The following is a 57,671-nucleotide window of genomic DNA, read 5'->3' as shown; positions in this document are numbered from 1 at the left end:
TGCTTCCACCACTTCTCGTCGCGGCTGGACCAGCCGGGGTGGGAGGGGAGCACCCGGGAGTACACCTCGGCGAGCTGTTTCCAGAGCTCGGAGGGGATCCCGGAGCGAAGGGTGCCCGGGCCCTGGGGCACACGCAGGGAGAGTTCGCGGCGATCGGCCCGCATGGTGACGTTGTGCGAGGCCAGGCCGTAGCCGAAGCGCTGGTAGATGCGGCCCTCGGAGGCCCAGAGCACGGCGATGGCCTCGGGTGCGGCGTGCAGCTGCTCGATGATCATGCGGCGCAGCAGGCCCTTGCGGGTGTGGACGGGGGAGACCACGACGCCGGTGACGTGCGCGGCCGGGATCACCGCGCCCGGCACGGCGAGGTCGCGCGTGAAGGTGCCGACGACCCCGACGATCCGCCCGTCCTGCTCGACGACGTGGTTGCGGCCAGGCTCGCTGGTCAGGCGGTAGGTGCTTTCGGGATCGGGCTCGGTGGTCAGGCCGAACGCCTCGCGGCGCACGTGCGCGATGGGGGCGAGGTCGCTCTCCGTTGCCGTGCGTAGCACATAGTCGCTCATCCAGTTGTGTCTACCTCGTGACCTGCGCTGAGCGCGACCGATTTGCGCGCTCGTTACTCTCGAAACCGTATGGGGGCGGCAACACAATGCTGGGGGGAGCGAAACGATGACGCAGGGTGCGCTGCTGGACCTGGTCTGCGGTCCGGCGAGCCCTTTGCCGGAGACGTTCCAGCGTTACCGTCTGGTGGCCCACCTGGGCTCGGGCGGGCAGGCGGACGTCTACCGCGCCGTGCGGGTGTGCGGCGGGGTGACCTCGGCGCCGATGACGGTGAAGGTGTTCCGCGTCGACCCGCAGCGCCCGATCGCCGACGAGCTGCGCTCCTGGGACAAGGGTGACGCGGCGCTCATGGACCTCAACAACCGCGGTGTCGGGGGCATCTGCCGGCGCGCCGACGGCTTCTACGGCCCGCCGCCGCACCGCCCTGGCGAGCGCCCGGCGCCGGGCGACGCCGTGCCCTACCAGGTGTACGACTATCTGCACGGCGTCAACCTGCGCGAATACGTGGTCCAGGGCTCCGCCGCCCGGCCCGGCGCCCGGCGGCTCAACGCCGTCTCGGCGCTGAAGACCCTCGCCGTCGTGCTGTCCAACCTGCACGACCCGCGGGAGAGCGGGGCGACGCCGGTGCTGCACATGGACGTCAAGCCGTCGAATGTGATGGTGCTGGCCACCGGCGAGGTGCGGCTGATCGACTTCACCGGCGCGCGGTACTACCGCGAGGAGGAGATCACCCAGATCGCGTACACGCCGGAGTCGGGCGGTCCCGAGGCGTTCGGCGGGGTCAAGTACGTCGGGCCGGCGTACGACGTGCACGGCTTCGGCGCGGTGGCGTACTTCATGGTCACGGGCGCCTACCCGCGCGTCGACGGCCGCAGCGACCTGGCCGGCGCGCCGGACGCGTCGCCGCCGCCGTGGAGCGTGCTGCGCCGCCACCCGCTGCTGGAGCGCATCCCCGCGCTGCGCGATCACCTCCACGCGCCGCTGGCCGACCGGCCGGGCGATCGCCCGCAGACCCGCGAGCTGCAGTCCTGGCTCGCCGGCCTGGCCGAGCTGGTCCGCCGGGCCGGCCTGCCCGACGTCGGCTGTGACTGGCACGAGAGCGACGACACCGGCCGGGCCGTCGGGCGGGCGCGCCCGTCGATCAGCGGCACCGAGACCGATGCGTACCAGCGCATCGAGCGCCTGGAGCGGGAGCTGGTCGCGCTGCGCACCGGCGCCGCACCGCCGACCGCGTTCAACTCGGCGGCCGACCCGCGCAACGGGTTCAACTCCGCCACCGCGTTCCATCAGCCGGTGCCGCCGGTTCCCGCGCCGCCTGTCTCCGGGCCGCCGGTCTCCGGCGCCCCGGTGTCCTCCGGCGGCGTGGCGGTCAACGCCGAGGGCGTGCCGCAGATGCGCGGCCGGGCCAAGGTCATCCCGCGGCCCGCCCCGGACCCGACCGGCATGATGCCGGTCGAGCCGGAGGAGGACTACCGGCCGCGATACACCCCGCCCCGCGGCGAGCGTGCGCGGCAGCTCAAGCTCGGGTGGGAGTACACCGGCACCGGCGCGGTCATCGCCTTCATCTGCTGGGGGCTGTGGGCGCTGGACAGTGAGGGCAGCCTGACCGGTCCGTTCATCGCCTTCCTGGTCGTGCTCGCGGTCGCCATCGGCGTGTTCTCGCTCTCGCGCCTGCTCGGGCGGCTCATCCTCGAGCAGCGCTTCGGCCGCCTGCGCCGCACCGCCAAGGGGGCGCACGCGATCACAGGCCTGTTCCTGGCCGCGGCCGGGATCGCGTATCTGCGCGAGGTCGGCTGGTTCATGCGGTTCTTCCACTGGGTGAAGGACCTCTTCTGGTGAGATGGTGGCGCCGGCGGGCGCGCGCCGGAGAGCTGCGGGGTCCGCTGGAGGGGCTGGTGAACTTCCGCGACCTCGGCGGCCTGCCTGCCGACGGCGGCACCGTGCGCCCCGGCGTGCTCTTCCGCAGCGACTCCCTCGCCTACGCCACCCCCGCCGACGCCGACCGCCTCGTCCGGGACCTCGGCGTGTCGACCGTGATCGACCTGCGCGGCGAGTACGAGGTGGAGCAGCTCGGCCGCGGCCCGCTCGCCACCGCGCGGGTTGACTACGTCTCCGCCCCGATCGCGGACGTGAGCGGCGCCGAGGACCTCGTCGGCCACTATGTGGCGATGCTCACCGAGAAGGGGCCCGTGCTCGCCGGCACCGTCCGGCACCTGTCCTGCGCCGGCACCCTCCCGGCCGTCTTCCACTGCGAGGCGGGCTGCGACCGCACCGGGGTCCTCGCCGCGGTCGTGCTGGGGCTGCTCGGCGTGCCGGAGGAGGCGATCGCGGCGGACTACGCGGCGACGGCGGCGGCGATGCCGACGATCCACGAGCGGGTCGCCGTGGTGGTGGACCGGCTGGGGCTGCCGCCGCGCCCGGCGCTGGAGCCGGTGTGGCAGCCGGAGGCCGAGATGATGACCCGGATGCTGGACCTCGTGCGCGAGCGGTGGGGGGACATGGGGGGGTGGGCGCTGTCGTACGGCCTCACGCCCGGCGAGCTCTTCGCCCTGCGCACCAACCTGGTCGTCGCGGTCTAGTCCGTTTTGTAACTTCACGCACCACGCGCGACCTGGGCGCCGCGGCGAGAACGACAAGGGAAATTTCGGGCAGGGCGGGGCAGGGCAGGGCAGGGTCGGCGGAGGTGCCAAGGATGATGGGGAAGGATCGGACAGATCCCGGCACCGGGTGGCGGGACCTGTCCGGAAGGTGCTGAGGGGTTGATTGACGGGCCGGCGAGCTACACCGGGACCGCGTGGGGCACGCTGGCGGTGCGGATCGGGCGGGCGTTGAGCAGGGCCGTGTACTCGCGCTGGGCCGCGTCCAGCATCGCCCTCCACGCGTCGTCGCCGACCGGCAGGCGCACCGGGCGGTCCTCGGCGGCGATCAGCCGCATCACCTCGGCCGCGAAGGTGGACGGGGAGCCGGCTACCGGCAGGGACTTCAGGGCGCGTACGCCCGTGCGGACCGGGTCGGTCACGCCGGCGTAGGCGGGAACGTGCTGCGGGGACTCCGTCAGGGAGGCGCCGAACTCGGTCGCGAACATGCCCGGCTCGACCGCCGTTACGTGCACGCCGCTGCCGGCCAGTTCCAGGGCGAGCGTGTCGACCATGCCCTCCAACGCGTACTTGCCCGCGGCGTACGCGCCCATGCCCGGCATCGCCACCCGGCCGGCCAGGGACGAGACCATCACGATGTCGCCGAAGCCCTGGGCGCGCATGAGCGGCAGCACCATCCGTGTCAGCCGCCACGGGGCGATGAGGTTCACGGCGAGCTGCGCCTCCAGTTCGGCGTCGCTGACCTCCTCGACGGCGCCGAAGTGCCCGACGCCCGCGTTGTTCACCAGCACGTCCACGCCGCCGTAGCGGGCCAGCGCGGCGTGTACGGCGTTGTGGCAGTCGTCGGGGTCGCGTACGTCGAGCATGCAGGTGGCCAGCGTGCGGGGGTAGCGCTCCCGGAGGTCCTCCAGCGTCTCCGGGCGCCGGGCCGTGGCCAGCACCTGCTGCCCGGACGCGGCGACCGCCTCGGCGAGTGCGCGTCCGAGACCGGTGGAGCAACCAGTGATCAACCAGCGACGAGTCATGTTCGGCATAGTGACTCTCAGTATCAGCCGGCCAACAGTCTGAGAAACGTGAATGACAATCATTCAGTACGGATTTTCGTCGTTCGTGTCGGCGGACGGGCGGCCGTACAGTTGGCTCGTGCGCTCGCTGGCGGAGCTGATCTCCGAGGACCGGTCCGCCTGGGCCGAGATCGAGGCCGCGGCGACCGGCTCGCCGTATGCGGTCGAGCTGCTGCCGACCGACCCCGACCGGGCTGCGGAGTGCCTGCAGCGGCTGCAGGTCACGACCACGTCGTGGCTGGGCGCGCTGGTCTACGGCTCCGGCGGCATGATCGTCGACGGCGGCTGGCTGCGCGTCTTCGCCGCCGGCCACCCGCGCCGCCGCTTGCCCGACATCCACGAGGTCAACGCGGCGTTCGAGCCGGCCGGGCTGGTCGTCGCCGAGGACGTCATGGGCGGCGAGTTCGTGTGGCGGCAGGGTGAGTCGCAGGGCAAGCCCACGATCCACTACTTCGCTCCGGACACCCTGCGCTGGGAGGACCTCACCCTCGGCTACACCGACTGGCTTTACGCGATGCTCGGCGGCGCGATCGACCGGTTCTACACGAGCTGGCGCTGGCCTGGCTGGCGCGACGAGGTCGCCGCGTGCCCGCTCGACGCCGGCCTCAGCGTCATGCCGCCGCTGTTCACGAAGGAGGGCCGCGACATCTCGACCGCGGACCGCCGCCCGATCTCGATGCGACAACTCGTCGGCGTCAAGCACGACATGGCCGACCAACTGGGCGCATGAGGCTCGCGCGCAACGACACCGGGCCGAGCACGGGCGCCGGGGCGCCGCCGGTCGTCCTGCTGCACGGCGGCGGGAGCGGGCGCGGGACCTGGGACGCGTTCGCCCGGGCGCTGCCGGGCCGGCGGGTGATCGCGCCGGACCTGCGCGGGCACGGGGAAAGCCCGCGCTGTGCGCAGTACACCTTGATGGACCATGCCGACGACGTCGCCGAGCTGCTCGACGAGCTCGCCCTCGACGCGCCCGTGCTCGTCGGCCACAGCCTGGGCGGCTTCGCGGCGTCGCTGGTCGCGCAGCGTCACCCCGGCCGGGTGGCGCGGCTCGTGCTGGAGGACCCGCCCGCGCCGCCGCGCTCCGGCCCCGCCGCCGGCGGCTTCTCGCGCGCCCGGCTGGCCCTGTCCGGCCTGACGGGCGGGCTGTCCCGGCGCCGCTTCGACCGCGACGCGCTGATGTCGGCGATCCACCAGCTCCGCGAGCCGAATCCGGCCTGGTGGGCCGGGCTGGGGACGATCAAAGCCCGCACATTGGTACTGTCGGGAGGCCCCAAAAGCCACATTCCGCCCGCGAGGCTGGAGGCGGTCGCCGCGGCGATCCCGGACGCGCGCCTGGTCACGATCCCGGCCGGGCACCGCATCCACAGCACCGCGCTGCCGGAGTTCACCGAGGCGGTCCTGAAGTTTCTCGGCTGAGGCTGTCCGGCTCGCGGCGCCGGCTCCGACGTCCCCGGTGAAGGCAACCCCGAACCGAAGGAGCCGACCGTGAAGTACATGATCCTCAGCTACGCCTCGCAGCGCGACTACGACGCGATGGCCGGCAAGCCCGGCCAGACGCCGTGGAAGCCGGAGGACTTCGCGCGGATGCACGAGTTCATGACGGCGTTCAACCAGGAGCTGGAGGCCTCCGGGGAGCTGGTCGAGACCCGCGGGCTGGACGCCCCCGTGCACACCCGGCGCGTCGGTGGCGGCCCCGGCGTGGTCACCGACGGCCCGTACGCGGAGACGCAGGAGGTGCTCGCCGGCTACTGGATCGTCGAGTGCGACAGCTTCGACCGTGCCACCCAGATCGCCGCGCGGCTCGGCGAGTGCCCGGCCCCGGCGGAGGCCGCCGCGGCCGCGTACGCCGACGTGCGGCCCATCGTCGAGTCCTCCGGCGAGCTGGGCTTCTGAGCATGGCGGCGCTCGAGGACCACGCCTGGTCCGGGTCGGCCGGCTTCGCGGCGGCCGACCCGGACCAGGCGCTGCGGATACTGGCACCGCAGGTCCTCGGCGCGGTCGTGCGCCGCTACGGCCACTTCGACGTCGCCGAGGACGCGGTGCAGGAGGCGCTGCTCGCCGCGGCCCGCCAGTGGCCCGGCGACCCGCCGCAGGACCCGCGCGCGTGGCTCATCGCGGTCGCGTCCCGCCGGCTCACCGACCTGCTGCGCGCCGACCAGGCCCGCCGGCGCCGGGAGGAGACGGTGTTCCGGCTGGCTCATGTGGTGCAGCCGGAAGTCCCCGGCACCGACGACTCGCTGGTGCTGCTGTTCATGTGCTGCCACCCGGCCCTGAAGCCGGACGCGCAGCTGGCGCTCACGCTGCGGGCCGTGGGCGGCCTCACCACGGCGGAGGTGGCGCGGGCGTTCCTCGTGCCCGAGGACACCATGGCTCGCCGGATCGGCCGCGCCAAGCAGCGCGTCAAGGCCAGCGGCCTGCCGTTCGCCCTGCCTCCGGCCGAAGAGCGCCAAAACCGCCTGGATGTCGTACTGCATGTGCTGTACCTCATCTTCAACGAGGGCTACACCGCCACGCGCGGCGACTCCCTCCAGCGCCCGGACCTGGCCGCCGAGGCCATCCGCCTGGCCCGCCTGGTCCGCCGCCTGCTGCCGGACGACCTGGAGGCGGCCGGCCTGCTCGCCCTGATGCTGCTGAGCGACGCCCGCCGCGAGGCCCGCACCGCCGCGGACGGCTCCCTGGTGCCGATGGCCGAGCAGGACCGCACCCGGTGGAACGCCGCCCAGATCGCCGAGGGCATCGAGCTCATCACGAGGACCCTTCCGCGCGGCGTCCCCGGCCCCTACCAGCTGCAGGCGGCGATCGCCGCGCTGCACGACGAGGCCCCGGCCGCGGAGGCGACCGACTGGCCGCAGATCATGGCCCTGTACGAGCTGCTCATGCGCCGCGCCCCGGGCCCGATGGTCGCCCTGAACCACGCGGTCGCCGTGACCATGGCCCGCGGTCCCGCCGAGGGCCTGCCCCTGCTCGACGGGCTGACCGCGCTGGCGAACGACCACCGGCTGCACGCTGTGCGGGCGCATCTGCTGGAGATGGCCGGCGACCCGCAGGGGGCCCGCGCGGCGTACCTGACCGCGGCGTCCCTGGCCGGCACGCTGCCCCAGCGGCGCTACCTCAACGCCCGAGCCGCGAAAATTCCCAGGTCAAATCCTTGATCCCCAGTTCATTAGAACGCATGTTCGAGTAAGCTCGGCGGACATGAAGATCGAGACCTGCACCGCCACGAAGATCACGACCACCGCCACGGGCGACGTCGAAGTCCGCTGCGCGAAGCCCGCCGGCCATGAAAATTCGCACGAGGCGCGAATCGGCATCTTCCCCATCAGGTGGCGTTAGCCGTAATCTGTGCGCGGCCCGCAGCCAACCGTTTGAAAGGTTCGCTGCGCCGTGCTCCCCAAGTACACGGAAATCATGGCCATCCTGCAGGACCGCATCGACCGCAAGGTCTACCAGGTCGGTGCCCTGCTCCCGAGTGAGGCCGAGTTCACCGCGGAATTCGGCACGTCCCGAGCCACGGTCGTGCGCGCACTGCGCACACTCGGCCGCCAGGGCTGGCTCCGCGGCGTGCAGGGCAAGGGCCGGCTCGTCCTGGGCCGCCCGGTCATGAATCTGCTCGGCCTGCCGTGCCGAGTCCAGTACCTCCTGCAGGCCGACCGCCACGCGATGCGCCTGAGCATCCGCCGCATCGCCGCCACACCCCGCATCGCCGCCGCGCTCACGATCTCGCCGGGCGTTCCGGTGACGGCCGCGCGCTACCTGCTGACCCTGCCGAACGCGACGCCGTTCGGCCTGACCACGGCCTTCACCCCCATCCAACTCCCCGCCGTCCCGCCGGGCGTGGGGCTGCTGAACCGCCTGGAGGAACACACGGGCCGCAGCGCGTTCCGCGTCACGGAGCGCCTGGGCGCACGCCTGGCCACAGACACCGAGACGAAAGCCCTGCAGCTGTCACATCCCCGCAGCGTGGCGGTGTCCCTGCTGACGGTCCTGGACACCCTGGAGACCCCGTACTTCGTGGTGGACGCCGTCCTGTCCAGAGAGGCCAGACCCGTGGTCGAGGTTTACGAAATCTGACCCGCCCCCGGGTTATTCGAACGGCTCACGTGTAACGGCTCACGTGTATCGGAACGAAAAGGCCTGACACGTCCCGGCCGAGATGCTGACCCCATTCCGGGAATGCCATCGCCAAGATGCAGGAATGATCGCCCGCCGCTGGTTCGCCGCCCTCATCGCCGTCGCCGCGCTCGCCGCGTGCGACCCCGACACCCCGGCGAAACCGAACAACCTCGCCGGCATCCCCGCGTCGGCGAGCCCCAGCCCCTCGCCCTCTCCGTCGCCGTCCCCTTCGCCTTCGCTTTCCCTTTCTCCGGAGGCGCCGCCCGCGACGGCGACCATGCCGACGGTGCCCGCCCCGGCCACGACGAAAGCGCCCGCCCCGGCCAAGACGACGACGAAACCCCCGGCCCCGAAGACGACGCCCCCGGCGGCCGGCCCGGTCGGAAACGTTCACCCCGGCGCCTTCTGCTCCCCGGAGGGCGCGATCGGCTACACCTCGAAGGGCACCCGAATGCGGTGCACCTTGAAATCGGGCGAAAAGCAGCCCCGCTGGCGCGCCGCCTGAGCCCGCGGGCGCATTCCGAAATGCGCGACTTGCCTAACTGGTTCGCAGCGTCACGGTGAAGGAGCGCGGGTCGACGTCGAGAAAGAGCCCGATGGCGTCCCGCGCGGTCGCCTCGGCGTCATCGAGATGACGCGCCTGAGTGTGGACACCCTTGAGCTCGGGCACGCTGATCGCCCACCAGGCCCCGGAGCGCCGGCAAACAGCGGTGTAGTCGTTCATGGCTGAGCGACCCCTTGCGGGACCAGTTCGCCGCGCTGTGTCGTCCGAGGTGAAGCCTGGCACCTACCAGACGACCGCGCACCTGACCGGCGGCAAGGTGATCGATTGCTATTGGGAGCGCAGCAAGAATGGCAACATCGTCGACAACAACTTCGTGACCGGCTCGGTCCGGGTGACGGTGACGATCCGATCGAGCGACGACACGTTTGTGTCGAGGGGCTGCGGCGACTGGGTCAAGGCGTAGCTGCTTGGGCCGGCGCGGCGGCTGCCGTGCTGCAGTAGGCGGTGCCACCCGGCGGGAGACACCCGCCGCCGCCCGGCCCGAACCCAACCGAACCACGGTCCCGGCAGCAACGACAGCAGGCGCGCGGCCGCAGTCTCGCGGGCAGCGGGCGGGCCAGCGGAACACCGGATGATCGGCGGGCGACGGTGACCAGTCCGGCGAACCCAGTCGGCAGACTCGACCGAAGACCGGCGCGGGGCAGCTGCGGGGCGTACGGCGTCGCGTTCGGCCTGACCACGGCCTTCACCCCCATCCAACTCCCCGCCGTCCCGCCGGGCGTGGGGCTGCTGAACCGCCTGGAGCAACACACGGGCCGCAGCGCGTTCCGCGTCACGGAGCGCCTGGGCGCCCGCCTGTCACATCGCCGCAGCGTGGCGGTGTCCCTGCTGACGGTTCTGGGCACCCTGGAGACCCCGTACTTCGTGGTGGACGCCGTCCTGTCCAGAGAGGTCAGACCCGTGGTCGAGGTTTACGAAATCTGACCTGGCCGAAGCCGCCAGCCGGGCCTTCGACCGACGCCCTGTAACGACGCGGTGGTGTCACTCCCCACCACGCTTCTTCCTCCCGGGCGAGTGCGACCTTGTGGCCCGGGCACCGGCGCCACCTGTCGCGCCTTACGCGGCCGCTTCGCCTGGCGCGGCCTTTGCCTGGGACTTCTCCGCACCGCTCGTCAGTTGCGACACCCGCTGGGGCGAGATGCCGAGAATCTGTCCGGCATCGCGAACGGTCAACCCGAGTGCGGTGAGACGCTTGAGCGCGACATGGGTTGTCGTAGCGGCCTTCTCGTCCGCCTCGCGCGCCGCTCGTCGGGCACTCAGCGCCGCGTCGACGACGTCCTGAGCCTCCGGCACCTCGAGCCGCAAGGTCAGGGCGAACGAGTGTGGATCGACCTCGAGAAAGAGCGAGATCGCATCCCGAACCATCGCCTCGGCCTCACTGAGGCGCCGCACCTGGGTGTGGACCCCCTTGAGCTCGGGGACACTGATCGCCCACCAGACGTCCGAGCGCCGGCAGACGGCCGTGTAGCTGGTCATCGCCACCATCCCTTCCCAAGCTGATCTTCTAGGTCCCGCATGATGCTGTGAGCAGTCAGCTCACTGATCTCACGGTGCCGGGAACGACGACGTTCTGCGTCCCGCACCGGTAGATCGTATGGCTGCCGCCCTCCCGTACCTCGACGAAGCCGAGGCCTCGTTCGACAGCGGCTTTGCCGATCTTCCTCACCAGGTCGACTCGCTTCACGGGCGGAATCTAGATTACTAGACATGTGCCGTCTAACGCACTGGACGGTGGTGAGATCCGAAGGAACCTCCGGTCCGCCGCAGTGGATTGCGGCCGGTTGGTGCGGTTCAAGCGTGCGGCACAGCATGCCGTCCGCGATGAGATCGTCGCTGCTCCGACGAGTTCGAGTCGGGGCGCGGCGAACAGCGATCTGCGGGAAGAGGGTGCGTGTTCGGGCGGGGGAGCGCGCTAATTGGACGCAAAGGGCGATCCGGTGGAAACAGGACGGCTCGGCGTGAACCGTGGGCACGGGAGGTACCGCTACGGGGGAATGTGGACGAGCGCCTCTCGAGTGCCAAGGCGTCCGGTGCGGTGTTGAGGGGGTGTGGGTGGAGCGAAGCTCCCCCACGGGGGAGCGAGCGCCAGCGAGCGCGAAGGTGAGAGCGGGCGAGGAGAATCGAACTCCCACCGTCAGTTTGGAAGATCTCCCCGGCTCGGAAGGTCTGTCCGGATTTGCCGGATGGTGTTGCGGCTTTCCGCGCCCGCTCATGCCCCTACGCGGACGGACTTACTGGCACGGCTCTGGCACGTCCGATCTTGGAGCCGGGTCTCTCTTGAGTGAGCCGCCGCGCCGGCCGGCAGGCCGAGTGCGAGCGGCATTTGACACACGTCCTCGTTCTCACCCCTGGAGAACCGGGGCCGGCCTAGCGACCTCCCATATGCCGTCGTACCGATCCGCCAGGGAGCGGGCGGCTTCGGAGCTCGCCGTGGACGACCGTGGAGCGGCTTGGCCTGCCGCGTTCGGCGCCTGTATGCCTGATCGCGGCAACAGACTGCCTGGTCCGCGCCTAGGTACTCCGTTGCGTTCGGCTGCACAGGTGCGCCGACGATCGGTGATCGAGGCGTGCAGTCACCGTTGACGTTGCGGTTTCGTACCTGGATTCGACTTGCCTCTCACCGCGGTTGAGTGACAAGTTCGCTGACGACTGGGTACCGTTCGAGCCATGGACAACACTCCCGAACCGGCAGGCCCGCGCTCGTGGACGCCCGGGGCTGGCTGGGAGCGCCTGAAGCGAGAGATGCCGCACCTCGTCCCTGAGCTCACCGAGGACGACCTGCGTAAGGCGGACGAGATCATCGCTGCCGCCGAAGGGAACGACCGTCAGAAGCGCCGCGCCGCCTGAACGCGCACATGTGTTAGCCAAGTTTCGCCGCGATTGTGATGAAGGGCTGTTGAGCGAATAGCGTCAACTGCCGTGTTGGTCTTCGACGCCACCGCTCTGGCGGCTATGTTCAACTCGTATCCGCCGCTGTGGGCGTTGCTCCAGCGCGCCGACTTGGGCATGGTGCGACTCGGCTTCCCGGCCCTGGCCATCGTTGAGGCGGGGAGCATGATCGGCGCGTCCGCCTCGGCGTGGCATCCCTTCCTGTTCGTATCGTCGATCAGCGTCTTGCCGCTGGGCCAAGCGCCGGCCATTGAGATCGGCTCCTGGTCCGGGACTCTGGGCGCTCGCCATGCGCTGTGGGAGGCTCGATACATCAACTGTCCGCTGATCACACGCAGGCCGGAGTTGTACGCGTCCGACGAAGCCCACATTCAGGCGATCTAGCTTTGGCCGATCGCTTTGTGAGGCTTGTGGCTTCTGAGGGGCGGGTCCGTTCCGGCGTGGCTCGTCGCCCGCCTCGACGGTAGGCGCGGGCTTGGGATGTACAGCTGCGGTCGGGTCCTCCTGGCGATGGGCGCGGGCGCAGGCAGTACACCTGCCGTCAAATGAACCCGAGAACTTTCGCTGCTGGACGGCCTCGGTGCGGCTTTTGAGGGGGTGTGGGTGGAGCGAAGCTCCCCCGCGGGGGAGCGAGCGCCAGCGAGCGCGAAATATGGAGCGGGCGAGGAGAATCGAACTCCCACCGTCAGTTTGGAAGACTGAAGCTCTGCCATTGAGCTACGCCCGCTTGGCGCCCGGTGTGCGCCGGGTGCTGTCACAGCGTACCCAATCATCGCGCCCCGCGCCCGCGGCGGGGGGTCCAGACTGTGCGACACCGGCATACCGAGCGGCGACGTCCGCGGCCGAGCGCATACACTTGCCGACGCACGCCACCGGGGTGTAGCGCAGTTTGGTAGCGCACTCGCTTTGGGAGCGAGGGGCCGTGGGTTCAAATCCCGCCACCCCGACCGGGAACGTCACGAAGCGCATCCGCCAGTTCACCAGTCGTAGCAACGAGGGAGAAAGTTCTGTGAAGAGCACCGTCGAGACCCTGAGCCCGACTCGCGTGCGGCTCGAAATCGAGGTGCCGTTCGCTGAGCTCGAGCCGAGTCTCAAGAAGGCGTATCGCGAGATCGGCTCGCAGGTCAACATCCCCGGGTTCCGTCGGGGGAAGGTGCCGTCGGCCGTCATCGACCAGCGGGTCGGGCGCGGTGCGGTGCTGAACGAGGCCGTGCAGGAGGTCATTCCGACCCAGATCCTGGCCGCGGTGCGCGAGCACGAGGTGAAGACGCTCGGGCGGCCCGAGGTCGAGATCACCGAGTTCGCCGACGGGCAGCCGCTGAAGTTCACGGCCGAGGTGGACGTCCGGCCGCAGATCACGCTGCCGGAGCTGGGCGACATCACGGTGACCGTGGACGCCCTGGCGGTGTCCGACGACGACGTCGAGGAGCAGCTCAAGGGGCTGCGGGACCGGTTCGCCACGCTCAAGACCGTGGAGCGGACCGCGGCTACCGGCGACTATGTCCAGATCGACCTGGTGGCCAAGGTCGACGGCGAGGAGGTGCCGGGCGGCAGCGCCACCAACGTCTCGCACGAGGTCGGCAGCGGCCAGCTGGTGCCGGGCCTGGACGACGTGCTCGTGGGCATGGGCGCCGGGGACTCGACGACGTTCACCACGCAGCTGGTGGGCGGGGAGTTCGAGGGGCGTGACGCCGAGGTGTCGGTGACCGTGAAGTCGGTCAAGGACAAGCAGCTGCCGGAGGTGGACGACGAGTTCGCCCAGCTGGCCAGCGAGTTCGACACGCTCGACGAGCTCAAGGACGACGTGCGCACGCGGCTGACCCGGGTGAAGCGGATGGAGCAGCTCTACTCGGCGCGTGACCTCGCCCTCAAGGCCGTCATCGACGCGACCGACGTCCCGGCGCCCGAGGGCGTGGTGAAGGACGAGGTCGAGTCGCGCAAGGAGTCGATGAACGATCAGCTGCAGCGGATCGGGGCGTCGTTCGACGACTACCTGCAGACCGAGGGTAAGACCGAGGAGGAGATGGACGCCGAGCTCAACGAGGCGGCCGTCGAGGGCGTGAAGGTCCAGCTGGTGCTCGACACCCTGGCCGACGCCGAGGACATCCAGGTCACCGACGACGAGTTCGGGCACGAGATCGTCCACCGGGCGCAGCGGGCCGGGATGGGCCCGCAGCAGTACTACGACCAGCTGGTCCAGGCCGGTGTGGCCGGCGCGGTCTTCGGCGACGTGCGCCGCGGCAAGGCGCTCGGGCTGGTGCTCGAGCGGGTGAAGATCGTCGACGGCGAGGGCGCCACGCTCAGTCTCGACGACCTGCGCGGGCCGGTCGACGACCACGAGGGGCACGATCACGGCGACCACGAGGGCCACGACCACTAACGTTGTAGGCCGGGGCAAAAGCCCCGGCCTTCACCACGGTGCGCTCATAGCGAAATGCGGTGAGCACGGGAAGCTGCCGCTGCCCACACCGGTTAGGGTCGGCAAGTACAAGACTCTTGCGAAGGGCTGCCATGACCGACCTGCATATTCCAGCGTCGCCAGTCAGTTCCGCGCCCAACGGGCGCGGTCGGGGCGCGGACACGAGCCTGACGCTCGACGACTCGGTGTTCAACCGGCTGCTCAAGGAACGCATCATCTTCCTGGGTAGCGAGGTCAACGACCAGGTCGCCAACCGGATCTGCGCCCAGATGCTCCTGCTCGCCGCCGAGGACGAGGAGCGCGACATCTGGCTGTACATCAACTCGCCCGGTGGCTCCGTCTACTCGGGCATGGCGATCTACGACATCATGCAGTTCGTCACCAACGACGTGGCGACTGTGGCGATGGGCATGGCTGCCTCGATGGGCCAGCTCCTGCTGTGCGCGGGGGCCCCGGGCAAGCGCATGGCGCTGCCGCACGCGCGGATCATGATGCACCAGCCGTCCGGCGGCATCGGGGGCACGGCCTCCGACATCGCCATCCAGGCCGAGCAGATGCTTTACACCAAGCGCATGTTCCAGGAGCGCGTGTCGTTCCACACCGGTCAGGCGCTCGAGCAGATCGAGGCCGACTCCGACCGTGACCGCTGGTTCACCGCCGAAGAGGCGCGGGACTACGGCTTCATCGACAAGGTGATCACCGGGGCCCAGCAGGCTCCGGAAGGCGCCGGAACCCTGGCCTGAGGAGCGAAGCCATGACCGATCTGAGCCTGCCCCCGGCGCTGCGCGAGGTGCACAACCGCTACATCCTGCCGTCCTACGTCGAGCGGACGTCGTATGGCATCAAGGAGACCAACCCGTACAACAAGCTGTTCGAGGACCGGATCATCTTCCTCGGCGTGCAGATCGACGACGCGTCGGCCAACGACGTGATGGCGCAGCTGCTGACGCTGGAGAGCACCGAGCCGGACCGCGACATCACGCTCTACATCAACTCGCCCGGTGGCTCGTTCACGGCCATGACGGCGATCTACGACACCATGCTCTACGTCCGGCCCGACATCCTCACGGTGTGCCTGGGCCAGGCGGCGAGCGCGGCGGCGGTGCTGCTCGCGGCGGGCACGCCGGGCAAGCGTCTCGCGCTGCCCAACTCCCGCATCATCATCCACCAGCCGGCGACCGAGGGCGGCTACGGGCAGGGCTCGGACATCGAGATCCAGGCCCGGGAGATCATGCGCATGCGGACCCAGCTCGAGGAGATGGTGTCGCGCCACACCGGCCAGCCGGTCGACAAGGTCCGTAAGGACATCGACCGCGACAAGATCCTTACGGCCGACGAGGCCAAGGAATACGGCCTGGTCGACAACGTGCTGGTCAGCCGCAAGAAGTCCAGCCTGGTGGCCTCGGGCAGCTGAGGCCCCGAGCAAGACCTCATCGGCTCGCCTAACCTCCGGGTAAGGCGAGCCGATGAAGTCTCCGACGACCCGAACGAGGGCCCGGACGGTGATCGAACGGGTCCTGACGGACCGTGAGAACGTGTCGTCGGGTGGGCAGGCAGAAAGACACCCCCGCGTAGGGGGTCGGAATACGGGCGACCACCAGGTAACGTCGAGGCAGTAGCCAGCGTGGGCCCCAAACCCGCCCGCGAGGGCGAGCAGGATGCGATCCGGACGTAGGGTCCGGCCGAAGGCAGGGAGATCGTAGGTGGCACGGATCGGCGACGGCGGCGACCTACTGAAGTGCTCCTTCTGCGGCAAGTCGCAGAAGCAGGTGAAGAAGCTGATCGCCGGCCCCGGCGTCTACATCTGCGATGAGTGCATTGATCTCTGCAACGAGATCATCGAGGAAGAGCTGGCGGAGTCGGGCGACGTCAAGTTCGACGAGCTGCCCAAACCGATGGAGATCTGCGCCTTCCTCGACCAGTACGTCGTCGGTCAGGACCAGGCCAAGAAGGCTCTCGCGGTGGCGGTCTACAACCACTACAAGCGGGTGCAGGCCGAGTCCGGTGGCGGCTCGGGCAGCGACGGCGTGGAGCTGGCGAAGTCCAACATCCTGCTCATCGGACCGACGGGCTGCGGCAAGACGCACCTGGCCCAGACGCTCGCGCGCATGCTCAACGTGCCGTTCGCGATCGCCGACGCCACGGCGCTCACCGAGGCGGGGTATGTCGGCGAGGACGTCGAGAACATCCTGCTCAAGCTGATCCAGGCCGCCGACTACGACATCCGCCGCGCCGAGACCGGCATCGTCTACATCGACGAGGTCGACAAGATCGCGCGCAAGTCGGAGAACCCGTCGATCACCCGGGACGTCTCCGGCGAGGGCGTGCAGCAGGCGCTGCTGAAGATCATCGAGGGCACGGTGGCCAACGTGCCGCCGCAGGGCGGGCGCAAGCACCCGCACCAGGAGTTCATCCAGATCGACACGTCCAACGTGCTCTTCATCTGCGGTGGCGCCTTCGCCGGCCTCGACCGGATCGTGCAGCAGCGGGTCGGCAAGGGCGGCACGGGCTTCGGCGCCAACCTCCGCTCGATCACCGACCGGACCGCCGACGACGCCTTCTCCGACGTCATGCCGGAGGACATGCTCAAGTTCGGCCTGATCCCCGAGTTCATCGGGCGTCTGCCGGTCATCACGAGCGTCAAGAGCCTCGACCGCGACGCGCTCGTCAAGATCCTCACCGAGCCGCGCAACGCGCTCGTCCGGCAATACCAGCGCCTCTTCGAGCTTGACGGCGTCGAGCTGGAGTTCGCGCCGGAGGCCCTCGAGTCGATCGCGGACCAGGCGATCCTGCGCGGCACCGGCGCCCGCGGCCTGCGGGCGATCATGGAGGAGGTCCTCCTCTCCGTGATGTACGAGGTGCCGAGCAACCCGAACATCGCCCGGGTCCTGATCACCCGCGAGGTCGTGCTGGAGAAGGTGATCCCGACGATCGTGCCGCGGGACCTCGCCGCGCACCGGGTCGGCCGCCGCCGCGCCGACCGCGAGGAGAAGTCGGCCTGACCGAGACGTTCGCGAGTGACCCGGGACACTGTGTCCCGGGTCGCTTTCGTTTGCGACGACGGATCCATGGCCGGTCGGACCAGTGAAATCGTCGCGCACAGGGCAGTACACCATGGAAAAAATCGTGGCGAGCACGTTTCGCCACCCATATCGTGGCTCGCGTGCTGTTCCTCGTCTGTGCCGCGGCCTCCGCGCTCGTCTGGGGCGCGGGTGACTTCGCCGGCGGCAAGGCGAGTCAGCGCGCCGACTCGTTCCTCGTGGCGCTCGTCGCCGAGACCGTCGGCATCCCGCTCGTCATGGCGTGGATCGCGTTCGCCGGCACCGGTGTGCCGAGCCTCACCGATCTCGCGTGGGGCGCCGCCGCCGGTCTCCTGGGCAACGCGGGGCTGGTGATCTTCTACCGGGCGCTCGCCGCCGGGGCGATGTCGGTTGTGGCGCCGCTCACGGCGACGACGACGGCCGCGGTACCGCTGCTGCTCGGGCTCTTCCTCGACCGCCTCCCGTCGACGTCGGCGCTCGTGGGCGCCGTCCTCGCCGTGGCGGCGATCACCCTCGTGAGCGCGGGACCGCGCGGGGGCGAGCGCGCCGGCCGGGGACTGCTGGCGCTCGCGCTGCTGTCGGGGGTGCTTTTCGGCGGGTACTTCACGCTGGTCGCCCAGACCTCCGACGCCTCCGGCCTGTGGCCGCTGCTGGCCGGGCGGGTCGCGGGCGTCGCCGGCCTGCTGGTGGCCATGCGGGCCCGGCGGGTGCCGGTGCGTGGCCCTGCTCGCATCTTTGTTCTCTCGTGTACCGCTGGTGCCTTCGACGTCACCGCGAACGCGCTCTACCTGTTCGCGGTCCGCAACGGGGTGCTCAGCGTCGCCGCCCCGCTCGCCTCGCTGTATCCGGTGACGACCGTCCTGCTCGCGATGGCCGTCGATCGGGAACGGATGCGCCCCCTGCAGATCACCGGGCTGGGGCTGGCCGTTGTGGCCCTCGTGCTCACCGCCGGGTGAACGTAGGCTGGCCGTATGCGCGTAGCGGTGTGTCAGCTCAACGCCCGTGACGACCGGGGCGAGAACCTCAAGGTGGCCCGGGCGCTGCTGCAGCGGGCTGCGGACGGGGGAGCGGACCTGGCGGTGCTGCCGGAGTACGTGGACCATCTGGGCCGCGCCGCCACCGCGCCCGCGCCGGAGCCGGTCGACGGGGAGTTCGCCGCGTTCTTCGCCGATGCCGCGCGGGATCTCGGGATGTGGGTCCACGCCGGCTCGTTCCACGAGATCGGACCCGACCCCGAGCACACGTACAACACAACGCTGGTCTTCGATCGATCCGGCACACTTGCCGCGACCTATCGAAAGATCCATCTCTATGACGTTGAGATCCCGGGTCGCGTGTCGTACCAGGAATCGAGGACCGTCGCGCCCGGGGACTCGACGAGCATCGTCGATGTCGAGCGGGTCCGACTAGGGTTGTCGATCTGTTACGACCTGCGGTTTCCGGAGTTGTACCGCAAGCTTGCGATCGACGGCGCCAACGTGCTCGTGGTGCCGGCGGCGTTCATGCTCCATACCGGGCGGGACCACTGGGAAGTCCTGCTGCGCGCGCGAGCCATCGAGAACCAGTGTTACGTGCTCGCTGCCGGACAGATCGGCAACCATGATCCCGACCGGACCTGCTTCGGGCGGAGCATGGTCGTCGACCCGTGGGGGACGGTCATCGCCCAGGCCCCCGACACCGTCGGCGTGACGATCGCCGAGCTCGACTTCGAGCGCCTCGCGGAGATCCGGGAAACGCTGCCGAGCCTTGCCAATCGGCGGCTCTGACCCGTTCAGATCCCCGTTGCAATGCCGATTTGACTCGGACACCGGGCGGTCCGTAAGGTTCTCCACGTCCGAGGGGATGGGCGGAAACGCCCGGAACGTCGGATTAGCAAGACCGGGCGGTGCGAGAGCGGATTTGCAATCGCGAGGCCGACCGGGTAGGTTACTCCAGCCGGTAGGGAACCAGGCGGACTTGAAAGAGTCGGCTGGCCTGCCGGAATCCCGAGCAGATCTGGCGCCGGAAACGGGCGCGGATGGCCTGCGCGGGAGAAACGGTCCAGAAGGTCAACAAGCGGAAAACGCGGACTTGACAGAACGGATCGGGCTGGTAAGGTAGACAAGCCGGTAGCGAGCCGGGCGGGCGAGAGAGCGAAATGCTTCGAAGCCGGCCGGTGCGATCGGATCTCCCGAAACAAGATCGCCGGAAACGGCGGCCTTGCTATGCTCGGGAAAACCGCTCAAAGTGAAAAAGTTCGGACAACGGACTTGACAACGGCGAGCGAGCTGGTAAAGTAGAGAAGTTGCCCCGGATGAGGCGAGCAAGAGATTGCGGACCGAAACGGTGTGTGTTGGTTGTTTGAGAACTCAACAGGGTGCTTGTTAAGCCAGTGCCAATTGAAATTTACCCCGTGGCACGGGCTCCGTGAGGAGTTGCGTGTCTGGGATTCCTTTGGTGACAACATGTTTGTTGCCGGGTGATTGATTCACCAACGCAGATTTTGTTGGAGAGTTTGATCCTGGCTCAGGACGAACGCTGGCGGCGTGCTTAACACATGCAAGTCGAGCGGAAAGGCCCTTCGGGGTACTCGAGCGGCGAACGGGTGAGTAACACGTGAGTAACCTGCCCTAGGCTTTGGGATAACCCTCGGAAACGGGGGCTAATACCGAATATTCATATCTGGCGGCATCGTTGGGTGTGGAAAGTTTTTCGGCTTGGGATGGGCTCGCGGCCTATCAGCTTGTTGGTGGGGTGATGGCCTACCAAGGCGACGACGGGTAGCCGGCCTGAGAGGGCGACCGGCCACACTGGGACTGAGACACGGCCCAGACTCCTACGGGAGGCAGCAGTGGGGAATATTGCACAATGGGCGGAAGCCTGATGCAGCGACGCCGCGTGAGGGATGAAGGCCTTCGGGTTGTAAACCTCTTTCGACAGGGACGAAGCGCAAGTGACGGTACCTGGAGAAGAAGCGCCGGCCAACTACGTGCCAGCAGCCGCGGTAAGACGTAGGGCGCGAGCGTTGTCCGGATTTATTGGGCGTAAAGAGCTCGTAGGCGGCTTGTTGCGTCAGCTGTGAAAACCCGCAGCTCAACTGTGGGCTTGCAGCTGATACGGGCAGGCTTGAGTTCGGTAGGGGAGACTGGAATTCCTGGTGTAGCGGTGAAATGCGCAGATATCAGGAGGAACACCGGTGGCGAAGGCGGGTCTCTGGGCCGATACTGACGCTGAGGAGCGAAAGCGTGGGGAGCGAACAGGATTAGATACCCTGGTAGTCCACGCTGTAAACGTTGGGCGCTAGGTGTGGGGGGCCTCTCCGGTTCTCTGTGCCGCAGCTAACGCATTAAGCGCCCCGCCTGGGGAGTACGGCCGCAAGGCTAAAACTCAAAGGAATTGACGGGGGCCCGCACAAGCGGCGGAGCATGCGGATTAATTCGATGCAACGCGAAGAACCTTACCTGGGTTTGACATGTTCGGTAATCCGGCAGAGATGTCGGGTCCTTCGGGGCCGTTCACAGGTGGTGCATGGCTGTCGTCAGCTCGTGTCGTGAGATGTTGGGTTAAGTCCCGCAACGAGCGCAACCCTTGTTCGATGTTGCCAGCGGTTCGGCCGGGGACTCATCGAAGACTGCCGGGGTCAACTCGGAGGAAGGTGGGGATGACGTCAAGTCATCATGCCCCTTATGTCCAGGGCTTCACGCATGCTACAATGGCCGGTACAAAGGGCTGCGATACCGTGAGGTGGAGCGAATCCCAAAAAGCCGGTCTCAGTTCGGATCGGGGTCTGCAACTCGACCCCGTGAAGTCGGAGTCGCTAGTAATCGCAGATCAGCAACGCTGCGGTGAATACGTTCCCGGGCCTTGTACACACCGCCCGTCACGTCACGAAAGTCGGCAACACCCGAAGCCGGTGGCCCAACCCTTGTGGAGGGAGCCGTCGAAGGTGGGGCTGGCGATTGGGACGAAGTCGTAACAAGGTAGCCGTACCGGAAGGTGCGGCTGGATCACCTCCTTTCTAAGGAGCACCTTCAGCCGAAAGGCTGTAAGGAGCCCGCACCAGCCGAGTGTGTTGGTGGGGTGCTCGATGGCGGAGACACTGGCGAAGGTCCTGCGGACAACGGTCCCGGAATCTAGTACTGCCGCGGAAGTGGCGTGGAACGGTTTGGGATGCGGTTCGTGGCGATCGTATAGGCACCCTGTTGGGTCCTGAAACAACCAACGGTTTGTTTCGGACGTGAATCCAGGCCGGCGGCCAAAACCGGGCACGGAGTGTGCTGAGGTTGGTTCGCGGATACGGTTTGGGTTTGGTGTTGGTTGAGAATTGCACAGTGGATGCGAGCATCTTTATTGCTTTGTGGTCAAGTTGCTGAGGGCGTACGGTGGATGCCTTGGCACCAGGAGCCGATGAAGGACGTGGGAGGCCGCGATAGGCCTGGGGGAGCTGTCAACCGAGCTGTGATCCCAGGGTGTCCGAATGGGGGAACCCGGCACCAGTCATGTGGTGTCACTCCTGCCTGAATACATAGGGCAGGTTGAGGGAACGCGGGGAAGTGAAACATCTCAGTACCCGCAGGAAGAGAAAACAATAGTGATTCCGTGAGTAGTGGCGAGCGAAAGCGGATGAGGCTAAACCAGGCATGTGTGATACTCGGCAGGGGTTGCATGTTTGGGGTTGTGGGGCGTGTCTTGTCTGGTCTGCCGACTGGGCGCACAGTGAGAAAACCGAGGATTAGTCGAAGTTCGCTGGAAAGCGGCACCGTAGACGGTGAGAGTCCGGTAGGCGAAAATGTTCGGTCTGTGTTGGCGTGTTCCCGAGTAGCGGCGGACTCCTGTAATCTGCCGTGAATCTGCCAGGACCACCTGGTAAGCCTAAATACTCCCTGGTGACCGATAGCGGACGAGTACCGTGAGGGAAAGGTGAAAAGTACCCCGGGAGGGGAGTGAAATAGTACCTGAAACCGTGCGCCTACAATCCGTCGGAGCGTCCCGCCTTTGGGCGGGGGTGACGGCGTGCCTTTTGAAGAATGAGCCTGCGAGTTAGTGATACGTGGCGAGGTTAACCCGTGTGGGGGAGCCGTAGCGAAAGCGAGTCTGAATAGGGCGTCAGAGTCGCGTGTCCTAGACCCGAAGCGGAGTGATCTAGCCATGGGCAGGCTGAAGCGCGGGTAAGACCGTGTGGAGGGCCGAACCCACCAACGTTGAAAAGTTGGGGGATGATCTGTGGTTAGGGGTGAAAGGCCAATCAAACTCCGTGATAGCTGGTTCTCCCCGAAATGCATTTAGGTGCAGCGTTGCGTGTTTCTTGCCGGAGGTAGAGCACTGGATGGCCTAGGGGGCCTACAAGCTTACTGAAGTCAACCAAACTCCGAATGCCGGTAAGTGAGAGCGTGGCAGTGAGACTGCGGGGGATAAGCTTCGTAGTCGAGAGGGAAACAGCCCAGATCACCAGCTAAGGCCCCTAAGCGTGTGCTAAGTGGTAAAGGATGTGGGGTCGCATAGACAACCAGGAGGTTGGCTTAGAAGCAGCCACCCTTGAAAGAGTGCGTAATAGCTCACTGGTCAAGTGGTTCCGCGCCGACAATGTAGCGGGGCTCAAGCACACCGCCGAAGCTGTGGCATTCACACGTATACTAGGCTTTTGTGGTCCAGGTGTGTGGATGGGTAGGGGAGCGTCGTGTCACCGGTGAAGCGGCGGAGTGATCCAGCCGTGGAGGTGACGCGAGTGAGAATGCAGGCATGAGTAGCGAAAGCAGGGTGAGAAACCCTGCCGCCGGATGACCAAGGGTTCCAGGGCCAGGCTAATCCGCCCTGGGTGAGTCGGGGCCTAAGGCGAGGCCGAGAGGCGTAGTCGATGGACAACGGGTTGATATTCCCGTACCCGCGTAGAAGCGTCCATGCTGAACCTGCTTGTACTAACTTCACAATGGTCTGAACCTTTCGGGGGGATGGCCGGCGTTTAGGAACTCGGGTGGTAGTAGGCAAGCGATGGGGTGACGCAGGAGGGTAGCTGGACCCGGCCGGTGGTTGTGCCGGGGCAAGCGTGTAGCCCGTGCTGTAGGCAAATCCGCAGCACATGTGGGTGAGGCGTGAAGCGGAGCCGTTCAGGTGAAGCCAGTGATCCCATGCTGCCGAGAAAAGCCTCTAGCGAGTTTCGAGCGGCCCGTACCCCAAACCGACACAGGTGGTCAGGTAGAGAATACCGAGGCGATCGGGCGAACTGTGGTTAAGGAACTCGGCAAATTGCCCCCGTAACTTCGGGAGAAGGGGGGCCACCGATGGTGAGACCACGTGCTGGTGGAGCGGTTGGTGGCCGCAGAGACCAGGGGGAAGCGACTGTTTACTAAAAACACAGGTCCATGCTAAGTCGTAAGACGACGTATATGGACTGACGCCTGCCCGGTGCTGGAACGTTAAGGGGACCTGTTAGTCTTTCGGGGCGAAGCGGAGAACTTAAGCGCCAGTAAACGGCGGTGGTAACTATAACCATCCTAAGGTAGCGAAATTCCTTGTCGGGTAAGTTCCGACCTGCACGAATGGCGTAACGACTTCCCCACTGTCTCAACCACAGGCCCGGCGAAATTGCACTACGAGTAAAGATGCTCGTTACGCGCGGCAGGACGGAAAGACCCCGGGACCTTCACTATAGCTTGACATTGGTACTCGAATTCGATTGTGTAGGATAGGTGGGAGCCGGTGAAGTCCTCACGCCAGTGGGGGTGGAGGCAAGCTTGAAATACCACTCTGTTGGATTTGGGTATCTAACCTTGGGCCGTGAGCCGGTTCAGGGACAGTGTCTGGTGGGTAGTTTAACTGGGGCGGTTGCCTCCTAAAATGTAACGGAGGCGCCCAAAGGTTCCCTCAGCCTGGTTGGCAATCAGGTGTTGAGTGCAAGTGCACAAGGGGGCTTGACTGTGAGACTGACAGGTCGAGCAGGGACGAAAGTCGGGACTAGTGATCCGGCACTGGCAGGTGGAAGCGGTGTCGCTCAACGGATAAAAGGTACCCCGGGGATAACAGGCTGATCTTCCCCAAGAGTCCATATCGACGGGATGGTTTGGCACCTCGATGTCGGCTCGTCGCATCCTGGGGCTGGAGTAGGTCCCAAGGGTTGGGCTGTTCGCCCATTAAAGCGGTACGCGAGCTGGGTTTAGAACGTCGTGAGACAGTTCGGTCCCTATCCGCCGCGCGCGTAGGATACTTGAGAAGGGCTGTCCCTAGTACGAGAGGACCGGGACGGACGAACCTCTGGTGTGCCAGTTGTTCTGCCAAGAGCACGGCTGGTTGGCTACGTTCGGAAGGGATAACCGCTGAAAGCATCTAAGCGGGAAGCTCGCTTCGAGATGAGGTATCCCACCCCTTGAGGGTTAAGGCCCCCAGCGAGACCACTGGGTTGATAGGCCGGAAGTGGAAGCCTGGTAACAGGTTTGAGCTGACCGGTACTAATAGGCCGAGGACTTGACCTACATAACGGGTTTTGAAGATGTTTGCATCCACTGTGTGATTCTGAACCAACACCGAACGCACCCCCAAAAACAAGGGGTGTGCGGGGTTGACAGGTTCATAGTGTTACGGCGGCCATAGCGGAGGGGAAACGCCCGGTCCCATTCCGAACCCGGAAGCTAAGCCCTCCAGCGCCGATGGTACTGCACCCGAGAGAGTGTGGGAGAGTAGGACGCCGCCGGACAAACTTTCGATCAGGGGCCCACCGATTTCGGTGGGCCCCTGAAGCGTTTCCGGACAACGAACGAGCCGGCCCGCGAACGGACCGGCCGGCAATCACCTTCAGCTGCGGTGCTCGACCGCGCTGCGCAGCTCCAGGAGCGACTTCGCGGAGTCAGCGACGTTACGGCCGGAGAACAGGGCCACGCCCAGCGAACCGTTGTCCGCCCAGCCGCACACCGACAGGTCCGAATCGTCCACCTTCGTCGTGCCGCAGCGCATCGTGCCGCCCAGGGGGCCCGCGTCCACGTCGTGGACGTCACGCACGCCGCCGGCGTCGTCAGGCGGTCTTGAGGGTCTCCTCGGGCTTCCAGATGCGGGCGGTGCCGGCGACGAGGATCGCGTCCGTGCCGCTGTCGCGGTAGATGAGGCCCACGCTGTTGTCGAGGCTCACCTCGGTGGCGATCGCGTCGCGGATGTACTCGCTGGCGCTCTTCGCTCCGTCGCTGGTGTCCAGCGTGAACGCGCCGACCTTGTCCGGGGACTTGATCTCGGTGTCGCTCTGGCCCAGGACCCGGACGACCGCCGGGCCGTAGATGATGCCGGAGACCAGCAGGGCCGCGGCCGCGACCGAGCCGGAGACGATCGCGATGCGCTTGAGGGGCAGGCGGCTCGCCGGAGCCTCCTCCGGCTCCTCGTCGTCGTAGTACAGGCCGGCGGGTCCGCCGTCGGGGTCGACCATCGGCGCACTGTAGCAGCGCCACCCCGGAAGCGCTTCAGGGGCGCCGCGGCGCCCCTGAAGCGAGAGAGAAGGGAGGAACTAGCGGGTCTGCACGGCCTCGCGGATGTTCACGAACTGGCCGGAGACGGCGGAGACCTCCTGGCCCATGAACATGACCATGCCGACGCTGCCGTGGTCGGCCCACACGCAGAGGCTGACCTTCAGGCCGTCGTTGCCGAACTTGTACTCCGCGCCGCCGCACTTCACCGTGCCACCCAGCCTGCCGGCGGGATACTCCGCGGGGGCGCTGGTCGTGGCCAGGTCACTGCCGGAGTTGAAGCCCTTGAACGCGGAGTCGATCTCCGAGCCGGGGGAGATGAACGTGCCGGTCGCGGCGACCAGGACGACGATGTGGGTCGGGTCGTCGTCGGACTTCGAGTAGACGCCGGTGGCGATCTCGTCGACGCTGTCGATGCTGCCCCGCAGATCCGTCTCCATGCTGTCCCTCAGCGTGTCGGCCTCGGGGGAGTCCTGCTTGGTCAGGCCGCCCGGCAGGGTGGCCGGGGCGCTCACGTGCGCGCCGGAGTCCTTGAAGATCGGGTAGAAGGCCACGCAGGCGATGACGGCGCAGACCAGGAAGACGCCGCCGACGACGCCGAGGGTGATCTTCAGGCCCTTGCCCTTCTTCGGGGGCGGGGGCGCGACGAACGTCGGCTGAGGCGGCTGGTAGGCCGGCGGCGGGTAGGCGGCGGGCTGCGCGGAGACCGGATAGGCGGGCTGCGGGGGGTACGCCGGCTGGCCCGACACGGGGTAGCCAGGGCTCGAGACCGGCTGAACCGGGGGCTGCGTCGGTGGCGGCGGCTGCTGCGGATACGGACCCGGGTTGTTCACGGGCGGGGGTGTGCCGTACTCCGGAGCGAGGTCGTAGGACATGGGCCGGAACGGCTCCGAGCGCGGCTCGTCATCCGGGTTCTGCGGCGGGTAGGTCACCGTCGATCAGTCTCCTGAGTGTAGGGGCAATGGCGAGCGTAGACCCCCTGCGCGACAGTTCTAGACTTTGCGTGTGACGGATACTCCACGCGCGGGGCAGGCAACCCCGGCGCTCTCGGCTCAGTATGCCCCCGGCGAGGTCGAGCAGCGGCGGTACGAGCAATGGGTAGCCGACGGTCTGTTCAAGGCGGACACGGAAAGCGACAAGCCGCCGTTCACGATCGTATTGCCGCCGCCGAACGTCACCGGTTCGCTGCACATCGGGCACGCGCTGGACCACTCGGTCCAGGACGCGCTGATCCGGCGCAAGCGCATGCAGGGCTTCGAGGCCCTCTGGCTGCCCGGCATGGACCACGCCGGCATCGCCACGCAGAATGTCGTCGAGCGGCAGCTGGCCTCAAGCGGGCAGTCCCGCCACGACCTCGGGCGCGAGGCGTTCGTCGAGCGCGTGTGGCAGTGGAAGGCCGAGTCCGGCGGCAAGATCCTGGGGCAGATGACCCGGCTCGGGGACTCGGTGGACTGGAGCCGCGAGCGCTTCACCATGGACGAGGGCCTGTCCCGGGCGGTGCTGACGATCTTCAAGCGCCTCTACGACGACGGGCTCATCTACCGGGCCGAGCGGATCATCAACTGGTGCCCGCGGTGCCTGACGGCGCTGAGCGACATCGAGGTCGAGCACTCCGACGACGACGGCGAGCTCGTGTCGATCCGCTACGGCGACGGGGACGCCGCGATCGTCGTGGCGACCACGCGGGCCGAGACGATGCTCGGCGACACCGCGGTCGCGGTGCACCCGGACGACGAGCGCTACAAGCACCTGGTCGGCACCGAGGTCGAGCTGCCGCTGACGGGCCGGCGGATCCCGATCGTCGCCGACCCGCACGTCGATCCGGCGTTCGGCACCGGCGCGGTCAAGGTGACCCCGGCGCACGACCCGAACGACTTCGAGATCGGCCAGCGCCACGACCTGCCGAGCCTGACGGTGATGGACGAGCACGGCGTGATCACCGTGCACGGGCCGTTCCTGGGCCTGGACCGGTTCGAGGCGCGCCCGGCGGTCGTGGCGGCGCTGCGGGCCGATGGGCGGATCGTGGCCGAGAAGCGGCCTTACACGCACGCCGTCGGGCACTGCTCGCGGTGCAGCACCACGGTCGAGCCGCGGCTGTCGCTGCAGTGGTTCGTGCGGACGGAGCCGCTGGCCAAGGCGGCCGGCGACGCGGTGCGCGACGGGCGGGTGCGGGTCGAGCCGCCGGAGCTCACGAAGCGATACTTCGGCTGGGTCGACAACATGCACGACTGGTGCATCTCGCGGCAGCTGTGGTGGGGTCACCGGATCCCGGTGTGGTACGGGCCGAACGGCGAGGTGGTGTGCGTCGGCCCGGACGATCCGACGCCGACCGGCGACGGCTGGGTGCAGGACGCCGACGTGCTCGACACCTGGTTCAGCTCCGCGCTGTGGCCGTTCTCCACGCTCGGCTGGCCCGACGAGACCCCGGACCTGGCCAAGTTCTATCCGACGAGCGTGCTCGTCACGGGGTACGACATCCTGTTCTTCTGGGTCGCCCGGATGATGATGTTCGGCCTCTACGCGATGGACGGCCGGCAGCCCTTCGACGTCGTGATGCTGCACGGCATGGTCCGCGACCAGTTCGGCAAGAAGATGTCGAAGTCCTTCGGCAACGTCGTCGACCCGCTGGACTGGATCGAGCGGTTCGGCGCCGACGCGACCCGGTTCACGCTGCTGCGCGGGGCGAACCCGGGCGCCGACGTGCCGGTGAGCGAGGAGTGGGTCCAGGGCGCACGCAACTTCGCCAACAAGCTGTGGAACGCGACCCGGTTCGGCCTGTCCGGCGGGGCGACCGTCGAGGGTGACCTGCCCACCGAGGGCCTGAGCACCGTGGACCGCTGGATCCTCTCGCGCCTGCAGCACGTGATCGGCGAGGTCGACCAGCAGTTCGAGGCGTTCGAGCTGGCCAAGGTCTGCGACACGCTGTACCACTTCGCCTGGGACGACGTCTGCGACTGGTACCTGGAGCTGACCAAGCCGGTGCTGACCGGCGACGACGAGGCGGCCAAGGCCGTCACCCGGCGGGTGCTGGGCCACGTGCTGGAGAGCCTGCAGCGGCTGCTGCACCCGATCATGCCGTTCGTCACCGAGGAGCTGTGGACGACGCTGACCGGCGGGGCGACCGTGGTGCGGGCCGAGTGGCCGGCCGCGGACAAGGAGCTCGTCGACGACGACGCCGAGCGCGAGGTCGAGAACCTGCAGCGGGTCGTCACCGAGGTCCGCCGGTTCCGTGCCGACCAGGGCGTGAAGCCGTCCCAGCGGGTCGTGGCCCGGCTCGAGGGGCTCGACGCGGCCGGCCTGACCGCGCACGAGTCGCTGATCCGGTCCCTGGCTCGTCTCGACGGGGTTGGTGCGGTGTGGGGCGGCCAGGAGAACAGTGAGCAGTTCGTGGCGACGGCGAAGCTGGCCGTCGGCGTCGGGGTCACCGTCGAGCTCGACACCCGCGGCGCGATCGACGTCGCCGCCGAGCGGGCGCGGCTCACCAAGGACAAGGCGGCGGCGGAGAAGGAGGCCGAGCAGTGCCGGGCCAAGCTCGGCAACCCGGCCTTCACCGGCAAGGCGCCCGAGGCGGTGGTGGCCAAGATCCGGGAGCGGCTCGCGGCCGCCGAGGCGGACCTGGCCCGCGTCACCGCGCAGTTGGAAGCCCTGTGACCAGGTTTTCCGAGGTCGACCAGGAGCTGAACGCCCGCGGGTTCACCCGCATGGTGTTCGACCTGGGCCGCATCGAGGGGCTGCTCGACTCGCTCGGCAGCCCCCAGCGGGCGTTCCCGGCGATCCACCTCACCGGCACCAACGGCAAGACGTCGACGGCCCGGATGATCGACTCGCTGCTGCGGGCGCACGGGCTGCGCACCGGGCGCTACACGAGCCCGCACCTGCAGAGCATCACCGAGCGGATCAGCATCGAGGGCGAGCCGATCAGCGAGGAGAAGTTCGTCGAGGTGTACGAGGAGGTGGCGCCGCTCGCGGAGTACCTCGACGCCCGCTCTGACGCGCCGCTGACGTACTTCGACATGACCACGGCGATGGCGTTCGCCGCGTTCGCTGACGCACCCGTCGACGTGGCCGTGGTCGAGGTCGGCCTCGGCGGCGCCGACGACTCCACCAACGTGCTGCAGGCCCAGACGACGGTGATCACGCCGATCGGCCTGGACCACACCGAGTGGCTCGGCGACACGCTCGAGGAGATCGCCTGGGCCAAGGCCGGGATCGTGCACAAGGGCTCGACGCTCATCTGCGCGCTGCAGCCGGAGGAGGCGATGCGCCCGATCCTGGAGCGCTGCGCCGAGGTCGGTGCGACGGTGGCCCGGGAGGGGCGCGAGTTCGGGGTCGTGCACCGGGACCTGGCCGTCGGCGGGCAGATGCTGACGCTGCAGGGGCTCTCCGGGGTGTACGAGGGGATCTTCCTGCCCCTGCACGGCGAGCACCAGGCGCAGAACGCGGCCATCGCGCTCGCGGCGGTCGAGGCGTTCCTGGGCGCCGGCGCGGAGCGCTCGCTCAACGCCGAGGCGGTGCGGGACGGCTTCGCGGGCGCCACCTCGCCCGGCCGCCTGGAGCGGGTGCGCAACTCGCCGCCGATCCTGCTCGACGCCGCCCACAACGCCCACGGCATGCGGGCCACGGTCCGGGCGCTGACCGAGGAGTTCGCGTTCAGCGGGCTCGTCGCCGTCGTCGCCGCCCTGGCCGACAAGGACGTCGAGGGCATGCTGGAGCTGCTGGAGCCGATCACCGAGTCGATCGTCGTCACCCGCAACAGCTCACCCCGCGCGATGCCGGCCGCCCAGCTCGGCGCGATCGCCGAGGAGCTGTTCGGCCCCGACCGCGTCCACGTCGTGCCCAGCCTGCCCGACGCGCTCGACGCCGCCGTCACCCTCGCCGAGTCCGACAACGCCGTGCCCGGCACCGTCGCCGTGCTCATCACCGGCTCGGTCGTCACCGTCGCCGATGCCCGCGGGCTGTTGAAGCGATGACCTCGCCCGCCGGACTGAAGAACCCCGGGGCCGCCGTGCGCGGCGTCGGGGCCGCGGGGCTCGCGGTCGAGGGTGTCGTACTCCTGCTGGCGCTGCTGCCGCTGGCCAAGCTCGGCCACGGGCACAATACCGCCGCCATCTGGGTCTGCGCGGTCCTCGCCGTCGTGTGCTTCGGACTCTGCGGGCTGCTCAAGCACTCCTGGGCGTGGATCGCCGGGCTCGTCGTACAGGTCGTCCTGCTCGCCGGCGGGTTCCTGCACTGGTCGCTGCTCGCGCTCGGGATCGTCTTCGGACCCGCCTGGCTCTACGCGCTCTACGTGCGCCGCTCGGTCTACGCCAACAAGCCCGACTGAGATGCGCGCGAGCCGGCTGCTGTCGACGCTGCTGCTGTTGCAGACCCGGGGCCGGCGCACCGCCCAGCAGATCGCCGACGAGCTCGAGGTGTCGGTCCGCACCGTGTACCGCGACATCGAGGCCCTGTCGGCCGCGGGCGTCCCGGTTTACGCCGATCGCGGGCCGGCCGGCGGTTTCGCGCTGCTGGACGGGTACCGAACCAGTCTCACGGGCCTGACCACCGACGAGGCCGCGGCGCTCTTCCTCACCGGCAGCGGCGCGACGGCCGGGGATCTCGGCCTCGGGCCGACGCTCGACGCGGCCCGGCTCAAGCTGCTCGCGGCGCTGCCGGCCGAGCAGCGCTCGATGGCCGGGCGCATCCAGCAACGCGTCCACGTGGACGCGCCCGGGTGGTTCCGCGACCCCGAGGCGCCACCATTCCTGGAGGCGGTCGCCACATCCGTCTGGGAAGAGCGGAAAATCCGGATTTCGTACCGCAAGTGGGACGGCTCCGCCGTGGAGCGCACGCTCTCGCCGCTCGGTCTCGTGCTCAAGGGGACCGCGTGGTACATGGTCGCGGTGGGCCGCTCGCGCACCAACGCCTTCCGGATCTCGCGCATCGAGTCGCTGACGCCGCTGGACGAGCACTTCACCCGCCCCGAGGACTTCGATCTGCGCCGGTACTGGCTGGAGTTCGCCGACCGGCTGCAGGAGACGCTCTACGCCGGGGGTTCCGCGACCGTACGGCTGGGGCCGCGCGCCCTTCGCCTGTGGTTCCTGCTCGGGCCGGTCGCCGAGCGGGCCCTGCGCGAGACCGGCCGCCCCGACACCGACGGATGGGTACGCGTGGTCCTGCCCATCGAGTCGCTCGAACACGCCCGGGTCGACCTGGGCCGCTTCGGGGCCGACGTCGAGGTGCTGGAGCCCGCCGAGCTGCGTTCGCTGATGCGCGCCACCGCCGAGGAGATGCTGCGCCGGTACTCCGCGCCGTAGCCGGCCCGTTTCAGCGTCGCTACTCCGCGCCGTAGCCGGCCCGTTTCAGCGCCGCAGCTCCCACCGCGTCAGCGCGATGGCGTGCCCGTCCGGATCCCGGAACGTCGCCGAGCACAACTCCAGCTGCTCGCCCTGGGGCACGACGCGCGGCCGGTGCACGAAGTCGACGCCCTGCTCACGAAGACGCTCGTACGCGTCGTACACGTCGGGAACGTCCAGGTTCAGGTGCACCACGCGCCGGTCGACCGGCGGCATATCCGCGACCCGTCGCAGAACGACCCGGGCGGTGCCGGTCTCCAGCACGGCCCCGGTCGGCCCGCTGTCGAGCTCGGTAAGCCCGAGCGTGTCCCGGTAGAACCGCCGCGACCGCTGCAGGTCCGACACGATCAGCGTGATACTGACCCCATTGACCCCGTCAAGCGGCAGTGTGCTCTGCCGCCTGGGCGCGGTGGCCAGGAACTCGGCAACGGCCCCTTCACTGAGCGGCTGCTCCTCGAGCGCGTCCTCGTTCAAGTCATCGTCGACCGGCGGGATGTAATGCTCCGTAGCGTACGGGTCCGGCGTGACAACCTCGTCCTCGTCCCGCACCGGGGCACGCAGGACGGGCGGCGCGCTGTACAGACCGGCGCTGACCGGAACCGGCCCCCGCCCATTGACCGACCAAGCCGACCCGCTCAACGGACCCAGCTCCCGCCGACCCCCACCGGCTCCAGCCCGGTCATCTCCAGCGGCCTGCCGCTCCCCAGCCCGGCGCTGCTCAGCCCGCCCGCTCTCAGCCAGACCATCTGTGGCCTGACGGTTCTCAGTCTGATGGTGCTCGGCCAGTCCGTCCGCAGCCCGGCCGTCTCCGCTCAGCTGCTCTCCGGCCAGACCGTTTTCAGCCCGGTCGTCTCCGGTCAGGTGCTCTCCGGCCAGTCCGTCCTCGGTCCGGTCGTCTTCGGTCAGGCCGTCCTCAGCCCCACCGTCCCCGGTCAGGTGCTCTCCGGCCAGGCTGCCCTCGATCACCGGCGGAGGATGCTCCATACGGAGGCTGCGGGTGGGAAGCTGCTCCATCTCACGATCGGGGTAGAACGCGACCGGCGGCGTGACAGGAACAGGCAGCGCGTCGGCCGCGGGCTCCTCAGCACCCTTCCACCACTCAACGTCGCTCTCCACGGTCGCCCCACTGACGACTTCATCGGGCGCGACGACGAGCGAGCCAGCCTCCGGAATCGTGTACGCCTCAGGCTCAACCACCGCCGCAGCGGGTTCACCCCCCGCCCCGGCGATCCCAGCCCCGTATCCGGCGGCGTCCGCCCCCGACCCAGCGGCCCCCGTGGTTTCCCTTCCTGATCCGACGCTGCCTGTTCCCGGCCTGGCGGCGTCCGTCGCTGACCCGATGACGTTGGCTGCCGTTCCCGGCCAGACGGTCTCCAACCTCAGCCCTGCGGTTTCCAGCTCCGGTTCGGTCGTTCCCGCGCCGGAACCGGTGCCCTCCGAGCCCGCCCCCGCGGTGTCCGCTCCCCGCCCAGTGCTCCCCGTCGCCGATCCGGCGGCTCCCGTTCCCGGTGCGGCGAGCGCGGAGCCCGACACGCCAGTCTCCGCGCCCGGCTCAACGGTGTCCTCGGCGAGTCCGGCGGCCCCCAGCGTCGCGGCGGGCTCGGCGGTGGCGGTTGGCTCAGCGGTCGCGGTGGTTTCCGGAAGCGCCGCGAGATCCGGACCTGCGATAGCTACCGCGGCTGCGATGGCGTCCGACGCTGCGGTGGCCTGCGGGGCTCGGGTGGCTTCTGGAGCTGGGATGGACTCTGAGGCCGCAGTGGGCTCCGCAGCTGCCGTGGTCTGCGGGGCTGGTGTGGCCTTCGAGGCCGCCGTGGTCTCTGGGGCTGTAGTGGGCTCCGCGGTCTGCAGAGCTTGGGTGGCGTTCGCGGCTGCCGTGGTCTGTGGGACTGTGGTGGGCTCCGCGGCTGCCATGGACTGTGGGACTGTAGTGAGCTCCGCGGCTGCAGTGGTCTGCGGGGCTTGGGTGGCTTCTGGGGCTGCGGTTTCCGGAGCGGCGGTGGCCTCTGGGACTGTGGTGGCGTCCGAGGCTGCGGTGGACTCTGGGGCTGCGGTGGGCTCCGAAGCCGCGGTGGGATCGGCCGGCGGGTAGGCGCGGCCCGGTCGGGATCGGCGGGCACCCGAACGTGGGTGCGGGCTGGGCCGGCGGTGGACGCCGCCGGGGCGGGGGGAGGAGCGCAGCCGCATGATGATCGGCTCGTCCTCGTCGCCGATGATCGTCTGGCCGGCGCCCGTGCCGAGCGCGGCCATCGCGGCGGCCTCGCCGGTGGCGGTGGCGGTCCGGTCGCCACTGGAGGCGTCGGCGTCGGGCGCTGCGGTCGCGGCCCCGAAGGTTTCGGTCTCGGTCGCCGCGTCTTCCGTCGTGGCGGCGGTCGTGTCCACCGTTTCCGAGGTCGTTGCCGCCGGGATCGCTGTTACTGAACCAGTCGCCGCTGTTTCCGAGTCCGCCGTCGCCAGGGCCGTTTCCGAAGACGCCGGGGCCGGGATCGCGGTTTCCGAAGACGTTGCGGCCGGGACGGTTTCCGAGGTCGCGGTGGCCGGGCGCGTCGTTTCCGAAGACGTCGCCGCTGGGAACGGCGTTTCCGAGGTCGCGGTGGCTGGGAACGCGGTCTGCGAGGCTGCCGCGGTCGGCGACGCCGTCTCAGTGGCGGTCGCCCCTGGAGTCGCCGGGTCTGCAGTTGCTGGTTCGGCGGTTGCCGTGTCCGTGGTCGTCGCGGCCGGGAAGAAGGTCTGCGAGGTGGTCGTGGTCAGCGACGCCGTTTCCGTGGCGGTCGCCGAGTCTGCGGTGGCTGGTTCGATGGTTGCCGTTTCCGTGGATGTCTCCCGGACCGGCGTCGGCTGAGTCAGTGTTTCCAACGTTGCGGCCGTCGGACTTGACGTTTCCGAAGTTGCCGCGCCTGGGGCCGCGGTCTCCGGATTTGCCGCGGTCGGGGCCGCGGTCTCCGAAGTTGCCGCGCCCGGGGCCGCCGTCTCCGAAGTTGCCGTGGTCGGGGCCGCTGTCTCTGAAGTTGCCGCGCCTGAGGTCGCCGTCTCTGAAGTTGCCGGGCCCTGGGGCGGCGTTTCCGGTGGCGCCGGGGGCTCGGTGAATGCCGTGGCGGGGGAGGCCGCGGTGGCGCCCATTGGCTCGGCTGGGTGGTGGGCTGGGTCGGTGGCGGCGTGGCGGGGCTTTGCCGGGCCCGTCTGGCGGCCGGGACCCGTCTGGCGGCCGGGGCCGGTCTGGCGGCCGGGGGTCGGGGGACGGGCCGGTGCCGGGTCGGCCTGGGACGGGGTCGGGTTGGTCTGAGAAGGAGCCGGGTCGGTCTGGGACGGGCGGGGGCGGGTCGGGGCCGTATAGGCCTGGGGCTGGGGGTGGGCTGGGCGGCGGGCCGCGTCCGGGATCTGCTCCGCCGGTGGGGGTGCGGTGGCCAACGCGGTGCTGGTGCGGGCTCCGGCCGGTTCGTCGATCTCCGCGTTGACGGGTGGGAGGTCGGTCAGGGTCGGCGTGTTGTCCGGCGGGATGTGCAAGGGGCGGCTGTAGGCGTCGCCGTCCACGGAGTATGCGTAGTCGTCGGAGCCGCCGAGCAGGCCCGTTGGGGTGCGCTGCTCCGCGATGACGACCTCCTGGTGGGTCTGGACGCGGTTCCACAGCACGGTGAACTTGCGCGGTGTGCCCTTGAGGACCTGGACCGGCAGGGTCGCGCCGGGCTCGGGCCATTTTTCCAGGGGGATGGCCGGGTCGGTGCCGGTGACCGTGATGCCGCGGATGCCGGTCGCCGTGATGGTCAGCTTGAGCCGGCCGCGGGCGGTCCGGGCCTCCGTGGCGGGGCGGTGGGGAGTGACGCTCTCGACGACCGCGGTGCCCTGGACATACATCCGGACCTTGTTCCGCGAGTTGACCACCACGATCATGACCGGGCCGGCCCCGGCGACGATCACGCCGAGGGCAACGACCAGCGGATTGTCCTGGCCCAGACCGCAAAAGGCCAGGAACCCGCCGATCACGAGCAGCAGCAGTATTACCAGAATCCGGCTGTCGGATGATGACGCGCGGTTGCTGGACGGCAAAGTCGACCTCCCCAGACGACTGACACCAGGCTATGCCTGATCATTGCCGAAACAAAAGTCTCCGGCACCCTGGCGGGGTGTGCGTGGTGACGCTGGGTAGGCTTCGGGGCAGTACCGGTGAAAGATGGAGGATTCTCGTGTCGGAGCGCACGCTCGTACTCATCAAGCCCGACGCCGTCCGCCGCGGCCTGGTGGGCGAGGTCCTCGCCCGGCTGGAGCGCAAGGGCCTGACCATCGAGGCGATGACCCTGCGCACGATGGACGTCGCCTTGGCGGACCAGCACTACGCCGAGCACGTCGAGCGCCCCTTCTACCCCGCGCTGCGCGACTTCATGACCGGCGGCCCGCTCGTGTCGCTGGTGGTCGCGGGTGACGAGGCCATCTCCGTCGTACGCACCCTGGTCGGCGCCACCGATGGTCGCAAGGCCGCTCCGGGCAGCATCCGCGGCGACCTGTCCCTGTCCAACCGCGAGAACCTGGTCCACGCCTCCGACTCGCCGGACAGCGCCAAGCGCGAGATCGCCCTGTGGTTCCCGGAGCTGGCACTCTAGCCGCCCGTTGACCAATGACCCCGCCGTGCGCCGCCCGCTCGGAAAGAGCGGGGCGGCGGGGTGGGTGGCCTAGGCCTCGGGGGTGGGTTCCGGCATCTGGTCGGGGCGTTTCGGGGCGTAGCGGCCCACGTACTCCTGCCCGGTCAGCTGCTGGATGGCGTTCATGAGCTTCAGTGTGACCTCGCGCAGCGCGCGGCTGTCGACCTCGCCGCCGCCCTGCCACTGGCTCAGGTCGAGCGGCTCGCCGATGCGCACCTCGACCTTCGGGCCCAGCTTCGGCAGTGACGCGCCGACGGGCATGACCTGGTCGAAGCCCATCAGGCCGACCGGGATGATCGGGGCCGGGGCGTCCAGGGCGAGCTTGGCGACGCCGGGGCGGCCGCGGTAGAGCCGGCCGTCCGTGGAGCGGGTGCCCTCCGGGAAGATGCCGAGCACGTGGCCCGCGCGCAGGACCGGCAGCGCGGCGTCGAGGGCCATGAGGCTGGCGCGGCCGCCGGAGCGGTCGACCGGGATCTGGTTCAGGCCGAACATGATGTGGCGCAGCGCCTTGCCCTTGATGCCCGGGCCCAGGAAATACTGGTCCTTCGCGAGGAAGTAGACGTTGCGCGGGGCGATGGCGCCCATCATCACCGAGTCGAGGACCGACTGGTGGTTGCTGGCGAGGATCGCGGGGCCGGTCTTCGGGACGTTGTCCAGCCCGATGATCTTCGGGTGCCAGAGGAGCCGGACCAGGGGTGCCACCGTCATCTTGCCGACCGCATAGAGCGCGGACAAATGCCCTCCACCAGGCTCAACTCGACGCTGCCGCACACTCTAACCGCAGCCTCGGGCCATAGCAGCCGCGCGGTCCACAAGGTGGGCAATACCACCCGCGCCAATACCTACGGCATCACCCGCGCGAATACCTACGAGGTGACTACGAGGCGACGAGGATGAGCGCGGTCGCGGCCAGGCCGAGGCCGGCGAGCTGGGCGGGGCGCATGCGCTCGCGGTCGACCACCATCGCCAGGAGCACCGTCGAAACGGGGTAGAGCGCCGAGATCGGGGCGATGATGCTCAGGTCGCCGCGGGTCACGGCGAGCACGTAGAGCGCGTTGGCGGACATGTCCAGCACTGCGGCCGCGAGCAGCCAGGACCGCGACGCGCCGGCCGGGCGGGGCGCCCCCGCGCGCAGCCGCCGGATCAGCAGCGGCGTGCCGAGCGCGACCGCGGCGACCTGGGCGCCCGCGATCGGCCACAGGCCCGCGCCGTCGCCGGTCCGGGACAGGCACGTGAAGAACAGGCCGAACGCGACGCCGGACAGCAGCGCCAGCCCGATCAGCCGGCCGGTGACCGGGGCGCCGCTGCCGCCGGCCGCGCTCACCAGGCCGATCGCGGCGATCGCGCATGCGGCCCCGGTCAGCGCCAGGGCGCCCGGGCGCTCGCCGGTGGCCAGGCCGAACGCGACCGGCAGCAGCGCGGTGGTCACGGCACTGACCGGGGCGACGATCGCCATCGCGCCGCCGGCGAGCGCGCGGTAGAAGACGACCATGCCGAGGACGCCGAGCAGGCCGGCCGCCGCGCCCCAGCCGAGCGCGCCGGTCGTCGCCGCGCCGGGGATGAGCAGCAGGTAGAGGCCGAGCAGGGGGAGGCTCGCGGCCTTGGACAGCACGACCACGAGCAGGGAGTCGGCACGCTGGCTGGCCTTGCCGCCGGCGAAGTCGCCGACGCCCCAGACCAGGCCGGACAGGGCGGCGAGGATGATGCCGGTCATGCGTCCTCCGCTTCGCTCCGGCCGCATGCCATCCGAACTGAGCCGATGATGACCGGCCTCCTCCGCCTTGTCTGGCTCGATGAGGCTTCGCCGGGATCGACCCAGATAAGGCGCCGCTTCGCTCCGGAACCGGTCATGCGAGCCGCTCGATGGTGATCGAGTCGGCGGGCAGCAGCGACGCGAGGAGGTCGGCGGCCGGGCGCAGGTCGAGGTCGAGGCCCTCCAGCAGGAACACGGCCGAGGTGGTCGCCTCGGTCAGCGCGGTGCGCCGGCCCTGGCGCCAGTTCCAGCGCCGGCAGGTCACGGCGACGTCGTCGCGCCAGATCACCTCGCCGGGCTCGGGGGACTCGACGACCGGGGCGCCGTCCTTGACCGTGTCGAAGGGCTCGTCGCCGCTCGCGCGGACCAGCCGCTCGGTGCCGGCCAGCGCGGCGCGGTCCTCGCCGCCGATGGGCACGGCGAAGCGGATACTCACCGCGTTGTACGCGTCGACCAGGCGATTCACCGAGGGCACCGCGCCCTTGGCGGCCCGCTTGCGCAGCGCCTCCGCCGAGCAGGGGGTGCGCTGGGGCTTGGCGCCGAACGCGCGGTACACATCCTGCCACGCCGAGAGGTGCGGGTGCGGCGCACCGAGATCGCCGGCCGCGGCGACGGCCTCGCGCAGCAGTTCGGGGTCGCCCGGGCCGTTGCGCAGCCCGTCGGCGAGGACCGCGAACACGGTAGCCTCGTGGCCCACGCAACGGCACAGGTCGAGTACCTCATCGGCGACGGTGAACATGCCATAGTCGTATCACAATACTGACCGCGAAGGAAAATATGTTGACCGACCGGGAGCGGGACGCGCAGGCCGCGATCGCGCGGCAGGTGAAGAGCCTGCGGCGGGGCCGGGGCTGGTCGCTCGACGAGCTGGCCAGCCGCTCGGGTGTGAGCAAGGGCATGCTCGTACAGATCGAGGGGGCCCGCACCAACCCGAGCATCGGCACGCTGTGCCGGGTCGCCGAGTCGTTCGGCGTGAGCCTCGGGCGGCTGCTGGAGCCCGAGTCCGAGCCGGTCGTGAAGATCGTCGGGGCCGACGAGCCGGCGGTGCTGTGGCACGGGCCGGACGGCGGGACCGGGCGGCTGCTGCGCGGCGTGAACGACCCCGGCTTCGTCGAGGTGTGGGACTGGCGGATGGCGCCGGGGGAGGGCCACGACTCCGGCGACCACGCGGCGAGCACGCGGGAGATCATCCACGTCCGCGAGGGGGAGCTGGAGGTGGTCGTGGACGGCTCGCCGTACACCGTCAACACCGGCGAGACGATCGACTTCCCGGCCGACCGCCCCCACCGCTACCGGAACCCCGGCGCGGTGGAGGCGGTCGTCACGATGGTCGTCGTCATGCCCCCGGGGGAGCGCGACCGGCGAGCCTAGACGGGCGTGACGGTCACCTTGACCGGCTCGCCGTCGCCGACCTCGCCGGCGAAGCCCTCGACCAGCGTGCCGAGCTCGACCGAGTTGGCCAGGGTCTCGCCGGCCACGAACGCGCCGTGCGCCGCCAGCGCCTCGGCGACCGCTTCGGGGCCGTCGACCACGACCACGATCCGGTCGGACACGTTGAGGTCGGCGTCGCGGCGGGCCTGCTGGATCACCCGGACCAGGTCGCGGGCCACCCCCTCGGCCGCCAGCTGCGGCGTCACCGTGCTGTCGAGCACGACCACGCCCTCGCCGCCCGGCAGCGGCGCGGACTGGGTCGGGTCCGCGGCGACGAGCTTGAGGTCGTACTCGCCCTCCTGCAACTGCACTCCGCCGGCCGTCACGACCCCGCCGCTCTGGGACCAGTCGCCGGCCTTGACCGCCTTGATCACCTGCTGGACCTTGCCGCCCAGGCGCGGGCCGAGCACCCGCGGCACCAGCGTCAGCACCGGCGTGCAGTGCGCGGCCACGTCCGCGGTGAACTCGACGTGCTTGACGTTGACCTCGTCGGCGACGAGCGCGGCGAACAGGCGCAGCGCGTCGGCGTCCGGCGTGGCGACGGTGAGCGTCTGCAGGGGCAGCCGCACGCGCAGCCCGCGGGCCTTGCGCAGCGACAGCGCGGCCGAGCACACATCGCGCACCGCGTCCATGTCGGCGACGAGCTTGTGGTCGGCCGGGAACTGCGCCGCGTCGGGCCAGTCCGTCAGGTGTACCGAACGCTCGCCGGTCAGCCCCCGGAAGATCTCCTCCGCGGTGAGCGGCGCGAGCGGGGCCACGACCTGGGTGAGCGTCGAAAGGACGGTGAACAGCGTGTCGAACGCGTCGTGGTCGCCGGCCCAGAAGCGGTCACGGGAGCGGCGCACGTACCAGTTGGTGAGCGCGTCGAGGTAGGCCCGCACGGTCCCGCAGGCGCCGGAGATGTCGTACGCGTCCAGCTGCCGCCCGACCGTCGCTACCAGCTCGCCGGTCTTGGCCAGCACATACTTGTCGAGCAGGTCGGCGCTGTCGGTGCGGGGGCGGGCCGGGTACCCCTCGGCGTTGGCGTAGAGCGAGAAGAAGTACCACACGTTCCACAGCGGCAGCAGTACCTGCCGGACCGCGTCGCGGATGCCCGTCTCGGTGACCGGCATGTCCCCGCCGCGCAGGACGGGCGAGGAGACCAGGAACCAGCGCATCGCGTCGGAGCCGTACGCGTCGAAGATCCGGTACACGTCCGGATAGTTGCGTAGGCTCTTGGACATCTTGCGCCCGTCCTCGCCGAGCAGGATGCCGTGCGAGACGCAGTTACGAAACGCCGGGCGGTCGAAGAGCGCGGTGGCCAGCACGTGCATGGTGTAGAACCAGCCGCGGGCCTGGCCGATGTACTCCACGATGAAGTCGCCCGGGTAATGATGCTCGAACCAGTCGGCGTTCTCGAACGGGTAGTGCACCTGGGCGAACGGCATCGAGCCGGACTCGAACCAGCAGTCCAGCACCTCCGGCACCCGGCGCATGACCGACTGCCCGGTCGGGTCGTCCGGGTTGGGCCGGGTCAGGTTGTCGATCTCGGGGCGGTGCAGGTCGGACGGGCGGACGCCGAAGTCGCGCTCGAGCTCGTCGAGCGAGCCGTAGACGTCGACGCGCGGGTATTGCGGGTCGTCGGACTTCCACACCGGGATCGGCGAGCCCCAGAAGCGGTTGCGGCTGATCGACCAGTCGCGGGCGTTGGACAGCCACTTGCCGAACGAGCCGTCCTTGATGTGCTCGGGTGTCCAGGTGATCTGCTGGTTGAGCTCCACCATCCGGTCGCGGAAGTCGGTCACCCGCACGAACCACGAGGAGACGGCCTTGTACACCAGCGGCGTGTCGCAGCGCCAGCAGTGCGGGTACGAGTGCGTGTAGCTGTCGTGGCGCACGACCACGCCGGCCGCCTTGAGGTCGCGGATCACCGGCCGGTTGGCCTCGAAGACCTGCAGCCCCTCGTAGTCCGGGACCAGCGAGGTGAACCGGGTGTGCTCGTCGACGGTCACCACCGTCGGGATGCCCGCCGAGGCGCACGCGTTCTGGTCGTCCTCGCCGAAGGCGGGCGCCAGGTGCACCACGCCGGTGCCGTCCTCGGTCGTGACGAAGTCCGCCCCGATCAGCTGGAACGCGTTCGCGGTATCGGCGAGGTAGTCGAACAGCGGGGTGTACCGCCGGCCGACCAGCTCGGCGCCGGTGAGCGAGCCGACCCGGGCGGCGTTCGCCAGCTCCTTCTCGTAGGCGCCGACGCGCGACTCGGCGAGGATGTACCGCTGGCCGCCCTCCTCGAAGACCGCGTACTCGATCTCGGGTCCGACCGCGATCGCCAGGTTGGACGGCAGGGTCCATGGCGTGGTCGTCCAGACCAGGATCCGCTCGCCGGTCTCCAGCCGGAACGCCACCGTCAGCGCGGGGTCCTGCCGGTCGCGGTAGACGTCCTCGTCCATGCGCAGCTCGGTGTTGGACAGCGGCGTCTCACAGCGCCAGCAGTAGGCCAGCACCCGGAAGCCCTCGTAGACCAGGCCCTTGTCGTGCAGGGTCTTGAAGGCCCACATGACGCTTTCCATGTAGTCGGTGTCGAGCGTCTTGTAGTCGTTGGCGAAGTCGACCCAGCGGGCCTGGCGGGTGACGTACCGCTCCCACTCGCTGGTGTAGCGCAGCACGGACTCGCGGGTCGCCGCGTTGAACTTGTCGACGCCGAGCTGGAGGATCTCGGCCTTCGTGGTGATGCCGAGCTGCTTCTCGGCCTCGACCTCGGCGGGCATGCCGTGGCAGTCCCAGCCGAAGCGGCGCTCGACGCGGAAGCCCTTCATGGATTTGTACCGCGGGACGACGTCCTTGGCGTAGCCGGTCAGCAGGTGCCCGTAGTGGGGCAGGCCGTTGGCGAACGGGGGCCCGTCGTAGAACACGAACTCGTTCGCCCCGTCGTCGCCGGCGGGGCGCTGCTCCACCGAGGCCTGGAACGTCTCGTCGCCGGACCAGTAGTCCAGGACCTCGCGTTCGACTTCGGGGAGGTTCGGGCTCGCCGGGACGCCGGTGCCCGCGCGGTGCATCGGGTAGGCCATCGGTGGTCAATCTCCTCGCGTGGGTCGCTGTCGTCGAATCCACGCGGGGACGAGCCTCCGCAGGCCCGCGGTACCACCCCGCTTGCCGCCGGATCGTGCATTCGGCGGCCGCTCGTTGGCCGGCTGTAACGGGCCGGTGCCCGTCCGGTTCTAGTGAGCCACCGAGGTGACCGTTCTTCCGGAGGCTCGCCGGTGATGGCCGGGTCGACGCCTGTAGACCGAGGATAGCGCGCCGCCGGAAGCCGGTTCCGGCGGAGCCTTATCAAATAGTAAAGAAACCTTGACATTAATTTGCGGTGCGTGGAACGTGGAGCGCACGTCGACGCCCATCGACGCCACCCCCACCTTGGAGTGTTCATGCGTCCACGCCATGTCACCCTGCTCGGCGGGGCCGGCGCGGCGGTTCTGACCCTCGCCGGGGTCATGATCGCCCTGCCCGCGTCCGCGGCCGAGCTGCTCACCAACCCGGGCTTCGAGACCGGTTCCGCGTCCGGCTGGACGTGCGAGTCGGCGTCCGTGACCTCCGGTGCCGCGCGCAGCGGCACCTACAAGCTGGCGGGCACGCCGGGCGGCACCACCGCGCAGTGCTCGCAGACGGTGTCCGTGCAGCCCAACACGAAGTACACCCTGTCGGGCTGGGTCAACGGCTCCTACGTCTTCATCGGCGTGACCGGCGGGGTCGACGCCAGCACCTGGACGCCGGGGACGAGCGGCTACCAGCAGCTCTCCGTCGCCTTCACCACCGGTGCGAGCCAGACCTCGGCGACCGTCTACGTGCACGGGTGGTACGGCCAGCCCGCGTACACCGCCGATGATTTCTCGGTCAACGGCCCCGGCGGCATGCCGACCACGCTCGAGCCGACCACGCCGTCGGCCTCGCCCTCGAAGTCGCCGTCGAGCTCCCCGTCGCCGTCGAAGTCCCCGTCTGCGTCGAATTCCCCGTCAAAGTCTCCGTCGACGTCCCCGACGACGCCGACCGGCTCGCTGCCGAAGCACTTCCTGACCGGCTACTGGCAGGACTTCGTCAACCCGGCGACCCCGCTGCGGCTGCGTGACGTGCCCAGCGAGTACGACCTCATCGACGTGGCCTTCGCCGAGGCCACCTCGCAGCCGGGCGGGCTGTCGTTCGCGGTGGACTCCGGCCTGTCCAGCGCGCTCGGCGGCTACTCCGACGCGGACTTCAAGGCCGACATCGCGACCCTGCACTCGCGGGGCAAGAAGGTCATCCTGTCCGTCGGCGGCGAGACCGGCCGGGTCAGCGTCGGCGACGCGACGGCCGCCACGAACTTCGCCAACAGCGCCTGGTCGCTGATGCAGCAGTACGGCTTCGACGGCGTCGACATCGACCTCGAGAACGGCCTGAACCCGACGTACATGGCGCAGGCGCTGCGATCGCTGCGGTCCAAGGCCGGCGCGAACCTGATCATCACGATGGCGCCGCAGACGATCGACATGCAGTCCACGGGCAGCGGCTACTTCGCCCTCGCCCTGTCGATCAAGGACATCCTGACGGTCGTCTACACGCAGTACTACAACTCCGGCAGCATGCTCGGCTGCGACCAGATGCAGGCGTACTCGCAGGGCACGGTCAACTTCATCACCGCCCTGGCCTGCATCCAGCTGGAGAACGGGCTGCGCCCCGACCAGGTGGCCCTGGGGCTGCCGGCCGGGACGGGCGCGGCGGGCGGCGGCGTGGTCGCGCCCTCGGTGGTCAACCAGGCCCTCGACTGCCTCGCGCGCGGCACCAACTGCGGAACTTTCAAGCCGCCGCACACGTACCCGGGCATCCGCGGGGCCATGACCTGGTCGATCAACTGGGACGTGAAGAACGGCAACGGCTTCGCCAAGACGGTGAAGCCGCACCTGGCCACACTTCCGTAGTGCCGGCCTGAGCTTTCCTCCACCAACACAGTGCCGGGGGATCGGGTGTTCCCAGCGCCCGATCTCCCGGCGCTTTTTTAGTGGCGGGTGATGATCGACGCCCGGATGTTCTGCAGCGCCGCCGAGGCCGGCTCCACCGACTTGCCGGCGAAGACCGCGATCGCGATCGCCCCGTGGTCGGCGAAGCCGCAGACGGTGGCCGAGCGGCCGTCCAGGCGGGACGCGGCGCAGCGCTGCTCGCCGCCGAGCGCGCCCGGGTCGACCTCGCGCACGTTCTGCACCTGGATCTTGGTGCCGAGCTTGCGCAGGCTCGCGTCGAGGTCCCGCCCCGGGCTGGTGATGAACCGGGTGGCCCCGAAGACCAGAATCCTGGCCTTGCCGTCGGTGGTGTCCTGGTACGCCACCGTGAACCCGGACTCGTCGAGGTGGTCCGAGGTCAGCGCCGTCCGCAGCTGCTCGGCGGTCTTCGTCGAGGCGGCATCGTTGACCTTGTTCAGGCCGGTCACGGTGGCCTCGACGTTGACCGAGGCCGGGTACTGCACCCACCACGGCCGCGCCCACGCGTAGGAGCCGCCGCAGCAGCCCGCGCACAGCACCAGCATGAACAGCATCACCCAGGGCCACTTGCGGCGGCGCCGGCGAAATTGCGGCGGGGGTGGGAACGGGCCGGGGCGATACCCGGGCGGCAATGGGCCGTAGCCGGGCGGGACAACCGGGACATATCGGATCTGCGGTTCGCTTCCGCGCTGGGGTTTGCGCGCGGGCGCGGCCGGCAGATCCAGGGTGCGCGGCCTCGGCGGGGTCTCGGGCTGGGCGGGGAGGTCGAGCGTGTCCTCCCACTGCCGGCGCCGGCGGGACCCGCCCGGCGGCACGGAGGCGGAGCCGATCCACGTCGGTGTGGCCGGCTGCCGCTGGGTCGGCGACTCGTCCGCCGGTTGTGTCACAACTGAAGGCTAACGACCCCGCGCACGCCGCGCAGAATTCGCTGTTCGGGGATAACGTCGCAATCGTGCTGGGTCTACCGGATCATGTGACCGCGTGCCTGTTCGATCTCGACGGTGTACTGACCCCGACGGCGGTCGTGCACAACAAGGCCTGGACCGCGACCTTCAACGAGTTCCTCGAGGCCAGGGGCCTGCGGGAGTTCGATCCGGTCCACGACTACAACGACTACGTGGACGGCAAGCCCCGCGAGGCGGGCGTCCGTGACTTCCTGACCTCCCGGGGCGTCTCGCTGCCCGAGGGCACCCCGGACGACCCGCCGCAGGCGCAGACCGTCAACGGGCTGGGCAACCGCAAGAACGTGCTGCTCCTGGAGCTGCTCAAGGCGGGCGGGCTGCGGCCGTACCCGTCGTCGGTGACCTACCTGCAGCGCGCGAGGGAGCTCGGGCTGCGCCGGGCGGTCGTGAGCTCCAGCGCCAACACGCTGCAGGTGATCACCTCGACCGGGCTCGCCCCGCTGCTGGAGGTCCGGGTCGACGGGGTGGCGATCCGCGAGCGCGGGCTCCAGGGCAAGCCGGCCCCGGACACGTTCCTGGAGGCGGCCCGCGAGCTGGGCGTCGAGCCCGCGCACGCCGCGGTGTTCGAGGACGCCCTCGCGGGGGTGGCGGCCGGCCGGGCCGGGGGGTTCTTCGTGGTGGGCATCGACCGAGTCGGCGGCGAGCACGCCGACGACCTGCGCCGAAGCGGCGCCGACACCGTCGTACGAGATCTGGCCGAGTTGCTGGGGGACGACGCATGAGCGGGTTTCCGGTCGAGCCGTGGGCCCTGCGTGAGACCAGCATCGACATGGACGGGCTGGCTCGGACCGAGTCGCTGTTCGCCCTGGCCAACGGGCATATCGGGCTGCGCGGCAACCTGGACGAGGGCGAGCCGTACGGGCTGCCCGGGACCTATCTGAACTCCTTCTACGAGGAGCGGCCGCTGCCCTACGCCGAGGCCGGGTACGGCTTCCCGGAGGAGGGGCAGAGCATCCTCAACGTCACCAACGGCAAGGTGTTCCGGCTGCTGGTGGACGACGAGCCGTTCGACGTGCGCTACGGCCAGTTGCACGCCCACGAGCGGGTGCTCGACCTTCGGGCCGGCACGCTGCTGCGCGACGTCGAGTGGTCCTCGCCGGCCGGGCAGCGGATCAAGGTCCGCACCGTCCGGCTGGTCTCGCTCGAACAGCGTTCGGTGTGCGCGTTCCTCTACGAGGTCGAGCCGGTCGACGAGCCGGCCCGGGTGATCGTGCAGTCGGAGCTGGTGGCGAACGAGGACGTGCCGACGCCGAGCCGGGACCCGCGGGTCGCGGCCGCGCTCGGGCACGCGCTCGTCGCCGAGGGGCACTACGCCCGGGAGCTCAACGCCCAGTTGCTGCACCGCACCAACGCCAGCCGCCTGCGCCTCGGCGCCGAGATGGACCACGAGGTCACCGCGCCCGTGCCGGTGCGCTCGCACACCGAGACCACCGACGACTGGGCGCGCACCACGTTCGCCTGCGAGCTGCAGCCCGGCCAGCGCCTGCGGATCGTGAAGTACCTCGCCTACGGCTGGTCCAGCCAGCGCTCCCGGCAGGCGATCCGCGACCAGGTGCACGGCGCGGTCGCGGGCGCCCGGCTCGGCGGGTGGGACGGGCTGGTCAAGGCGCAGCGGGAGTACCTCGACCAGTTCTGGGACCAGGCCGACGTCGAGATCGACGGCGACGCCGAGATCCAGCAGGCGGTCCGCTTCGCGCTGTTCCACCTCATGCAGGCGGGGGCGCGGGCCGAGGCCCGGCCGATCGCGGCCAAGGGGCTCACCGGGCGCGGCTACGACGGCCACGTCTTCTGGGACACCGAGAGCTTCGTGCTGCCGGTGCTGACGTACACCCACCCCCAGGTCGCCCGCGACGGCCTGCGCTGGCGCCACGACACGCTGGACCTGGCCCGCGACCGGGCCCGTCAGCTGGGCCTCAAGGGCGCCACCTTCCCCTGGCGCACCATCCGGGGCCAGGAGTGCTCCGCCTACTGGCCGGCCGGCACGGCGGGCTTCCACGTCAACGCCGACATCGCCGCGGCCGTGGTCCGCTACGTGCAGGCCACCGGCGACCGGCAGTTCGAGGCCGACGCGGGGCTGGAGCTGCTGGTCGAAACCGCCCGCCTGTGGCGCTCGCTGGGCCACCACGACCGGCACGGCGTGTTCCACATCGACGGGGTGACGGGGCCGGACGAGTACAGCGCGATCGCGGACGACAACATCTACACGAACCTCATGGCGCAGCACAATCTGCTCTCGGCCGCCGACGCCGCCGAGCGGCACCCGGAGCAGGCGCGCCGCTTCGGCGTCGACGACGAGGAGATCTCCTCGTGGCGCGACGCGGCGGAGAGGGTGCATCTGCCGTACGACCGGGAGCTGGGCGTGCACCAGCAGTCGGTCAACTTCACGCTGCACCAGGAGTGGGACTTCGACAACACGCCGCCCGAGCACTACCCGCTGCTGCTGCACTACCCATACTTCGACCTGTACCGCCGCCAGGTGGTCAAGCAGGCCGACCTCGTGCTGGCGATGCACTGGCGCGGCGACGCGTTCACGCCGGAGGAGAAGGCCCGCAACTTCCACTACTACGACGAGCGCACGGTCCGTGACTCGTCGCTGTCGGCGTGCACCCAGGCGGTCATGGCGGCCGAGGTCGGGCACACCGAGCTCGCCTACGACTACCTCGGCGAGGCGGCCTTCGTCGACCTCCACGACCTGCAGCGCAACGCGGTCGACGGCCTGCACATGGCGTCGCTGGCCGGCACCTGGCTGGCGATCGTGGCCGGCTTCGGCGGCATGCGCGACTACGGCGGCGAGCTGTCGTTCATGCCCCGGCTGCCCGGGCGCATCGACCGGCTGAGGTTCGCGCTGACCATCCACGGCGACGTGCTGCGGGTCACGGTGGAGCACGGGCGGGCGACGTACGCGGTGGACAAGGGCGAGATCGCGCTGCGCCACCACGGCGAGCACGTCAGCGTCCGGGCCGGCGAGCCGCTCACGCTGCGCATTCCGGACCCGCACCCCGTCACGCCGGCACCGCTGCAGCCGCGCGGGCGGGCGCCGCATCGGCGCGGCCGGGAGGAGTAGGTACCCTGGTATTCCGTGAGTGTGACGAGCGTCTTCCCCCGGCTCGAGCGACTGCTGCCGCGGATCAGCAAGCCGATCCAGTATGTCGGCGGTGAACTCGGCGCGGTCGTGAAGGACTGGGACGCCGCCACCGTGCGCTGGGTGCTGTCCTATCCCGACGCCTACGAGGTCGGCCTGCCCAACCAGGGCGTGCAGATCCTCTACGAGGTGCTCAACGAGCAGCCCGACGTGCTGGCCGAGCGCACCTACGCGGTGTGGCCCGACCTCGAGCAGCTGATGCGAGCAGAGGGCGTGCCGCAGTTCACCGTGGACGCCCACCGGCCGGTCGCCGCGTTCGACCTCTTCGGCATCTCGTTCGCCACCGAGCTCGGCTACACCAACCTGCTCACCATGCTCGACCTGGCCGGCATCCCGCTCGACGCGTGCGAGCGGGACGAGCGGCACCCGATCGTCGTCGCCGGCGGCCACGCGGCCTTCAACCCGGAGCCGATCGCCGACTTCATCGACGCCGCCGTGCTCGGCGACGGCGAGGAGGCGGTCCTGGAGATCACCGGGATCGTCCGCGCGTGGAAGGCCGAGGGCGAGCCCGGCGGCCGCGACGAGTTGCTGCTGCGCCTGGCCCGCACCGAGTCGGTCTACGTGCCGCGCTTCTACGACGTCGACTACCTGCCCGACGGGCGCATCCAGCGGGTCGTGCCCAACCGCGCCGACGTGCCCTTCCGGGTGCACAAGCGCACCACGATGGACCTCGACGCCTGGCCGTATCCGAAGAAGCCGCTGGTCCCGCTGGCCGAGACGGTGCACGAGCGCTACGCGGTGGAGATCTTCCGCGGCTGCACGCGCGGGTGCCGCTTCTGCCAGGCCGGCATGATCACCCGCCCGGTGCGCGAGCGCAGCATCACCACCGTGGGGCAGATGGTCGCCGAGGGGCTGGAGTTCTCCGGCTTCCACGAGGTGGGGCTGCTGTCGCTGTCCTCGGCGGACCACTCCGAGATCGGCGACATGTGCTCGGGGCTCGCGCAGCAGTACGAGGGCACCAACGTGTCGCTGTCGCTGCCCTCCACACGGGTCGACGCGTTCAACGTGACGCTCGCCCAGGAGCTCTCCCGCAACGGGCGGCGCACGGGCCTCACCTTCGCGCCCGAGGGCGGTTCGGAGCGGATCCGCCAGGTGATCAACAAGATGGTCACCGAGGAGGACCTGATCCGCACGGTCGTCACCGCGTACACCAACGGCTGGCGCCAGGTGAAGCTGTACTTCATGTGCGGCCTGCCCACCGAGACCGACGACGACGTGCTGCAGATCGCCAAGCTCGCGCACGAGGTCATCCGGGCCGGCCGGGAGGCCACCGGCTCGCGGGACATCCGCTGCACGGTCTCGATCGGCGGCTTCGTGCCCAAGCCGCACACCCCGTTCCAGTGGGCGCCGATGGAGGAGCCGGAGATCATCGACCGGCGGCTCAAGGCGCTCAAGGACGCCATCAACTCCGACCGGTCGCTCGGCCGGGCGATCGGGTACCGCTACCACGACGGCGAGCCCTCGCAGGTCGAGGGCCTGCTGAGCCGGGGCGACCGGCGCGTCGGCGCGGTGATCCGCCGGGTCTGGCAGGACGGCGGGCGCTTCGACGGCTGGTCGGAGCACTTCTCCTTCAAGCGCTGGGTGGACGCCGCTGCCGAGGTTCTGCCGCAGCACGGCGTGAGCCTGGACTGGTACACCACCCGCGAGCGCGAGCAGCACGAGGTCCTGCCCTGGGACCACCTCGACTCCGGCCTGGACAAGGACTGGCTCTGGCAGGACTGGCAGGACGCGCTGACCGGCTACGAGCAGGACGACTGCCGCTGGACGCCGTGCTTCGACTGCGGCGTCTGCCCCAGCCAGGACACCGAGATCCAGATCGGGCCCACCGGCCGGAAGCTGCTGCCGCTCACGCCGGTCTCGGGTCTGCGGGTGCCCGGCGCGGCCCATTCGGAGGCGGAGCATGCCTAAGCGCCAGCCGGAGAGCAACCAGGAGCCGATCGTCCAGCGGATCCGATTGCGATACGCCAAGCGCGGCCCGCTGCGCTTCACCTCCCACCGCGACTTCGCCCGCGCCTTCGAGCGGGCCCTGCTGCGAGCCAACGTGCCGATCGCGTACTCGCAGGGCTTCACCCCGCACCCCAAGGTCTCCTACGCCTCGGCGGCGCCGACCGGGGTGGCCAGCGAGGCGGAGTATCTCGAGATCGGCCTGCGGGCCGTCGTCGACCCGGGCGAGCTGCGCGCGGCCCTCGACGCGGCCCTGTCGCCGGGCCTCGACGTGCTGGAGGCGGTCGAGTCGCCGCTCACCGGCGGGGGCAGCCTCGCCGACCGGATCGACGCCTCGACCTGGCGGATCGAGCTGCCCGGCGTCCGCGGGCCCGACGCCGCCGTCGCCGTTCGGGCCTTCCTCAACGCCCCCGAGGTGCTCGTGGAGCGGCTCACCAAACAGGGCCGGCGCACCTTCGACACGCGCGCCGCCGTGGTGCGTCTCCACTGCGCCGATGCCGAAAATCTGTCGGATTCCACCATCGGTGACGTACCTTCCGAGGTCACCGACGCACCGTGTGCGATACTCGACCTTGTCGTACGGCAGGTAACCCCGACCGTGCGGCCCGACGATGTGCTGTCCGGTCTGCGCGTTGTAGCCGACCTGGAGCCGCCGGTCCCGCCCCGTGCGACCCGACTGGCTCAGGGAGTGCTGACCGCGCAGGGCGACCTCGTCGATCCGCTCGCCCAGTCCGGCGATGGGGATCGGCCGGCGGCCGTCGTGGGGACTTCGTCGCTGTAGACGATGGGCGAACTGCCAGATGGCGGTCGCCGGTCGCCGGGCGCGAGGTTGGCAGACTTTCGGCGGATCGTCCGCGAGAGCGGATACCTCCGCCGGCACAACATATATGCGGTGCCCCCGTGTGGCTGCGTTGCTACGCGCCCGGGAGCGCCAGAACTGGAGAACGTCCGCATGTTCGACAACGAGTCGGCAAGCGGCGACACCACCGGCGAAGAGCCGGTGGCCGCTGCCGCAGCCAGCGAAGACGAGAGCACCACCCCCGTCCGGCGCACGCGTCGCCGGACCACCAAGGCCGCCGCTGCCGCCGCGGAGGAGCCCGCTGCTGCCGCCGCGGAGGAGCGTGCTTCCGAACCCGTCGCGGAGCCAGCCCCGGCAACCACCCGCCGACGGCGGAAGGTGACACCCGCCGCCGAAGCGGCCGAAACCGGCGAATCCGGCGAGTTCGGGCAGCAGGCGCTGCCGATCGACGAGCCGCCGGCCCCGGTCAAGGCCACCCGCACCCGCCGGAGCCGCGCCAAGGTCGTCGAGCCCGAACCGGAGCCCGAGCCGTTGCCGGTCGAGGAGGAGGAAGAGCCCCTCGCCGAGGAGTTCGCGGCCGAGGAGGCCGAGGAGGACGCCGACACGCCCGAGGAGCTCGAGCCCCTGGTCGTGGAGGAGGAGCCGCCCGCGCGGGCCGGCCGCCGCGCCGCGCCCGTACAGCTGCTGTTCATGCCCCCGAGCGACCAGATCGCGCCCGTGCCCGCCGACGAGGAGGACCTGGCCGAGGAGGAGCCGGTCGGCCGGGGCCGCCGGCGCCGCCGGGGCCGGGCCGCGGCCGAGGAGGTCGTCGCCGAGGCGCCGGCCGAGGCGGTCGAAGAGGCTGCCGCGGACACCGACGAGGCCGAGGTCGAGGAGGAGGACGAGGAGGACGACGAGTCCTTCGAGGGCTCCGCCCGCCGCCGGCGCCGCCGGGGCCGTCGCGGCCGGGGCCGGGGCCGGGGCACCGCCGGCGACGAGTTGGACGAGGCGGATGGTGAGGAGGCCGAGGCCGACGGGGAGGCCGAGGAGGCCGCCGCGGACGAGGAGGCGGAGGCCGCCGCCGACGAGGACGGCGAGGACGACGGCGAGGGCCTGACCCGCCGCCGGCGCCGCCGCCGGCGCAAGGGCTCGGCCGACACCGAGGCCGCCGACGACCCGCACGTGGTCGTGAAGATCCGTGAGCCGCGCAGCGCCGCCCGCGACGAGGTGCAGGGAGTCTCCGGCTCGACCCGGCTGGAGGCCAAGCGCCAGCGCCGCCGGGACGGCCGCGAGCAGCGCCGCACCCGTCCGCCGATCCTCAGCGAGGCCGAGTTCCTGGCCCGCCGCGAGGCGGTGGACCGCACGATGGTGATCCGGCAGAAGAACGACCGCACGCAGATCGCGGTGCTCGAGGACAAGGTGCTCGTCGAGCACTACGTCACCCGGGCCTCCTCCAGCTCCATGGTCGGCAACGTCTACCTCGGCCGGGTGCAGAACGTGCTGCCCAGCATGGAGGCGGCGTTCGTCGACATCGGCCGGGGCCGCAACGCGGTGCTCTACGCCGGCGAGGTCAACTGGGACGCCACCGGCCTGGAGGGGCGCACCCGCACCATCGAGCAGGCGCTCAAGTCCGGCGACTCGGTGCTCGTCCAGGTCACCAAGGACCCCATCGGCACCAAGGGCGCCCGCCTCACCAGCCACATCGCGCTCTCCGGCCGGCACCTGGTCTACGTGCCGCACGGCAACGCGTCCGGCATCAGCCGCAAGCTCTCCGACATCGAGCGCAAGCGCCTGCGTGACGTGCTCAAGAACCTGGTCCCCGACGGCGCCGGCGTGATCGTGCGCACCGCGGCCGAGGGCGCCTCCGAGGACGACCTGGCCCGCGACGTGAAGCGGCTGCAGGCGCAGTGGGAGGCCATCCAGGACAAGTCACAGGGCAGCAGCGCGCCGGCCCTGCTCTACGAGGAGCCCGAGCTCGTCGTGCGGGTCGTGCGTGACCTGTTCAACGAGGACTTCCGCGAGCTGGTCATCCAGGGCAGCGACGCCTACGAGTCGGTCGAGCCCTACCTGTCGCACGTGTCGCCGGACCTCGTCGACCGGGTGCACCACTACACCGGCACCGGCGACGCCTTCGCGGACCTGCGCATCGACGAGCAGCTGATCAAGGCGCTGGACCGGCGGGTGTTCCTGCCCTCCGGCGGCAGCCTGGTCATCGACCGCACCGAGGCGATGACCGTCATCGACGTCAACACCGGCAAGTACACCGGCGCCGGTGGCAACCTCGAGGAGACGGTCACCCGCAACAACCTGGAGGCGGCCGAGGAGATCGTCCACCAGCTGCGGCTGCGCGACCTCGGCGGCATCATCGTCATCGACTTCATCGACATGGTCCTGGAGTCCAACCGCGAGCTGGTCCTGCGCCGGCTGACCGAGTGCCTGGGCCGGGACCGGACCAAGCACCAGGTCACCGAGATCACGTCGCTCGGCCTGGTCCAGATGACCCGCAAGCGGGTCGGGCAGGGCCTGCTGGAGGCGTTCAGCGAGACCTGCGAGGTCTGCAAGGGCCGCGGCCTGATCATCCACACCGAGCCGATTCCGGAGAAGCGCAGCGGCGGCAACGGCGGGCACAGCCACGCGGTGGCGAAGGTGGCCTCGGCCACCTCCTCGGCCGGGGTCACCACCGGTGTCGAGGAGGCCGACGTGCCCGCGCCGCGCAGCCGGCGCCGTGGCCGCCGCGGTGCCACCGCGGTCGCCGAGGAGGCGCCGGCGGAGGAGGAGACCGCGGTCGGCGAGGAGGCCTCGCACCCTGTCGAGGACGTGGCCGAGGACGCGGAGTTCACGCCGATCGCCTCCGAGGACGACCCCGACAACATCGACGAGGACGAGGACGAGGGGGCGGGCAACGGGGCCCGTCGCCGCACTCGCCGGGGTGGCGTCCGGCGCCGGACCCGCCCCTGATTTGGGGAGTACGCCGCGCATGGCGTACTCTCTCTAAAGCGCACTTTCGTGCGCGGGGTCTTTCGCGTGCCTCAATCAGTTCTCAGCTGATGGCGGGCATGCGGCCCGACCAGCCCGCCAGTAGCTACGACAGGAGTCCGCGTCCCATGTACGCGATCGTCAAGACCGGCGGCAAGCAGTACAAGGTCGCCGAGGGCGATGTGATCGAGGTCGAGAAGCTCGCGGGCGAGCCGGGCGATGCGCTGACGCTCTCCGCGGTCCTGCTTGTCGACGGCGAGGATCTCATCACCGACGCGGCCAAGCTTGCCAGTGCCGCAGTGACCGCCGAGGTCGTCGCGCACACCAAGGGTCCGAAGATCCGGATCCACAAGTTCAAGAACAAGACCGGCTACCACAAGCGCCAGGGTCACCGTCAGCCGCTGACCCAGGTGAAGGTCACCGGCATCTCCACCGGGAAGTAGGCAAGCGCGATGGCACACAAAAAGGGTGCGTCCAGCTCGCGGAACGGGCGCGACTCCGCCGCCCAGCGGCTCGGCGTGAAGCGGTTCGGCGGCCAGCTGGTCAAATCCGGCGAGATCATCATCCGCCAGCGCGGCACCAAGTTCCACCCGGGCGACCTCGTCGGCCGCGGTGGCGACGACACGCTGTTCGCGCTCGCCGCCGGTCACGTGACCTTCGGCACCAAGCGCGGCCGCAAGACGGTCAGCATCACTCCGGCCGTGGGCTGATCTCGCAGTTTTCCGCGCGGCGGGCAGGGGCACAAATCGTCCCTCGCCCGCCGCTGCTGCGTTCCGGGCATAAGCCTCCACGGCTCGCCGTTGGTGTGCTCCGGAGGCTGCCCGCGGATTCCGGCGGTGGCGTGTTCCACGGTCGGCGCGGGAGGCCTGCGTGGTCGTGTCGCGGGGCTGCGTGGGAAGGCTGGTTCCGGCGTCGCTGTGCTGTAGGGCTGCGTGGGAAGGCTGATTCCGGGGTTGCCGTGCTGTGCAGGGTTGCGGGGGAGGCTGATTCCGGCGTCGCTGTGCTTGTAGGGCTGCGTGGGAGGGCTGATTCCGGCGTTGCCGTGTTGCAGGGCTGCGGGGAGGGCTGACTCTGGCGCTGCCGTGTTGCAGGGCTGCGCGGGAGGACTGATTCCTGCGTGGTTGTGTTGCACGGGCCGAGCGGGAAGGCTGGCTCGGGCTGCTGGGCCGCAGGAAGCTGACTCTGGTCTTGCCATGTTGCAGGGCTGCGGGAAGGCTGGCTCCGGCTCCGGCTGCGGGGGCGCAGGAAGCTGACTCTGGCGTTGCCGTGTTGCGGGGGCGTGGAAGGCTGGCTCTGGCTGCGAGGGCGCGGGGGAGGCTGACTCTGGCGTTGCCGTGTTGCGGGGCCGCGGGAAGGACTGATTCCGGCGTGGCCGTGCTTCGGGGCTGCGGGAAGGACTCATTCCGGCGTGGTCGGGGTCCGGGGCTGCGTGGGAGGATCGATTGCTGCGTGGTCGGGTTTCGGGGCTGCGTGGGGAGCGATTCCGGCGTGGTCGGGCTCCGGGCTTTGCGGTTGTGTGGTGGTAGGACTGATTCCGGGCCGGAGGCCGAGCGTGACTGCGCGCGGGCCTGGCAGCGACGGCGCGTAGCGCCGAGCGGTGTCTGGCGGGAGCGACGGTCGTGCCCCGGGCGGACCCGAGTAAATGATCTCTTGAAGGGTGTTGCGGTGACCTCGTTCGTTGACCGGGCCGTGCTGCATGTGAAGGCCGGCGACGGTGGTCACGGCTGCGTGTCCATCCACCGGGAGAAGTTCAAGCCGTTCGGCGGGCCCGATGGCGGGGACGGCGGGCACGGTGGCAGTGTCACGCTGATCGTCGACCCTGGTGTGCACACGCTGCTTGACTTCCACTTTCATCCGCACCAGAAGGCTCGCAACGGCAACGGCGGGGCCGGGAACGACCGCGACGGGGCCAACGGCGAGACGCTGGAACTGCGGGTGCCCGACGGGACCGTCGTGCAGACGCTCGACGGCGAGGTGCTCGCCGACCTCGTGGGGTCCGGCACGCAGTTCGAGCTGGCCCGGGGCGGGCGGGGCGGGCGGGGCAACGCCTCGCTGGCCAGCACGCGGCGCAAGGCGCCCGGGTTCGCGGAGCTTGGCGAGCCCGGCGAGCAGCTCGATGTCGTGCTCGAGCTCAAGAGCGTCGCCGACGTCGGCCTGGTCGGGTTCCCGTCGGCCGGCAAGTCGTCGCTGATCGCCGCGATCTCGGCGGCCCGGCCGAAGATCGCCGATTATCCGTTCACCACGCTCGTGCCCAATCTCGGCGTCGTGCAGGCCGGTGACGACACGTTCACCGTCGCCGACGTGCCGGGGCTCATCCCGGGCGCGGCGACCGGCAAGGGCCTGGGCCTGGAGTTCCTGCGCCACATCGAGCGCACCGCCGTCCTCGTGCACGTGGTCGACACCGCGGCGCTGGAGACCGAGCGGGACCCGGTCTCCGACATCGACGCGATCGAGGCGGAGCTGGTCGCGTACGGCGGGCTGGAGGACCGGCCGCGCCTGGTCGTGCTCAACAAGATCGACGTGCCGGACGGGCGCGACCTCGCCGACATCGTGCGCCCCGAGCTCGAGGCGCGCGGCTACACCGTGCACCAGGTCAGCGCGGTCAGCCACGAGGGCCTGCGCGAGCTGGTCTTCGCCGTCGCCGAGCTGGTCAAGGCGCACCGGGCGGCCGCGCCGCCGCCGGAGCGCACCCGGATCATCCTGCGCCCGGTCGCGGTCGACGACAGCGGCTTCGTCGTCGAGCGCGACGCCGAGGGCGTGTACGTCGTGCGGGGCGGCGCGCCGGAGCGCTGGGTGCGCCAGACCAACTTCGACAACGACGAGGCCGTCGGCTATCTTGCCGACCGCCTCGCCCGGCTCGGCGTCGAGGTCGCGCTGAAGAAGGCCGGCGCGCAGCCCGGCGACCCCGTTCGTATTGGCGTCCGTGAATTCGATTGGCAACCGAACCTGTTCGTCGAGGAAGAGTTCGTGCCGGGCAACCGCGGCACCGACTACCGGCTGGAGGAGCCCAGCAAGCGGGTCGGAGCGGCCGATCGCAAGGCCCTGCGGGCGGCCCGCCGGCGGCCCTA

The 57,671-nt window shown here is 69.8% G+C and carries 48 protein-coding genes, 2 tRNA genes and 3 rRNA genes (2 of these 53 only partly in view); 38 read left to right on the top strand and 15 right to left on the bottom strand.

The genetic code is table 11. From position 1 onward, the window contains the following. Positions 1-560: the 5' portion of a GNAT family N-acetyltransferase gene (locus ACQPY0_RS52355; protein ID WP_432979230.1), read on the bottom strand. It extends 661 nt beyond the left edge of the window; the window shows 560 of its 1,221 coding nt (coding positions 1-560); its start codon is at positions 558-560; its stop codon lies off the left edge, out of view. Between the two features lie 106 nt (positions 561-666). Between ACQPY0_RS52355 and ACQPY0_RS52350 the strand changes: the two genes are divergently transcribed. Both ACQPY0_RS52350 and ACQPY0_RS52345 read left to right on the top strand, forming a co-directional pair. Then, entirely contained in the window at positions 667-2,397 is a 1,731-nt protein-coding gene (locus tag ACQPY0_RS52350; protein WP_432979227.1) for a serine/threonine protein kinase, read from the top strand. Further along, positions 2,394-3,137, top strand: a complete 744-nt coding sequence (locus tag ACQPY0_RS52345) for a tyrosine-protein phosphatase (RefSeq protein WP_432979224.1) — start codon at positions 2,394-2,396, stop codon at positions 3,135-3,137. Before ACQPY0_RS52350 ends, ACQPY0_RS52345 begins: the two co-directional genes overlap by 4 nt. Before the next feature lie 200 nt (positions 3,138-3,337). Here the strand turns inward: ACQPY0_RS52345 and ACQPY0_RS52340 are convergent, their stop codons facing one another. Next, the gene (locus ACQPY0_RS52340; RefSeq protein ID WP_432979221.1) at positions 3,338-4,180 is read right to left on the bottom strand and encodes an SDR family oxidoreductase; all 843 of its coding nucleotides are present in this window, start codon (positions 4,178-4,180) and stop codon (positions 3,338-3,340) included. Positions 4,181-4,298: 118 nt separating this feature from the next. On the opposite strand from ACQPY0_RS52340, the gene ACQPY0_RS52335 reads away from it, so the two are divergent. The 7 genes from ACQPY0_RS52335 to ACQPY0_RS52305 all read left to right on the top strand — a co-directional run bounded on the left by ACQPY0_RS52335 (position 4,299) and on the right by ACQPY0_RS52305 (position 8,837). Beyond that, positions 4,299-4,949 (top strand): DUF2625 family protein, encoded by a 651-nt coding sequence (locus ACQPY0_RS52335; protein ID WP_432979218.1) that lies wholly within the window; start codon positions 4,299-4,301, stop codon positions 4,947-4,949. Next, complete coding sequence (locus ACQPY0_RS52330) at positions 4,946-5,635, top strand: alpha/beta fold hydrolase (RefSeq protein WP_432979215.1); 690 nt, start codon at positions 4,946-4,948, stop codon at positions 5,633-5,635. Before ACQPY0_RS52335 ends, ACQPY0_RS52330 begins: the two co-directional genes overlap by 4 nt. A 78-nt stretch (positions 5,636-5,713) precedes the next feature. Then, a complete protein-coding gene (locus tag ACQPY0_RS52325; protein WP_432995777.1) occupies positions 5,714-6,112 on the top strand; it encodes a YciI family protein in 399 nt (132 codons plus the stop codon). Positions 6,113-6,114: 2 nt separating this feature from the next. Beyond that, the gene (locus tag ACQPY0_RS52320) at positions 6,115-7,371 is read left to right on the top strand and encodes an RNA polymerase sigma factor (protein ID WP_432979212.1); all 1,257 of its coding nucleotides are present in this window, start codon (positions 6,115-6,117) and stop codon (positions 7,369-7,371) included. A 43-nt stretch (positions 7,372-7,414) separates the two neighbouring features. Beyond that, a complete protein-coding gene (locus ACQPY0_RS52315) occupies positions 7,415-7,552 on the top strand; it encodes a hypothetical protein (protein ID WP_432979209.1) in 138 nt (45 codons plus the stop codon). Between the two features lie 51 nt (positions 7,553-7,603). Continuing rightward, on the top strand, positions 7,604-8,290 hold the full coding sequence (locus ACQPY0_RS52310) for a GntR family transcriptional regulator (protein WP_432979206.1): 687 nt from the start codon (positions 7,604-7,606) through the stop codon (positions 8,288-8,290). Positions 8,291-8,414: 124 nt separating this feature from the next. Next, the gene (locus ACQPY0_RS52305; protein ID WP_432979203.1) at positions 8,415-8,837 is read left to right on the top strand and encodes a hypothetical protein; all 423 of its coding nucleotides are present in this window, start codon (positions 8,415-8,417) and stop codon (positions 8,835-8,837) included. Between the two features lie 33 nt (positions 8,838-8,870). On the opposite strand, the gene ACQPY0_RS52300 is transcribed toward ACQPY0_RS52305, so the two are convergent. Beyond that, the gene (locus ACQPY0_RS52300; protein ID WP_432979200.1) at positions 8,871-9,056 is read right to left on the bottom strand and encodes a type II toxin-antitoxin system HicB family antitoxin; all 186 of its coding nucleotides are present in this window, start codon (positions 9,054-9,056) and stop codon (positions 8,871-8,873) included. Between ACQPY0_RS52300 and ACQPY0_RS52295 the strand changes: the two genes are divergently transcribed. Beyond that, positions 9,055-9,300: a hypothetical protein gene (locus ACQPY0_RS52295; protein WP_432979197.1), complete on the top strand. Its 246-nt coding sequence runs from the start codon at positions 9,055-9,057 to the stop codon at positions 9,298-9,300. The two genes, ACQPY0_RS52300 and ACQPY0_RS52295, sit on opposite strands and share 2 nt — an antisense overlap. Positions 9,301-9,485: 185 nt before the next feature. Next, positions 9,486-9,821, top strand: a complete 336-nt coding sequence (locus ACQPY0_RS52290) for a hypothetical protein (RefSeq protein ID WP_432979194.1) — start codon at positions 9,486-9,488, stop codon at positions 9,819-9,821. Positions 9,822-9,953: 132 nt separating this feature from the next. Here the strand turns inward: ACQPY0_RS52290 and ACQPY0_RS52285 are convergent, their stop codons facing one another. Beyond that, positions 9,954-10,373, bottom strand: a complete 420-nt coding sequence (locus ACQPY0_RS52285) for a hypothetical protein (protein ID WP_432979191.1) — start codon at positions 10,371-10,373, stop codon at positions 9,954-9,956. Positions 10,374-10,428: 55 nt separating this feature from the next. Further along, positions 10,429-10,581, bottom strand: coding sequence for a hypothetical protein (locus tag ACQPY0_RS52280; protein WP_432979188.1), 153 nt, complete (start codon positions 10,579-10,581; stop codon positions 10,429-10,431). Positions 10,582-11,564: 983 nt separating this feature from the next. On the opposite strand from ACQPY0_RS52280, the gene ACQPY0_RS52275 reads away from it, so the two are divergent. Both ACQPY0_RS52275 and ACQPY0_RS52270 read left to right on the top strand, forming a co-directional pair. After that, positions 11,565-11,744 carry a hypothetical protein gene (locus ACQPY0_RS52275; RefSeq protein WP_432979185.1) on the top strand — a complete coding sequence of 60 codons (180 nt, stop codon included), beginning with the start codon at positions 11,565-11,567 and terminating at the stop codon, positions 11,742-11,744. Between the two features lie 72 nt (positions 11,745-11,816). Continuing rightward, on the top strand, positions 11,817-12,170 hold the full coding sequence (locus tag ACQPY0_RS52270) for a hypothetical protein (RefSeq protein ID WP_432979182.1): 354 nt from the start codon (positions 11,817-11,819) through the stop codon (positions 12,168-12,170). Between the two features lie 269 nt (positions 12,171-12,439). Here the strand turns inward: ACQPY0_RS52270 and ACQPY0_RS52265 are convergent. Beyond that, positions 12,440-12,513 (bottom strand) — tRNA-Gly (locus tag ACQPY0_RS52265). Between the two features lie 146 nt (positions 12,514-12,659). Here ACQPY0_RS52265 and ACQPY0_RS52260 point away from each other — a divergent pair. From ACQPY0_RS52260 to rrf, 10 genes are all read left to right on the top strand, one after another. Beyond that, positions 12,660-12,733 (top strand) — tRNA-Pro (locus ACQPY0_RS52260). A 62-nt stretch (positions 12,734-12,795) separates the two neighbouring features. Beyond that, entirely contained in the window at positions 12,796-14,166 is a 1,371-nt protein-coding gene (gene tig, locus ACQPY0_RS52255) for a trigger factor (RefSeq protein WP_432979179.1), read from the top strand. Between the two features lie 131 nt (positions 14,167-14,297). Next, entirely contained in the window at positions 14,298-14,948 is a 651-nt protein-coding gene (locus ACQPY0_RS52250; protein WP_432979176.1) for an ATP-dependent Clp protease proteolytic subunit, read from the top strand. Positions 14,949-14,959: 11 nt separating this feature from the next. Then, positions 14,960-15,619 carry an ATP-dependent Clp protease proteolytic subunit gene (locus tag ACQPY0_RS52245; protein WP_432979173.1) on the top strand — a complete coding sequence of 220 codons (660 nt, stop codon included), beginning with the start codon at positions 14,960-14,962 and terminating at the stop codon, positions 15,617-15,619. A 289-nt stretch (positions 15,620-15,908) separates the two neighbouring features. Next, the gene (clpX, locus tag ACQPY0_RS52240) at positions 15,909-17,207 is read left to right on the top strand and encodes an ATP-dependent Clp protease ATP-binding subunit ClpX (protein WP_432979170.1); all 1,299 of its coding nucleotides are present in this window, start codon (positions 15,909-15,911) and stop codon (positions 17,205-17,207) included. 161 nt (positions 17,208-17,368) lie between these two features. Beyond that, positions 17,369-18,202 (top strand): EamA family transporter, encoded by an 834-nt coding sequence (locus ACQPY0_RS52235; RefSeq protein WP_432979167.1) that lies wholly within the window; start codon positions 17,369-17,371, stop codon positions 18,200-18,202. A gap of 15 nt (positions 18,203-18,217) precedes the next feature. Beyond that, the gene (locus ACQPY0_RS52230) at positions 18,218-19,012 is read left to right on the top strand and encodes a carbon-nitrogen hydrolase family protein (protein ID WP_432979164.1); all 795 of its coding nucleotides are present in this window, start codon (positions 18,218-18,220) and stop codon (positions 19,010-19,012) included. 716 nt (positions 19,013-19,728) lie between these two features. Further along, positions 19,729-21,243: ribosomal RNA gene (locus tag ACQPY0_RS52225) — 16S ribosomal RNA — on the top strand. A gap of 341 nt (positions 21,244-21,584) precedes the next feature. Continuing rightward, positions 21,585-24,691, top strand: a 23S ribosomal RNA gene (locus ACQPY0_RS52220). 104 nt (positions 24,692-24,795) lie between these two features. After that, positions 24,796-24,912 (top strand): 5S ribosomal RNA (gene rrf / locus ACQPY0_RS52215). The 16S, 23S and 5S rRNA genes sit together here, the layout of an rRNA operon. 98 nt (positions 24,913-25,010) lie before the next feature. Here the strand turns inward: rrf and ACQPY0_RS52210 are convergent. The 3 genes from ACQPY0_RS52210 to ACQPY0_RS52200 all read right to left on the bottom strand — a co-directional run bounded on the left by ACQPY0_RS52210 (position 25,011) and on the right by ACQPY0_RS52200 (position 26,598). After that, positions 25,011-25,214, bottom strand: a complete 204-nt coding sequence (locus ACQPY0_RS52210; RefSeq protein ID WP_432979161.1) for a hypothetical protein — start codon at positions 25,212-25,214, stop codon at positions 25,011-25,013. 13 nt (positions 25,215-25,227) lie between these two features. After that, positions 25,228-25,629: a hypothetical protein gene (locus ACQPY0_RS52205; protein ID WP_432979158.1), complete on the bottom strand. Its 402-nt coding sequence runs from the start codon at positions 25,627-25,629 to the stop codon at positions 25,228-25,230. A gap of 78 nt (positions 25,630-25,707) precedes the next feature. Beyond that, complete coding sequence (locus ACQPY0_RS52200; RefSeq protein ID WP_432979155.1) at positions 25,708-26,598, bottom strand: hypothetical protein; 891 nt, start codon at positions 26,596-26,598, stop codon at positions 25,708-25,710. 73 nt (positions 26,599-26,671) lie between these two features. Between ACQPY0_RS52200 and ACQPY0_RS52195 the strand changes: the two genes are divergently transcribed. The 4 genes from ACQPY0_RS52195 to ACQPY0_RS52180 are packed head-to-tail and all read left to right on the top strand — an operon-like array spanning position 26,672 to position 31,962. Then, positions 26,672-29,317 (top strand): valine--tRNA ligase, encoded by a 2,646-nt coding sequence (locus tag ACQPY0_RS52195; protein ID WP_432979152.1) that lies wholly within the window; start codon positions 26,672-26,674, stop codon positions 29,315-29,317. A gap of 50 nt (positions 29,318-29,367) precedes the next feature. Further along, entirely contained in the window at positions 29,368-30,636 is a 1,269-nt protein-coding gene (locus ACQPY0_RS52190) for a bifunctional folylpolyglutamate synthase/dihydrofolate synthase (RefSeq protein ID WP_432995775.1), read from the top strand. After that, positions 30,633-30,989, top strand: coding sequence for a DUF4233 domain-containing protein (locus tag ACQPY0_RS52185; protein ID WP_432979149.1), 357 nt, complete (start codon positions 30,633-30,635; stop codon positions 30,987-30,989). The genes ACQPY0_RS52190 and ACQPY0_RS52185 overlap by 4 nt, the downstream gene beginning before the upstream one ends. A gap of 1 nt (position 30,990) precedes the next feature. Beyond that, complete coding sequence (locus tag ACQPY0_RS52180; RefSeq protein ID WP_432979146.1) at positions 30,991-31,962, top strand: helix-turn-helix transcriptional regulator; 972 nt, start codon at positions 30,991-30,993, stop codon at positions 31,960-31,962. A 45-nt stretch (positions 31,963-32,007) separates the two neighbouring features. Here ACQPY0_RS52180 and ACQPY0_RS52175 read toward each other — a convergent pair whose 3' ends face one another. Continuing rightward, positions 32,008-36,042, bottom strand: a complete 4,035-nt coding sequence (locus ACQPY0_RS52175; protein WP_432979143.1) for a VOC family protein — start codon at positions 36,040-36,042, stop codon at positions 32,008-32,010. Positions 36,043-36,179: 137 nt separating this feature from the next. Here ACQPY0_RS52175 and ndk point away from each other — a divergent pair, with 137 nt between their 5' ends. After that, positions 36,180-36,593 carry a nucleoside-diphosphate kinase gene (ndk, locus tag ACQPY0_RS52170; protein WP_432979140.1) on the top strand — a complete coding sequence of 138 codons (414 nt, stop codon included), beginning with the start codon at positions 36,180-36,182 and terminating at the stop codon, positions 36,591-36,593. 69 nt (positions 36,594-36,662) lie between these two features. Here the strand turns inward: ndk and ACQPY0_RS52165 are convergent, their stop codons facing one another. The 3 genes from ACQPY0_RS52165 to ACQPY0_RS52155 form a co-directional block, all read right to left on the bottom strand. Then, positions 36,663-37,367, bottom strand: a complete 705-nt coding sequence (locus ACQPY0_RS52165; RefSeq protein WP_432979137.1) for a lysophospholipid acyltransferase family protein — start codon at positions 37,365-37,367, stop codon at positions 36,663-36,665. Between the two features lie 142 nt (positions 37,368-37,509). Next, positions 37,510-38,346, bottom strand: a complete 837-nt coding sequence (locus ACQPY0_RS52160; RefSeq protein ID WP_432979134.1) for an EamA family transporter — start codon at positions 38,344-38,346, stop codon at positions 37,510-37,512. 133 nt (positions 38,347-38,479) lie between these two features. Continuing rightward, entirely contained in the window at positions 38,480-39,124 is a 645-nt protein-coding gene (locus ACQPY0_RS52155) for a B3/B4 domain-containing protein (RefSeq protein WP_432979131.1), read from the bottom strand. Positions 39,125-39,162: 38 nt separating this feature from the next. On the opposite strand from ACQPY0_RS52155, the gene ACQPY0_RS52150 reads away from it, so the two are divergent. Further along, positions 39,163-39,756: a helix-turn-helix domain-containing protein gene (locus tag ACQPY0_RS52150; RefSeq protein ID WP_432979128.1), complete on the top strand. Its 594-nt coding sequence runs from the start codon at positions 39,163-39,165 to the stop codon at positions 39,754-39,756. Here the strand turns inward: ACQPY0_RS52150 and ileS are convergent. Continuing rightward, positions 39,753-42,863, bottom strand: a complete 3,111-nt coding sequence (gene ileS / locus ACQPY0_RS52145; protein WP_432979124.1) for an isoleucine--tRNA ligase — start codon at positions 42,861-42,863, stop codon at positions 39,753-39,755. The genes ACQPY0_RS52150 and ileS overlap by 4 nt on opposite strands. 357 nt (positions 42,864-43,220) lie before the next feature. Here ileS and ACQPY0_RS52140 point away from each other — a divergent pair, with 357 nt between their 5' ends. Continuing rightward, a complete protein-coding gene (locus ACQPY0_RS52140; protein WP_432979121.1) occupies positions 43,221-44,744 on the top strand; it encodes a chitinase in 1,524 nt (507 codons plus the stop codon). Between the two features lie 77 nt (positions 44,745-44,821). Here the strand turns inward: ACQPY0_RS52140 and ACQPY0_RS52135 are convergent, their stop codons facing one another. Beyond that, on the bottom strand, positions 44,822-45,688 hold the full coding sequence (locus ACQPY0_RS52135) for a hypothetical protein (protein ID WP_432979118.1): 867 nt from the start codon (positions 45,686-45,688) through the stop codon (positions 44,822-44,824). Positions 45,689-45,753: 65 nt separating this feature from the next. Here ACQPY0_RS52135 and ACQPY0_RS52130 point away from each other — a divergent pair, with 65 nt between their 5' ends. The 8 genes from ACQPY0_RS52130 to obgE all read left to right on the top strand — a co-directional run. After that, the gene (locus tag ACQPY0_RS52130; protein ID WP_432979115.1) at positions 45,754-46,485 is read left to right on the top strand and encodes a beta-phosphoglucomutase family hydrolase; all 732 of its coding nucleotides are present in this window, start codon (positions 45,754-45,756) and stop codon (positions 46,483-46,485) included. Next, positions 46,482-48,827, top strand: a complete 2,346-nt coding sequence (locus ACQPY0_RS52125) for a glycoside hydrolase family 65 protein (RefSeq protein WP_432979112.1) — start codon at positions 46,482-46,484, stop codon at positions 48,825-48,827. Before ACQPY0_RS52130 ends, ACQPY0_RS52125 begins: the two co-directional genes overlap by 4 nt. Positions 48,828-48,842: 15 nt before the next feature. Then, the gene (locus tag ACQPY0_RS52120; protein ID WP_432979109.1) at positions 48,843-50,813 is read left to right on the top strand and encodes a TIGR03960 family B12-binding radical SAM protein; all 1,971 of its coding nucleotides are present in this window, start codon (positions 48,843-48,845) and stop codon (positions 50,811-50,813) included. A 70-nt stretch (positions 50,814-50,883) separates the two neighbouring features. Further along, entirely contained in the window at positions 50,884-51,630 is a 747-nt protein-coding gene (locus tag ACQPY0_RS52115) for a TIGR03936 family radical SAM-associated protein (protein WP_432995773.1), read from the top strand. A 171-nt stretch (positions 51,631-51,801) separates the two neighbouring features. Continuing rightward, on the top strand, positions 51,802-54,585 hold the full coding sequence (locus ACQPY0_RS52110; RefSeq protein ID WP_432979106.1) for an Rne/Rng family ribonuclease: 2,784 nt from the start codon (positions 51,802-51,804) through the stop codon (positions 54,583-54,585). Between the two features lie 146 nt (positions 54,586-54,731). Continuing rightward, complete coding sequence (gene rplU / locus ACQPY0_RS52105) at positions 54,732-55,046, top strand: 50S ribosomal protein L21 (protein ID WP_345136130.1); 315 nt, start codon at positions 54,732-54,734, stop codon at positions 55,044-55,046. Between the two features lie 9 nt (positions 55,047-55,055). Next, positions 55,056-55,313 carry a 50S ribosomal protein L27 gene (gene rpmA, locus ACQPY0_RS52100; protein WP_432979102.1) on the top strand — a complete coding sequence of 86 codons (258 nt, stop codon included), beginning with the start codon at positions 55,056-55,058 and terminating at the stop codon, positions 55,311-55,313. Between the two features lie 955 nt (positions 55,314-56,268). Then, a protein-coding gene (gene obgE / locus ACQPY0_RS52095) for a GTPase ObgE (protein WP_432979099.1) crosses the window boundary here: on the top strand, positions 56,269-57,671 show its 5' portion. Its footprint extends 52 nt past the window's final position; only the first 1,403 of its 1,455 coding nucleotides appear in the window; the start codon lies at positions 56,269-56,271; its stop codon lies beyond the right edge, outside the window.

The organism is Dactylosporangium sp. CA-233914 (assembly GCF_050942935.1).
Lineage (GTDB): Bacteria > Actinomycetota > Actinomycetes > Mycobacteriales > Micromonosporaceae > Dactylosporangium.
This window is presented reverse-complemented; position numbering and strand designations above follow the sequence as displayed.

What these genes read in the sequence shown, in the direction of transcription:
- ACQPY0_RS52315 (WP_432979209.1), top strand. Translation starts at nt 7,415, where the DNA reads ATGAAGATCGAGACCTGCACCGCCACGAAGATCACGACCACCGCCACG.
- ACQPY0_RS52250 (WP_432979176.1), top strand. Translation starts at nt 14,298, where the DNA reads ATGACCGACCTGCATATTCCAGCGTCGCCAGTCAGTTCCGCGCCCAAC.
- ACQPY0_RS52305 (WP_432979203.1), top strand. Translation starts at nt 8,415, where the DNA reads ATGATCGCCCGCCGCTGGTTCGCCGCCCTCATCGCCGTCGCCGCGCTC.
- rplU (WP_345136130.1), top strand. Translation starts at nt 54,732, where the DNA reads ATGTACGCGATCGTCAAGACCGGCGGCAAGCAGTACAAGGTCGCCGAG.
- ACQPY0_RS52285 (WP_432979191.1), bottom strand. Translation starts at nt 10,373, where the DNA reads ATGACCAGCTACACGGCCGTCTGCCGGCGCTCGGACGTCTGGTGGGCG.
- ACQPY0_RS52205 (WP_432979158.1), bottom strand. Translation starts at nt 25,629, where the DNA reads ATGGTCGACCCCGACGGCGGACCCGCCGGCCTGTACTACGACGACGAG.
- rpmA (WP_432979102.1), top strand. Translation starts at nt 55,056, where the DNA reads ATGGCACACAAAAAGGGTGCGTCCAGCTCGCGGAACGGGCGCGACTCC.
- ACQPY0_RS52245 (WP_432979173.1), top strand. Translation starts at nt 14,960, where the DNA reads ATGACCGATCTGAGCCTGCCCCCGGCGCTGCGCGAGGTGCACAACCGC.
- ACQPY0_RS52110 (WP_432979106.1), top strand. Translation starts at nt 51,802, where the DNA reads ATGTTCGACAACGAGTCGGCAAGCGGCGACACCACCGGCGAAGAGCCG.
- ACQPY0_RS52180 (WP_432979146.1), top strand. Translation starts at nt 30,991, where the DNA reads ATGCGCGCGAGCCGGCTGCTGTCGACGCTGCTGCTGTTGCAGACCCGG.
- ACQPY0_RS52155 (WP_432979131.1), bottom strand. Translation starts at nt 39,124, where the DNA reads ATGTTCACCGTCGCCGATGAGGTACTCGACCTGTGCCGTTGCGTGGGC.
- ACQPY0_RS52230 (WP_432979164.1), top strand. Translation starts at nt 18,218, where the DNA reads ATGCGCGTAGCGGTGTGTCAGCTCAACGCCCGTGACGACCGGGGCGAG.
- ACQPY0_RS52185 (WP_432979149.1), top strand. Translation starts at nt 30,633, where the DNA reads ATGACCTCGCCCGCCGGACTGAAGAACCCCGGGGCCGCCGTGCGCGGC.
- ACQPY0_RS52150 (WP_432979128.1), top strand. Translation starts at nt 39,163, where the DNA reads ATGTTGACCGACCGGGAGCGGGACGCGCAGGCCGCGATCGCGCGGCAG.
- ACQPY0_RS52340 (WP_432979221.1), bottom strand. Translation starts at nt 4,180, where the DNA reads ATGACTCGTCGCTGGTTGATCACTGGTTGCTCCACCGGTCTCGGACGC.
- ACQPY0_RS52325 (WP_432995777.1), top strand. Translation starts at nt 5,714, where the DNA reads ATGATCCTCAGCTACGCCTCGCAGCGCGACTACGACGCGATGGCCGGC.
- ACQPY0_RS52330 (WP_432979215.1), top strand. Translation starts at nt 4,946, where the DNA reads ATGAGGCTCGCGCGCAACGACACCGGGCCGAGCACGGGCGCCGGGGCG.
- ACQPY0_RS52320 (WP_432979212.1), top strand. Translation starts at nt 6,115, where the DNA reads ATGGCGGCGCTCGAGGACCACGCCTGGTCCGGGTCGGCCGGCTTCGCG.
- ACQPY0_RS52300 (WP_432979200.1), bottom strand. Translation starts at nt 9,056, where the DNA reads ATGAACGACTACACCGCTGTTTGCCGGCGCTCCGGGGCCTGGTGGGCG.
- ACQPY0_RS52190 (WP_432995775.1), top strand. Translation starts at nt 29,368, where the DNA reads ATGGTGTTCGACCTGGGCCGCATCGAGGGGCTGCTCGACTCGCTCGGC.
- ileS (WP_432979124.1), bottom strand. Translation starts at nt 42,863, where the DNA reads ATGGCCTACCCGATGCACCGCGCGGGCACCGGCGTCCCGGCGAGCCCG.
- ACQPY0_RS52140 (WP_432979121.1), top strand. Translation starts at nt 43,221, where the DNA reads ATGCGTCCACGCCATGTCACCCTGCTCGGCGGGGCCGGCGCGGCGGTT.
- ACQPY0_RS52125 (WP_432979112.1), top strand. Translation starts at nt 46,482, where the DNA reads ATGAGCGGGTTTCCGGTCGAGCCGTGGGCCCTGCGTGAGACCAGCATC.
- ACQPY0_RS52295 (WP_432979197.1), top strand. Translation starts at nt 9,055, where the DNA reads ATGGCTGAGCGACCCCTTGCGGGACCAGTTCGCCGCGCTGTGTCGTCC.
- ACQPY0_RS52160 (WP_432979134.1), bottom strand. Translation starts at nt 38,346, where the DNA reads ATGACCGGCATCATCCTCGCCGCCCTGTCCGGCCTGGTCTGGGGCGTC.
- ACQPY0_RS52275 (WP_432979185.1), top strand. Translation starts at nt 11,565, where the DNA reads ATGGACAACACTCCCGAACCGGCAGGCCCGCGCTCGTGGACGCCCGGG.
- ACQPY0_RS52350 (WP_432979227.1), top strand. Translation starts at nt 667, where the DNA reads ATGACGCAGGGTGCGCTGCTGGACCTGGTCTGCGGTCCGGCGAGCCCT.